The organism is Burkholderia lata, assembly GCF_902499025.1.
Classification (GTDB): domain Bacteria; phylum Pseudomonadota; class Gammaproteobacteria; order Burkholderiales; family Burkholderiaceae; genus Burkholderia; species Burkholderia lata_C.
The window spans coordinates 286,701-344,371 of record NZ_CABVPW010000001.1 but is presented as its reverse complement, the minus strand read 5'-3'; the positions used below and the strand labels follow the sequence as shown (position 1 = coordinate 344,371).

50 protein-coding genes and 1 pseudogene (2 of these 51 cut by a window edge) are annotated in these 57,671 nt (G+C 65.4%); 12 read left to right on the top strand and 39 right to left on the bottom strand.

Translation table 11 applies throughout. The annotated features are described in order from the left end of the window. Positions 1-447, bottom strand: the beginning of a protein-coding gene (locus BDI24065_RS01470; protein ID WP_175029677.1) for a non-ribosomal peptide synthetase. The gene continues 3,951 nt to the left of window position 1, outside the view; the window shows 447 of its 4,398 coding nt (coding positions 1-447); it begins with the start codon at positions 445-447; the stop codon falls past the left edge of the window. Between the two features lie 123 nt (positions 448-570). Then, positions 571-1,512 carry a helix-turn-helix transcriptional regulator gene (locus tag BDI24065_RS01465; RefSeq protein ID WP_175029676.1) on the bottom strand — a complete coding sequence of 314 codons (942 nt, stop codon included), beginning with the start codon at positions 1,510-1,512 and terminating at the stop codon, positions 571-573. 217 nt (positions 1,513-1,729) lie between these two features. Here BDI24065_RS01465 and BDI24065_RS01460 point away from each other — a divergent pair, with 217 nt between their 5' ends. The 4 genes from BDI24065_RS01460 to BDI24065_RS01445 are packed head-to-tail and all read left to right on the top strand — an operon-like array spanning position 1,730 to position 5,890. Next, on the top strand, positions 1,730-3,382 hold the full coding sequence (locus BDI24065_RS01460) for a (2,3-dihydroxybenzoyl)adenylate synthase (RefSeq protein ID WP_175029675.1): 1,653 nt from the start codon (positions 1,730-1,732) through the stop codon (positions 3,380-3,382). After that, positions 3,379-4,152, top strand: a complete 774-nt coding sequence (locus tag BDI24065_RS01455) for a thioesterase II family protein (protein WP_175029674.1) — start codon at positions 3,379-3,381, stop codon at positions 4,150-4,152. The genes BDI24065_RS01460 and BDI24065_RS01455 overlap by 4 nt, the downstream gene beginning before the upstream one ends. Next, positions 4,149-4,454, top strand: coding sequence for an isochorismate lyase (locus BDI24065_RS01450; protein WP_175029673.1), 306 nt, complete (start codon positions 4,149-4,151; stop codon positions 4,452-4,454). The genes BDI24065_RS01455 and BDI24065_RS01450 overlap by 4 nt, the downstream gene beginning before the upstream one ends. Beyond that, on the top strand, positions 4,451-5,890 hold the full coding sequence (locus BDI24065_RS01445) for an isochorismate synthase (protein ID WP_175029672.1): 1,440 nt from the start codon (positions 4,451-4,453) through the stop codon (positions 5,888-5,890). The genes BDI24065_RS01450 and BDI24065_RS01445 overlap by 4 nt, the downstream gene beginning before the upstream one ends. 25 nt (positions 5,891-5,915) lie before the next feature. On the opposite strand, the gene BDI24065_RS01440 is transcribed toward BDI24065_RS01445, so the two are convergent. Then, positions 5,916-6,800: a LysR family transcriptional regulator gene (locus tag BDI24065_RS01440; RefSeq protein ID WP_175029671.1), complete on the bottom strand. Its 885-nt coding sequence runs from the start codon at positions 6,798-6,800 to the stop codon at positions 5,916-5,918. Between the two features lie 98 nt (positions 6,801-6,898). Between BDI24065_RS01440 and BDI24065_RS01435 the strand changes: the two genes are divergently transcribed. After that, entirely contained in the window at positions 6,899-8,200 is a 1,302-nt protein-coding gene (locus BDI24065_RS01435; protein WP_175029670.1) for an aspartate aminotransferase family protein, read from the top strand. 35 nt (positions 8,201-8,235) lie between these two features. Here BDI24065_RS01435 and BDI24065_RS01430 read toward each other — a convergent pair whose 3' ends face one another. Continuing rightward, positions 8,236-9,318 (bottom strand): helix-turn-helix transcriptional regulator, encoded by a 1,083-nt coding sequence (locus tag BDI24065_RS01430; protein WP_175029669.1) that lies wholly within the window; start codon positions 9,316-9,318, stop codon positions 8,236-8,238. A 470-nt stretch (positions 9,319-9,788) separates the two neighbouring features. Here BDI24065_RS01430 and BDI24065_RS01425 point away from each other — a divergent pair, with 470 nt between their 5' ends. Further along, on the top strand, positions 9,789-10,061 hold the full coding sequence (locus tag BDI24065_RS01425; protein ID WP_175029668.1) for a DUF4148 domain-containing protein: 273 nt from the start codon (positions 9,789-9,791) through the stop codon (positions 10,059-10,061). Between the two features lie 286 nt (positions 10,062-10,347). Here BDI24065_RS01425 and BDI24065_RS01420 read toward each other — a convergent pair whose 3' ends face one another. Beyond that, a complete protein-coding gene (locus tag BDI24065_RS01420) occupies positions 10,348-11,097 on the bottom strand; it encodes an SDR family oxidoreductase (protein ID WP_175029667.1) in 750 nt (249 codons plus the stop codon). Between the two features lie 45 nt (positions 11,098-11,142). On the opposite strand from BDI24065_RS01420, the gene BDI24065_RS01415 reads away from it, so the two are divergent. From BDI24065_RS01415 to BDI24065_RS01405, 3 genes and pseudogenes are all read left to right on the top strand, one after another. Beyond that, positions 11,143-12,120 (top strand): AraC family transcriptional regulator, encoded by a 978-nt coding sequence (locus tag BDI24065_RS01415; protein WP_175029666.1) that lies wholly within the window; start codon positions 11,143-11,145, stop codon positions 12,118-12,120. Between the two features lie 73 nt (positions 12,121-12,193). Then, positions 12,194-13,050, top strand: a pseudogene (locus BDI24065_RS01410) (AraC family transcriptional regulator). Between the two features lie 44 nt (positions 13,051-13,094). After that, positions 13,095-13,502, top strand: coding sequence for a DUF2000 family protein (locus tag BDI24065_RS01405; RefSeq protein ID WP_175029665.1), 408 nt, complete (start codon positions 13,095-13,097; stop codon positions 13,500-13,502). Positions 13,503-13,692: 190 nt separating this feature from the next. Here BDI24065_RS01405 and BDI24065_RS01400 read toward each other — a convergent pair whose 3' ends face one another. The 4 genes from BDI24065_RS01400 to BDI24065_RS01385 all read right to left on the bottom strand — a co-directional run bounded on the left by BDI24065_RS01400 (position 13,693) and on the right by BDI24065_RS01385 (position 17,043). Further along, the gene (locus tag BDI24065_RS01400; RefSeq protein WP_175029664.1) at positions 13,693-14,043 is read right to left on the bottom strand and encodes a VOC family protein; all 351 of its coding nucleotides are present in this window, start codon (positions 14,041-14,043) and stop codon (positions 13,693-13,695) included. Positions 14,044-14,109: 66 nt separating this feature from the next. Next, positions 14,110-15,033: a DMT family transporter gene (locus BDI24065_RS01395; RefSeq protein ID WP_175029663.1), complete on the bottom strand. Its 924-nt coding sequence runs from the start codon at positions 15,031-15,033 to the stop codon at positions 14,110-14,112. 13 nt (positions 15,034-15,046) lie between these two features. Continuing rightward, on the bottom strand, positions 15,047-16,033 hold the full coding sequence (locus BDI24065_RS01390) for a 2OG-Fe(II) oxygenase (protein WP_175029662.1): 987 nt from the start codon (positions 16,031-16,033) through the stop codon (positions 15,047-15,049). Positions 16,034-16,062: 29 nt separating this feature from the next. Further along, positions 16,063-17,043 (bottom strand): hypothetical protein, encoded by a 981-nt coding sequence (locus tag BDI24065_RS01385; RefSeq protein ID WP_175029661.1) that lies wholly within the window; start codon positions 17,041-17,043, stop codon positions 16,063-16,065. Between the two features lie 132 nt (positions 17,044-17,175). Here BDI24065_RS01385 and BDI24065_RS01380 point away from each other — a divergent pair, with 132 nt between their 5' ends. Next, positions 17,176-18,027, top strand: coding sequence for a LysR substrate-binding domain-containing protein (locus BDI24065_RS01380; protein ID WP_175029660.1), 852 nt, complete (start codon positions 17,176-17,178; stop codon positions 18,025-18,027). Positions 18,028-18,109: 82 nt separating this feature from the next. On the opposite strand, the gene BDI24065_RS01375 is transcribed toward BDI24065_RS01380, so the two are convergent. The 5 genes from BDI24065_RS01375 to BDI24065_RS01355 form a co-directional block, all read right to left on the bottom strand. Continuing rightward, positions 18,110-18,811, bottom strand: coding sequence for an ABC transporter ATP-binding protein (locus tag BDI24065_RS01375; RefSeq protein WP_011354263.1), 702 nt, complete (start codon positions 18,809-18,811; stop codon positions 18,110-18,112). Next, positions 18,811-19,584 (bottom strand): high-affinity branched-chain amino acid ABC transporter ATP-binding protein LivG, encoded by a 774-nt coding sequence (livG, locus tag BDI24065_RS01370; protein ID WP_174936649.1) that lies wholly within the window; start codon positions 19,582-19,584, stop codon positions 18,811-18,813. The genes BDI24065_RS01375 and livG overlap by 1 nt, the downstream gene beginning before the upstream one ends. Then, a complete protein-coding gene (locus BDI24065_RS01365; protein WP_175029659.1) occupies positions 19,581-20,852 on the bottom strand; it encodes a high-affinity branched-chain amino acid ABC transporter permease LivM in 1,272 nt (423 codons plus the stop codon). The genes livG and BDI24065_RS01365 overlap by 4 nt, the downstream gene beginning before the upstream one ends. An 11-nt stretch (positions 20,853-20,863) precedes the next feature. Next, a complete protein-coding gene (gene livH / locus BDI24065_RS01360) occupies positions 20,864-21,790 on the bottom strand; it encodes a high-affinity branched-chain amino acid ABC transporter permease LivH (RefSeq protein ID WP_041493199.1) in 927 nt (308 codons plus the stop codon). A 183-nt stretch (positions 21,791-21,973) separates the two neighbouring features. Then, entirely contained in the window at positions 21,974-23,092 is a 1,119-nt protein-coding gene (locus tag BDI24065_RS01355) for a branched-chain amino acid ABC transporter substrate-binding protein (protein WP_006480712.1), read from the bottom strand. Positions 23,093-23,902: 810 nt separating this feature from the next. Between BDI24065_RS01355 and BDI24065_RS01350 the strand changes: the two genes are divergently transcribed. Next, positions 23,903-24,529, top strand: coding sequence for a hypothetical protein (locus BDI24065_RS01350; protein WP_175029658.1), 627 nt, complete (start codon positions 23,903-23,905; stop codon positions 24,527-24,529). Positions 24,530-25,570: 1,041 nt separating this feature from the next. On the opposite strand, the gene BDI24065_RS01345 is transcribed toward BDI24065_RS01350, so the two are convergent. The 8 genes from BDI24065_RS01345 to BDI24065_RS01310 form a co-directional block, all read right to left on the bottom strand. Next, positions 25,571-26,095 (bottom strand): hypothetical protein, encoded by a 525-nt coding sequence (locus BDI24065_RS01345; RefSeq protein ID WP_175029657.1) that lies wholly within the window; start codon positions 26,093-26,095, stop codon positions 25,571-25,573. Then, entirely contained in the window at positions 26,074-30,381 is a 4,308-nt protein-coding gene (locus BDI24065_RS01340; protein WP_254609642.1) for an RHS repeat-associated core domain-containing protein, read from the bottom strand. Before BDI24065_RS01340 ends, BDI24065_RS01345 begins: the two co-directional genes overlap by 22 nt. Continuing rightward, positions 30,378-30,836, bottom strand: coding sequence for a DcrB-related protein (locus BDI24065_RS01335; RefSeq protein ID WP_175029656.1), 459 nt, complete (start codon positions 30,834-30,836; stop codon positions 30,378-30,380). Before BDI24065_RS01335 ends, BDI24065_RS01340 begins: the two co-directional genes overlap by 4 nt. A gap of 17 nt (positions 30,837-30,853) precedes the next feature. Continuing rightward, the gene (locus BDI24065_RS01330) at positions 30,854-32,992 is read right to left on the bottom strand and encodes a type VI secretion system Vgr family protein (RefSeq protein ID WP_175029655.1); all 2,139 of its coding nucleotides are present in this window, start codon (positions 32,990-32,992) and stop codon (positions 30,854-30,856) included. A 406-nt stretch (positions 32,993-33,398) separates the two neighbouring features. Continuing rightward, on the bottom strand, positions 33,399-33,908 hold the full coding sequence (locus BDI24065_RS01325) for an OmpA family protein (RefSeq protein WP_175029715.1): 510 nt from the start codon (positions 33,906-33,908) through the stop codon (positions 33,399-33,401). Positions 33,909-33,993: 85 nt separating this feature from the next. Further along, a complete protein-coding gene (locus BDI24065_RS01320) occupies positions 33,994-35,262 on the bottom strand; it encodes a diguanylate cyclase domain-containing protein (protein ID WP_175029654.1) in 1,269 nt (422 codons plus the stop codon). Continuing rightward, positions 35,259-35,957, bottom strand: coding sequence for a YfiR family protein (locus BDI24065_RS01315; protein ID WP_175029653.1), 699 nt, complete (start codon positions 35,955-35,957; stop codon positions 35,259-35,261). The genes BDI24065_RS01320 and BDI24065_RS01315 overlap by 4 nt, the downstream gene beginning before the upstream one ends. Positions 35,958-36,345: 388 nt before the next feature. Continuing rightward, positions 36,346-36,612, bottom strand: a complete 267-nt coding sequence (locus BDI24065_RS01310; RefSeq protein WP_175029652.1) for a hypothetical protein — start codon at positions 36,610-36,612, stop codon at positions 36,346-36,348. Positions 36,613-36,785: 173 nt separating this feature from the next. Here BDI24065_RS01310 and BDI24065_RS01305 point away from each other — a divergent pair, with 173 nt between their 5' ends. After that, positions 36,786-38,027, top strand: coding sequence for an NAD(P)/FAD-dependent oxidoreductase (locus BDI24065_RS01305; protein WP_175029651.1), 1,242 nt, complete (start codon positions 36,786-36,788; stop codon positions 38,025-38,027). Between the two features lie 30 nt (positions 38,028-38,057). Here the strand turns inward: BDI24065_RS01305 and BDI24065_RS01300 are convergent, their stop codons facing one another. The 17 genes from BDI24065_RS01300 to BDI24065_RS01220 all read right to left on the bottom strand — a co-directional run. Then, positions 38,058-38,825: a FadR/GntR family transcriptional regulator gene (locus BDI24065_RS01300; RefSeq protein WP_175029650.1), complete on the bottom strand. Its 768-nt coding sequence runs from the start codon at positions 38,823-38,825 to the stop codon at positions 38,058-38,060. A gap of 68 nt (positions 38,826-38,893) precedes the next feature. Further along, positions 38,894-39,784 (bottom strand): amidohydrolase family protein, encoded by an 891-nt coding sequence (locus BDI24065_RS01295; protein ID WP_175029649.1) that lies wholly within the window; start codon positions 39,782-39,784, stop codon positions 38,894-38,896. Positions 39,785-39,844: 60 nt separating this feature from the next. Next, a complete protein-coding gene (locus tag BDI24065_RS01290) occupies positions 39,845-40,786 on the bottom strand; it encodes an ABC transporter substrate-binding protein (RefSeq protein ID WP_089441826.1) in 942 nt (313 codons plus the stop codon). A gap of 89 nt (positions 40,787-40,875) precedes the next feature. Next, positions 40,876-41,913, bottom strand: coding sequence for an ABC transporter permease (locus BDI24065_RS01285; RefSeq protein ID WP_175029648.1), 1,038 nt, complete (start codon positions 41,911-41,913; stop codon positions 40,876-40,878). 19 nt (positions 41,914-41,932) lie between these two features. After that, positions 41,933-43,471: a sugar ABC transporter ATP-binding protein gene (locus tag BDI24065_RS01280; protein WP_175029647.1), complete on the bottom strand. Its 1,539-nt coding sequence runs from the start codon at positions 43,469-43,471 to the stop codon at positions 41,933-41,935. Positions 43,472-43,483: 12 nt separating this feature from the next. Beyond that, complete coding sequence (locus tag BDI24065_RS01275; RefSeq protein ID WP_175029646.1) at positions 43,484-44,260, bottom strand: SDR family oxidoreductase; 777 nt, start codon at positions 44,258-44,260, stop codon at positions 43,484-43,486. A 43-nt stretch (positions 44,261-44,303) separates the two neighbouring features. After that, positions 44,304-45,581 (bottom strand): L-fuconate dehydratase, encoded by a 1,278-nt coding sequence (locus BDI24065_RS01270; protein WP_175029645.1) that lies wholly within the window; start codon positions 45,579-45,581, stop codon positions 44,304-44,306. 23 nt (positions 45,582-45,604) lie between these two features. Next, positions 45,605-46,447, bottom strand: a complete 843-nt coding sequence (locus BDI24065_RS01265; protein WP_175029644.1) for an ureidoglycolate lyase — start codon at positions 46,445-46,447, stop codon at positions 45,605-45,607. A gap of 41 nt (positions 46,448-46,488) precedes the next feature. Next, positions 46,489-47,253 (bottom strand): SDR family oxidoreductase, encoded by a 765-nt coding sequence (locus tag BDI24065_RS01260; protein WP_175029643.1) that lies wholly within the window; start codon positions 47,251-47,253, stop codon positions 46,489-46,491. A gap of 366 nt (positions 47,254-47,619) precedes the next feature. Continuing rightward, positions 47,620-50,121: a TonB-dependent receptor gene (locus BDI24065_RS01255; protein ID WP_254609641.1), complete on the bottom strand. Its 2,502-nt coding sequence runs from the start codon at positions 50,119-50,121 to the stop codon at positions 47,620-47,622. 349 nt (positions 50,122-50,470) lie between these two features. Next, positions 50,471-51,484 carry a FecR domain-containing protein gene (locus BDI24065_RS01250; RefSeq protein ID WP_175029642.1) on the bottom strand — a complete coding sequence of 338 codons (1,014 nt, stop codon included), beginning with the start codon at positions 51,482-51,484 and terminating at the stop codon, positions 50,471-50,473. A 3-nt stretch (positions 51,485-51,487) separates the two neighbouring features. Then, on the bottom strand, positions 51,488-52,015 hold the full coding sequence (locus tag BDI24065_RS01245) for a sigma-70 family RNA polymerase sigma factor (protein WP_175029641.1): 528 nt from the start codon (positions 52,013-52,015) through the stop codon (positions 51,488-51,490). A gap of 212 nt (positions 52,016-52,227) precedes the next feature. After that, complete coding sequence (locus tag BDI24065_RS01240; RefSeq protein ID WP_175029640.1) at positions 52,228-52,587, bottom strand: Fur family transcriptional regulator; 360 nt, start codon at positions 52,585-52,587, stop codon at positions 52,228-52,230. Between the two features lie 205 nt (positions 52,588-52,792). Further along, positions 52,793-53,272: a bacterioferritin gene (gene bfr / locus BDI24065_RS01235; protein WP_175029639.1), complete on the bottom strand. Its 480-nt coding sequence runs from the start codon at positions 53,270-53,272 to the stop codon at positions 52,793-52,795. 296 nt (positions 53,273-53,568) lie between these two features. After that, on the bottom strand, positions 53,569-56,094 hold the full coding sequence (locus BDI24065_RS01230; RefSeq protein ID WP_175029638.1) for a TonB-dependent siderophore receptor: 2,526 nt from the start codon (positions 56,092-56,094) through the stop codon (positions 53,569-53,571). A 108-nt stretch (positions 56,095-56,202) separates the two neighbouring features. After that, on the bottom strand, positions 56,203-57,045 hold the full coding sequence (locus BDI24065_RS01225) for a FecR family protein (RefSeq protein ID WP_175029637.1): 843 nt from the start codon (positions 57,043-57,045) through the stop codon (positions 56,203-56,205). After that, positions 57,029-57,671: the 3' portion of an RNA polymerase sigma factor gene (locus tag BDI24065_RS01220; RefSeq protein ID WP_175029713.1), read on the bottom strand. It continues 74 nt past the right edge of the window; 643 of the gene's 717 nt are visible here — the last part of the coding sequence; its start codon lies off the right edge, out of view; the stop codon is at positions 57,029-57,031. The genes BDI24065_RS01225 and BDI24065_RS01220 overlap by 17 nt, the downstream gene beginning before the upstream one ends.

Here is a 57,671-nt window from a genome sequence, read left to right as displayed (position 1 = left end):
CTCGAGGAACGCGTGACAGCTCACGTTGCCGAGCACTTCGCCGTCGCCGCGGCCGAGCCAGTACGCCTGCTGCACCGCGGACAAATCGAACGGCGCATGCACGTCGACCTCGACAACCTCGGCAGCCTCGACATCGGGCGCCGCGGGTGCGACGCGCGGCGCATTCGCGAGCAGCTCGGCCCACGCGCCGAGCGTCGGCGTGCGCGCGAGCGCATCGAACGTCAGCGCATAGCCGAGGCGGTTCACGCGCGTCTGCAGGTACATCAGCCGGATCGAATCGAGGCCGCAGCTCAGCAGGTCCTCGTCATCGTCGAGCGACGCGATTTCGTCGACGGGCTCGTCGAGCAGCGCGGCGATCATCGCGACGAGCTGCGAGCGAAAGGCTATGGGAGAAAAACGGGAAGGATCGGAATGATCGATGCTGGAATCGACAGCGGTCTGGCTCATGGGCACGCCTTGTATGGGTCGTTCGATGGCGGATCCGCGCGGCGGCGGCCACCCGTGAATGAGAATCTATCTCATTCACACCCATGAGCCCGGTCGATTGCTTTAGGCTGCCGGTCAGTTGTTTTAGATTGCCGCGCTCTCCATCTCGACGTCGTCGATCGCGTTCGACGACACACGAATATCGCTGGGCGAAATGCCGTAGCGCTTGCGGAACGCGATCGAAAAATGCGCGGGGCTGTAGCCGACGCGATACGCGACGGTCGACACGTTCGCGTCCTCCGCGCACAGCATCGCGTGCGCGGTCCGCAGCCGGTATTCCTGCAGATACGCATACACGCTCGTGCCGAACACCTTGCGGAAACCGGCCGTCAGCTTGCGTGAATTCGTCCCCACCCGGCCCGCGAGCGCGTCAAGCGTCGGCGGCCGCTGCAGCTCGCGCGTCAGGATGTCGCTCGCCGCGTACACGCGCTCGACGTCCGACGACGTGACGCGCACGTCGGCCGGCGCGAACTGCCGCTGCGTCGCCAGCAGCTGCGCGCTCAGCGCGGTCAGCTCGAAGGCCTTGGCCTTCAGGTAGTACTCGCGCACCGCGCCCTCGAACGGGCACGTCGCGATCTGCACCGCGAGCGCCTGCAGCGCCTTCGACGCCGGGCAACTGACGATGCGCGGATCGCCGCCCGTCGGCGCGAGCATCTTCTCCGGCAACAGGCTCAGGTTGCGGTCGAGCGCATCGAGGCCGAGCTGCACGATCGTGTAGCGCAGCGGCGTGTCGCGGTCGTAGATCTGGTGCGTCGTGAATTCGCCGTCGTTGGCGATCACGCACAGGCCCGGCCCCTTGATGCACTGCTCGGGCTGGCCCGGCACGCGGCAGCGCAGCTGCCCGCTCTGCACGAGGACGAGCTTCAGCCCTTTTTCGAGCGGCTCCTCGTACCAGTCGCGGCTGTCCGAGCACAGCGTGCCGCTCATGAGTTTCATGCCCGTGTCGATGTGCACCACGCCCGGATGATTGCCGGGCACGAGCACCGGCGGGTGACGTCGTGACGAAGCGAAAGAGGTCGAGCTCATCGGAGGTCCGTTGGTTAGGCGGCACGCGCGGCCCGGCGCGCGCCGGCGGCAACCGGCCGATTGTCCGGCCGGGCCGGGCGGGCGCCGCGCGGCAGGCGCCCGATCGAATGAAATTGCCGCGATATCGAAAGAAACGACGCTATCGCGGCACTTGTTACAAATGATAATACCTCTCATTTACAATTTCTGACAACTTGCCCGAACCCAAGGTCAGCGCATGCAACCCACCCTCCCCTCCGTGGCGCCGGCCAGCCCGGCCGACACGCCCGACTGGCCCGACGACTTCGCACGCCGCTATCGCGACGCCGGCTATTGGCAAGACACGACTTTCTTCGATGCGCTCGACGCGCAAGCGCAGCGCGATCCCGATGCGCTCGCCATCGTTGACGGCGCCTGCCGGTTCAGCTACCGCGACCTGCTGGCGCGCATTCGCCGCCTTGCGGGCGGCCTCGCGCATCTCGGACTGACGCGCGGCGACACGGTCGTCGTCCACCTGCCGAACGGCGCGCGCTTCATCGAGACCTGCTTCGCGCTGTTCCAGCTCGGCGTGCGGCCGGTGCTCGCCCTCCCCGCTCACCGGCACTACGAGATCGGCGCGTTCTGCCGCTTCGCCGGCGCGCGTGCATATCTGGGCGCGGCACACCTCGGCGAGTTCGACTGCCGGCCGCTCGCGGCCGCGTTGCAGGCCGACTGCCCGACGCTCGAGCACATCGTGATGGCCGGCGACGATCACGCGTTCACGCCGTTCGACGCGCTGTACGACGCGCCGCCGCTGCGCGAATGCGCGGCACGCGCCGACGACATCGCATGCTTCCAGCTGTCGGGCGGCACGACCGGCACGCCGAAGCTGATTCCGCGCCGCCATCGCGAGTACCTGTACAACGTGCGCGCGTGCAGCGCCGCGAGCGGTTTCGACGCCGGCACCGTGTATCTCGCCGCGCTGCCGATGGCGCACAACTTCACGCTGTGCTGCCCCGGCACGATCGGCGCGCTGCTCGCGGGCGGCCGCGTGGTCGCGACCGGGCGGCCCGAGCCCGAACAGAGCTTCGCGCTGATCGCGCAGGAGCGTGTCACCCATACCGCGCTCGTGCCGCCGCTCGCGCTGCTGTGGCTCGACGAACAGCCGCAACGGCAGGCCGACCTGTCGAGCCTGCGCGTGCTGCAGGTCGGCGGCGCGCGCCTGATGGACCACGCTGCCGCGCGTGTGACGCCCGTGCTCGGCTGCCAGCTGCAGCAGGTGTTCGGGATGGCCGAAGGGCTCATCTGCTGCACCCGGCTCGACGATTCGCCCGAACGGATCGCGCACACGCAGGGCCGCCCGGTGTCGGACGGCGACGAAGTGCGCATCGTCGACGAGGCCGGCGAACCGGTCGCGCCCGGCGAGATCGGCGAACTGCAGGTGCGCGGCCCGTACACGATACGCGGCTACTACCGGCTCGCCGGGCACAACGCGGACGCGTTCACCGCCGACGGCTTCTATCGCAGCGGCGACCGCGTGCGGCGCACCGCGGACGGCGACCTCGTCGTCGAAGGCCGCGACAAGGACCAGATCAATCGCGGTGGCGAGAAGGTCTCCGCGGAGGAAGTGGAGAACCTGTTGCTCGCGCACCCGCAGGTGCACGACGCGGCGGTGGTCGCGATGCCCGACCCGCTGCTCGGCGAGCGCACGTGCGCGTTCGTCGTCGCGCGCGCACCCGCACCGTCCAGGCTGGTGCTGAAACGCTACCTGCGCGACTGCGGACTCGCGGCGTTCAAGATTCCCGATCGCATCGAATTCATGCCGCGCTTCCCGGAAACCGGCATCGGCAAGACCAGCAAGAAATCGCTGCGCGACCTGCTGCGCCGTCAGCTGCAGGCGGCGGCCGCATGAGCGCGCGACCGACCGATTCGAACTGGATCCGCGAACTGCGCCTGTCGCCGTGCCCGCGCGCGCAGCTCGTCTGCTTCCCGCACGCCGGCGGCACCGCGAATTTCTTTCGCGGCTGGAGCCGTGCGCTGCCGTGGGACGTCGACCTGCTCGCGCTGCAGTATCCGGGCCGCGAGGAACGCTTCGGCGAGCCGTGCCTGGCATCGATCGACGCACTCGCCGGCCCCGCCGCCGACGCGCTGCAACGCTATTCACACGCGCCGCTCGTGCTGTTCGGGCACAGCCTCGGCGCAGCGCTCGCGTACGAGGTGGCGGCGCGGCTCGAAGCGCGTGGCGCGGCACCGCTTTACCTGGCCGTGTCCGCGCTGCCGCCGCCGCATCGCCAGCGCCTGTCGGACCTGCACCTGCAATCCGACGATGCGCTCGTGGGCGATGTCGCGCGGCTGTCCGGCGAGCACGCCGCGCTGCTCGCCGATCCGGAGATGCGCGCGATCTACCTGCCGATGATCCGCAGCGATTACCGCGCGATCGAAACGTATCGCCGCGACCGGCCGCCACGTCTCAATACGCCGCTCGGCGTGATGCTGCCGCTTGCCGATTCCGAGCTCGACAACGACGAAGCGCACGCGTGGCAGGACGTCGCGTCGCGCCCGATCCGCATCGAGACGTTCAGCGGCGACCACTTCTACCTGCGCCACCAATACCCGGCGGTGATCGCGCATCTGGTCGAACGGATCGACCAATCCCTTCGTTACGGAAAGGAGTACACATGAAGACACCGGACGCCTGCACGGGGCTGCCCGACATTCGCGCAGCCATCGATCGCCTGGACGCCGACATCATCGAAGCGCTCGGCCAGCGCATGCAATACGTGAAGGCTGCGTCGCGCTTCAAGCCCGACGAAGCGAGCATCGCCGCGCCGGAACGGGTGGCCGCGATGCTGCCCGACCGGCGCCGCTGGGCCGAACAGGCCGGCCTCGATGCCGACTACGTCGAAACGCTGTTCTCGGGCCTGATCGCGTGGTACATCGCGCAGCAGACCCAGCACTGGCGCCGCCAACGGGGGCTCGCATGAACGCCGGCCTCCCGCTGCTGCACGACACGTTCGCCCGTGCGGCCCGCCGCGCCGCCGACACCGGCACGCCGACGCTCGCGTCGGTGTCGGTACCGCTGCGCCCGCTCGACTTCTTCGACCTGATCGCCGCGTGGGACGACGGCGCCACGCCGTGGTTCTTCCACGAAGCCGGCGATGCGTCCGTCACGCTGTTCGGCTGGGACTGCGCGCTCGAACTGACCGCCACCGGCGACACGCGCTTCGCGCAGATCGATGCGCGCTGGCGCACGCTCGTTCGCGATGCGGTGACGGCCGGCCCGCAACCGCCGCGCGTCGTCGGCGGCTTCCGGTTCGATTCGCATGGCCCACGCAGCACACACTGGGCACCGTTTCCCGACGCGAGCATGACGGTGGCGAAGCTGCTGATCGTGCGCGAAGGCGATGCGCACTGGGTTGTCTGCCAGCACATCGTCGCCGCGCACGACGATCCGGCTGCGCTCGCGCATGCGTGCCTCGCGCGCATCGAGTCGCTCGGCACGCTCGCCGCCGCCCGCGACGACGATGCCCCGCACCTGCTGCACACGCAGGCGCTGCAGGCGAGCGAATGGCAGCACGAAGTCCGGCGCGCGGTGGACGCGATCCGCGGCGGCGCATTCGGCAAGGTCGTGCTCGCGCGCGACGTGCTCGAACAGTACGCGCGGCCCGTTGCCGTCGCGCCGCTGCTGCGCCGGCTGCGGAAACGCGACGCGCATGCGCACCTGTTCGCGGTCCGCCGCGAAGGGGCCTGCTTCGTCGGCGCCACGCCGGAACGGCTCGCGCGTGTCGCGGCGGGCGACGTGCGCACGCATGCGCTGGCCGGAACGATCCGGCGCGGCGCCACGCCCGACGACGATCGCGCACTCGGCGCGGCGCTGATGGATTCCGCGAAGGAACGGCTCGAACACGCGCTCGTCGTCGACGCGATCCGCGCGGCGCTCGCACCGCTGTCGCGCGCGCTCGACGTGCCCGAGCAACCGTCGCTGCACCGGCTGCCGAGGCTGCAGCACCTGAGCACACCGATCCGCGCGACGCTGAAGGCGGATGCGACGCTGCTGCAGGTCGTCGCGGCGCTGCACCCGACGCCGGCGGTGGCCGGGCATCCGCGCGCCGAAGCGCTCGACCACATCCGTGCGCATGAAGGCTTCGATCGCGGCTGGTATGCGGCGCCCGTCGGCTGGATCGACGCGCACGGCAACGGCGACTTCATCGTCGCGCTGCGCTCCGCGCTGGTCGACGGCGGCGCGTGCCGGTTGTTCGCGGGCTGCGGCATCGTTGCCGATTCCGAGCCGGTCAACGAATATCAGGAGACCGAACTCAAGTTGTCGGGCATGCAGGCGGCGATCCGCGTGCGCGATGCGACGGTGGATGCCGATGCACGTGGCGCGGCAAAGGTGTCGGCGTCGTCGACGGTCGAGTGAGGCTGCGTCGCTGCGGCCGCGCACATCACAACAGCGGCAGCGTGAGTCGGATATGCTCGGCGAACGCCGCCGTCAGATGCGACGGCCGCTTGCGATCGAACTTCAGCGCAATGCCCACCGCCGGCAACGGCGGCAGGCGCGGATCGCCGGTGACGATCGCGAGGTCGGCCGGCACCGCCGTCTGCGTCATCACCGCGAACGCCTGCCCCGAGCGCACCAGCGCGATCAGCCCCGCGAGACTGCTGCTCGCATAGGCGACGCGGTAATCGCGGCCCGCGCGATCCAGCGCCTCGCAGGCCGCGATGTGATCGAGCGTGTCGCGATCGGACAGCGCCAGCGGCAACGGCTCGAAATGCGCGGGTTCCAGCCCCGGATAGCCGATCCAGACCAGTTGCTCGCGGCGAATGATGTCGTCGCTCGCGCCATCGTCCGGCAATGAAATCATCGCCAGATCGACTGCGCGTTTCTCCAGCTGTTCGTTGAGGCGCGGCGTCGGCCCGCATACGACTTCGACGATCGCCTGCGGATGCTGGCTCGAAAACTGCCGCAGCAGCGCAGGCAGCCAGACCTCCGCGTAATCGTCCGGGCACCCGAAGCGGATCGTCCCCGACAAGCCCGTGCCGCACAGGTCGGCCATCGCCTCGTCGTGCAGCCGCAGGATGCGCTGCGCATGCACGAGCAGCCGCTCGCCCGGATGGGTCAGCACCACGCCGCGCCCGGTGCGCTGGAACAGCGGCTGGTCGACGGCCTCCTCGAGCCGCTTCATCTGCTGGCTGAGCGCGGACTGGGTCCGGCCGACGCGCGCCGCCGCTCGGCTGAGCGCGCGCACCTCGGCGATCACGACGAACGAGCGCAGCAGGTCGATTTCGAGCGAGAGTCCCAAGGTATTAGCTCCTTTTCTACCTTGCATAAGAACTATTCGTTTCCATCAAACCAGACACGCGCCTAGACTGCAAGCGCCCCCTGCCCCCTGCCCCTTGCCCTTTGCCCTTTGTCTGGAGACGCCCGATGTCCCTGAACGACGACCCGACCTTCTGGCGCAACGCCAGGCAGCACCTGGTCCGCTACGGCGGCACGTTCGAGCCGATAATCGTCGAGCGCGCGAAAGGCAGCTTCGTGTACGACGCGGACGGCCGCGCGATCCTCGATTTCACGTCGGGCCAGATGAGCGCGGTGCTCGGCCACAGCCATCCGGAGATCGTCTCCGTGATCGGCGAATACGCGGGCAAGCTCGACCACCTGTTCAGCGGGATGCTGTCGCGGCCGGTCGTCGACCTCGCGACACGCCTCGCCGATGTCACGCCCGCCGGGCTCGATCGCGCGCTGCTGCTCAGCACCGGCGCGGAATCGAACGAAGCGGCGATCCGGATGGCGAAGCTCGTCACCGGCAAGTACGAGATCGTCGGCTTCGCGCAGTCGTGGCACGGGATGACGGGCGCAGCCGCGTCGGCCACGTACAGCGCCGGCCGCAAGGGCGTCGGCCCGGCCGCCGTCGGCTCGTTCGCGATTCCGGCGCCGTTCACGTACCGGCCGCGCTTCGAGCGCAACGGCACCTACGACTATCTGGCCGAACTCGACTACGCGTTCGACCTGATCGATCGCCAGTCGAGCGGCAACCTCGCAGCCTTCATCGCGGAACCGATCCTCAGCTCGGGCGGGATTATCGAGCTGCCGGAAGGCTATATGGCGGCGCTCAAGCGCAAGTGCGAGGAACGCGGGATGCTGCTGATCCTCGACGAGGCGCAAACGGGCGTCGGCCGCACCGGCACGATGTTCGCGTGCCAGCACGACGGCGTGACGCCCGACATCCTGACGCTATCGAAGACGCTCGGCGCCGGGCTGCCGCTCGCGGCAATCGTGACGTCCGCGCAGATCGAGGAACGCGCGCACGAGCTCGGCTATCTGTTCTACACGACGCACGTGTCGGATCCGCTGCCGGCGGCCGTCGGCCTGCGTGTGCTGGACGTCGTGCAGCGCGACGGGCTCGTCGAGCGGGCGAACGTGATGGGCGACCGGCTTCGGCGCGGCCTGCTCGACCTGATGGAACGCTTCGACTGCATCGGCGACGTGCGCGGACGCGGGCTGCTGCTCGGCGTCGAGATCGTCAAGGATCGCCGCACGAAGGAACCGGCAGACGGGCTCGGCGCGAAGATCACGCGCGAGTGCATGCATCTCGGGCTCAGCATGAACATCGTGCAGTTGCCCGGCATGGGCGGCGTGTTCCGGATCGCACCGCCGCTGACCGTCAGCGAAGCGGAAATCGATCTCGGTTTGTCGTTGCTCGAGCAGGCGATCCGGCGCGCACTGTAGCGGAACGGCAGGCGCCTCGCCGCACGCGTCGAAACCTAGTCAAGCCGCCCGGTCCGAAACACGCTGCGCAATTCGTCATGGTTGTGTACGTTGAGCCGGCGATAGATCTTGCGAACGTGATCGACGACCGTGCTGTCGCGCAGCGCGAAGTCACGCGCAATCTCGCTGTGCGAGCGACCCAGCACGAGTTGCACACAGAGTTCGCGTTGCCGCTCGGTCAGGCCGAACGCGAAGCCGAGTCGTTCGACCGCCAGCCTGAGCGGCGGGAAGTGTTCGATATAGATCACGATCGCGGCATCGCGTTGCAACGCGACTGCATCGGTACATCGATAGGCCTTGAAGCGGAAACGCCCCGCATGGTTGCGATGCTCGAGCGTCGCCGGTGGCGCCGGGTAGCCGAGCCAGATCCGGTTGAGGTTCGACCGCAGTGGCGCGAGCCAGTCCGGCAAACGATCGTGACGATAGAACGCGAGCGGCTCGCCGGTCGCAAGCGCCATCATCCGGATGCTGTCCGCGTTGTGCAGCAGGAGCCGGCCATCGCTGTCGACCACCATGATCGCGGACTCGCTGCATTCCGATTCATGCAGCGTGGGCTGCACGGGCCGCGACAGCGCATGCGCAAGATGCCGTGCCACGGGTTCGATGTCGCGATGGTTCTGATCCGAGAACGGACGACTGCCCGATGCACGCGACAGCAGCAGGCTCCCCCAGCCGCGCGTGCCGTCCGTCGCGGTCAGCTCGAGACAGTGGCGCATCGACACCGGCCGCCACAGGTCCGCATACATGTCGCTCGACAGCAAGGCAGCGTCGTAGTGCGCACTGTTGTCGAAACCGCGCCCGCGGCGCATCGCATCGGAAAACGTGATGCCCAGCACCTCCTGCCGGGACGTGTTGTGGATGTTCGCGAAATACGTCGGCAACAACGTATAGACCACCTCGTTTTCGCTGCACACGTCCGACACCGCATAGTGCTCGTCGGCATAGAAGAACATGCCCCAATCGGCGCCGACGATGTGCCGGGTCGCTTCTATCACATGAGGAATGACGAGGTGCGGCTCGACGGCAAGCGAACAGAGCCGACGAATATGACTCGCAAGCGCGACGTGTTTGTCAGACATGAATGCGCTCCTCGAACATGCACCGGATTCGCTCGCGGGCCGGGGCGAGACGCTCGACTTCACACGTTCCGCGATGTCTGTCCAGTTTAGACATTCCACATGACAACGACGGCAATTGCCCCCTTTCAAGAGGGCGTTAAACCGGCATGCGGGTTCTATCATTCCGCCATTCCGGCTGCATTCGCGCGACGAACCCACTCCTGCGTTCGGCATCGGGCATTTGTCCGGCGCGATCCGATGACAGCGGAATAACCCGATTCACGATGCGCGAGTCAAACGCGCACAAGACGACTCGACACGCGCGACAGAACCCTGTCGCAAAGCCGTGCATGCCGATGCGTCAGTCGCCGGAACACCTTGATGAATTGCCGGGGGAGGATCGACGTGACGCATGCGGAACGTCGACATACGCGGACGATGCAGAATCCGCGTCGTGGTTGTTGCATTGCTTTTTCATGTGAGGTGCCACGATGAAGAGCATGTACAAGGCGGCCTTGGCCGTCGTTTGTGTGGTGGGTGCGTCAGGCCTCGCCCGGGCGCAGGACGATGGCGCAGCGGCAGCGTCGAGCAAGCCGTCCGACTCGGCGATCAGTGCGACGTCGATGGGCAGCATGCCCAGCGCCGGGTCGCAGGCGGGCGCGCCGGCCGGGCTCACGCGCGCGCAGGTCAAGGAGGAATACCTGCGTATGCAGAAGTCGGGGGAACTCCAGCGTCTCAACCAGCTGTATGGAGGCGGCCAGTAGCAATCGATGTCCGGCTCGGCGTGGTCGCTCGTGTATCGGGTGGGGGTCGTGATGGCGACCACACATGGCCGACGGATGGAAGGCGCACGGAAGCGCGCCCGGCGTTCTTGCATGCCGAGCGCGACAGGCTGAAACATACACGGACCGCATCCGTCCGTGATGCATGCACAACCGTGCATGCCATCGCGCCGCCGGCCTGTTGCCGGCGGCATCCCGCATCACGCGCGCAAACAAGCCGGCCTGATCCTGTCGTCGGCAAGCCGATTCGCGCTCATGTCGGCGAGCGTCAGCCCGCTTCGGCCGCCCACGCTACGGCATCGGCGCCGGCCGGAATGCGCATCGGGCACGACGGGTCGGTCGCCGCACGCCACACGGCCTCGGCGACGTCCTGCGCATGGGTGATCGGCGCGGATGCGTCGACCATGCGCGCAAACGCCGCCGCGACAAAATCCGCATAAGCCTCGTGCTCGAAGCCGTGCATGTGCGCGCGCGCGTTGTCGGCGAAACGCGTGTCGGGCGCACGGCCCGGCAGCACGAGACGCGCACGCACGCCGAACGGTTCGAGTTCGAGCGCCACCGATTCGGTATACGCATTGACCGCCGCCTTGCTGGCGCGATAGGCGGCGAGCAGCGGCAGCACCTTCAGCGTGACGCTCGACGTGACGTTCACGACGACTCCGGCCCCGCGCTGGCGCAACTGCGGCAGCACGGCTTCCGTCACCGCGATCGTGCCGATCGTGTTGGTTTCGAACAGCGCACGCACGGTGTCGATCGGCATCAGTTCGGCCGGTGCGGCGGCGCCGAAACCCGCATTGTTGACGAGCACGTCGATCGGGCCGGCGGCATCGATCGCGGCCCGGATGCTGTCGGGGTTCGTGACATCGAGCGCGAGCACGCGCAGGTGCTCCGACGGCGGCAGCACGTCCTCGCGGGGTGTACGCATCGTCGCGACGACCTGCCAGTCGCGGGCCAGGAAATAGCGGGCAATCTCGAGGCCGAAGCCGGAGGAACAGCCGGTGATCAATACGGTCTTCATGCGAACTCACTCCTGTGACGTGTTGAGCATGTGTTCGTACGATAGATGGCCGGATCCGTATTCGCTACAATCGAAAATCCGATTTTCATTTGCGAGAGTCCGGCGATGATCGATCCGTTGACCGAGGTCGTGACGCTGCTGCAACCGGGCGCGCGGCACGCCAAATACATCCGCGGCGCAAGCCCGTGGTCGATCAGCCGCACGGTCGCGGGCGAGCCGTTCTATTGCGCGATCCTCGACGGCGGGTGCCGGATCGCGATCGACGGGCACGCGCCGATCGAGCTGCTGCCCGGCGACTTCATGCTGATTCCGGCGGTGTACGGCGTCGCGATGTCCAGCCTCGAACCGCCGCCGCCGGGCGTCGAAACCGCACCACCGGTCGAGCTCGACCACGGCGAATTCCGGATCGGCGATCCTGCCAACCCGGTCGACACGCGGATGATGGCCGGCAACTGCACCTTCGGTTCGTCGGACGCCTCGCTGCTGGTGTCGCTCTTGCCCCGATTCGTGCACGTCCGCGGCGAACCGCGGCTGACCACGCTCGTGCAACTCGTGCGCGACGAATCGCGTGCGCAGCGCCCCGCGCGCGAGGTCGTGCTGGCGCGCCTGCTGGAAGTGCTGCTGATCGAGGCGCTGCGCTTCACGTCCGGCACGAACGCGTCGCCCGGCCTCGTGCGCGGGCTGGCCGACAGCCGGCTGGCCGCCGCGATCCGCCGGATGCACGAACGCCCCGCCCATCCGTGGACGATCGTCGAGCTGGCGAAGGAAGCCGCGTTGTCGCGCTCGACCTTCTTCGAACGCTTCAGCCGCGCGGTCGGCCTCGCGCCGATGGAATACCTGCTCACGTGGCGCATGGCGCTCGCGAAGGATCTGCTCCGCCGCAACGAGGGCCGCATCGCCGAGATCGCGGGCCGCGTTGGCTACAGTTCCGCGAGCACCTTCAGCGTCGCGTTCACGCGGCACGTCGGCCGGCCGCCCGCGCAATATGCGCGCGACGAACAGGCGACGGAAAACGAAGCATGATGCGCACCCTCAACCCCTGCCCCGCGGCCAGCAGACACTATCCGTCACGCAACAACGACGCGCGACGCATCCGATGACGACACCCGCGAAGCACATCGACACGACCGACCACTGGCTCGTCGCGCGGCGCGATGCGGAAACCGGCATCGAAAGCCTGCATGCGCATTTCAACGGCCATGCATACGACGCGCACGATCACGACGACATGCTGGTCGGCTTCACCGAACAGGGCGTACAGCAATTCCAGTGCCACCGGTCGGTGCATACGAGCGTGCCCGGCCGCGCGATCCTGATCGAGCCGGGCGCGCTGCACGACGGTCATGCGCCCGAAGCCGGCGGCTTCACCTACGGGATGCTGTACCTGCCCCAAGCGTGGGTCGAGCGCGCGGCGCGCCGACTGGACCTGCCGGGCCTCGGCGGCGTCGAGGCGTCGTTCGGCCATACGCTCGTCGACGATCGCGGCCTCGTCGATACAATCCGCCAAGCGTTTCTCGCGATCCACGGCAACGAAGGCAAGCTCGCGCGCGACCAGACGCTCGACCGCCTGCTGATGCGGCTCGGTGGTGAACTACGCGGCCCGCTCGCGCTGGAAAGCGCAATCGTGCCGCCCGCGATCGCGCGCGTGCGCGATCTGCTGCATGAAAACATGGACGGCAACATCGGGCTCGACGAACTCGCGAATGTCGCCGGGATCGACCGGTTCCGGCTGACGCGGCTGTTCCAGCGTGTGTTCGGCACGTCGCCGCACGCGTACCTGGTGCGCTTGCGGCTGCGTGCCGCGCGCCGGCTGCTGGCGGCCGGCCGCACGCCCGCGCAGGCGCCGCGGACGTCGGCTTCGCCGACCAGAGCCACCTGGGCCGCTGGTTCCGCCGCGCGTACCGGATCACGCCGGCCGCATACCGGCAGCTGTGCACAAACGTTCCAGACTGATCGCGCGCGGCATCCGGTCATGAGCGTCCCTACAAGGAGCACTCATGTTCGATACCAAGGTAGCGCTGATCGTGCGCGACGATCTCGCAGCGTGGCAGAAACTCAATGTCGTCGCGTTTCTCGCGACGGGCGTCGCGGCCGAAGCGCCCGAAGCGCTCGGCGAGCCGTACGAAGATGCGGCGGGACGCCGCTACGGCCGCATGCTGGGCCAGCCGATGCTGGTGTTCGCTGCCGACCTGAACGGCCTGCAGGCTGCGCACCGGCAGGCGCTGTCGCGCGAGCTCACGATCGTGCCCTACGTGCACGCAATGTTTTCGACCGGGCACGACGCGGCCAACCGCGACGTATTTCGCGCCGGCGATGCAGAAAATCTCGACTTCGTCGGGCTCGCGCTACGCGGGCCGAAGAAGGCGGTGGAAAAAGCCGTGAAGGGGCTGGCGTTGCATGCGTGATGCACCGGCGTTCTGGCTACAAGAGATGGCCCGCGTTGCCGATTTTGTCTCGATTCGGACGGATTGCCCGGATGTAGCACATTTGGCTACGATCAGAGCCGATTTGGCTACACCTTGACTGCGACCGGCACGCCACCCGCCATACCCGAGCGCTACCGGAACGACGCGGCCAATCACGATGTATTCCGGGTCAGCAATGCGCAAGCACGTTGACGAGCTTGCCGAACGGATCGCGCACATAGAATCGCCGCACGCCCCAAGGCTCGTCAGCCGGGCCGTATTCGACCGGAATCCCGGCCGCCTGCACACGTGCAAGCGCTTCATCGACGTCGTCGACCTCGATCGACAGATCGGGCGTCGGCGTGCCCGATCCGCCCTGCGATGCGAAGCTGATCTGCACGTCCATCTGATCGGCATTGCCGTAGGTCGCGATCCAGCCGTGGTCCATCAGCACGTCGAGGCCGAAGATCCGTTGGTAGAAGCGCTTTGCGTCGTCGACTGATCGGGTGTCGATATTGGCGACGATCCGTTTGACTTTCATCGGGTTCCTTCGCGGGTCGTGACAGTACCGCGACGCTACACCGGAACCGCGCGCGCAACCAGTGCATCAGCGGCCGGCCGCCTCCATGTCCGCCCGCCGTGCCCGCGCGGGCCGCTCGACGTGCTTGCCGGCCAGCCACACGCCGATCGCGACAACGACGATGCCGAGATAGGTCGTCACCTCGATCCGGTCGCCGAACATCCATGCGGCCCACATCAGCGTCACGGGCGGTTCGAGATAGACGAGGGTCGCCACGCGCGTCGCGGGCATGCGCTTGAGCAGCGCCCACAACGACAGATAGGCGATGAAGGTCGAGAACACCGTCAGCCACACGACGGAGACCCACACATTCGGCTGGGTCGGCACGTGCAGGTCGCCCGTGACGATCCCGCACACCGCGAACAGCACGAGGCTCACGCAGCCCTGCACGAACAGCGGCAGAAACAGCCCGTCCTCGTTGCTGCGCGCGGCCGTCAGCGCGCGGCGCCGCTGATAGATCGTCGCGATCGACAGCCCCAGCGCGGACACCAGCGGCAGCAGGTACATCACGAGCCCGACCGAGCCGGCCGGCAGCGCATACTGCCCGCCGATCACGATGCCCACGCCGACGAACCCGACGACGAGCCCGGCCCACTGTCGCGCCCCGCTACGCTCACTGCCTTCCACCGCCGTCATCGCGGCGGTGATGAGCGGCTGCATCGCGGCGACGATCGCGGCGATGCCGGGCGGCAGGCCATGCTGAATCGCCACGTACACGCAGGCCAGGTAGAGAAACTGCGACAGGAAGCCGATCACCGCGTGATAGCGCAGCTTCTCCCACGTCAGGCGCCCGAGCTGCCGGTTGAGGACGATCGCCAGACACAGCGTGACGAGCAGGAACCGCCAGAACAGCAGATTGAACGCGCCGGCCGTCTCCGCGCCGAGCTTGGCGCCGATGAAGCCGGAACTCCACGACAACACGAAAACGAGCTGGAGCAGGAATAGCTGCATGGGGCGACGGCTCTCAGAAAGTTGCCGGGGACAGGCGCTGGTCTTCCAGATCCTCGGGGCGAATCGGTTCGAGCCCGAGGCGGAGGTACTGCAGTTCGGCGTCGTCCCGAAGGGCGCGCTGCAGCGCCAGCCAGTTGACGACCGTGCGCGGGATGCCGTCGTCCGACGCCAGATGCCAGAACCCGTTGTCGTCCTCCCGCGTGTAGGGGCAATGAAACGACAGCACCAGCGACATGCGCCGCCCCGACTCGACCGGTTCGACGCCATGGAACAGCTTGCTGCCGTAGATGAGCAGCGCGTCGCCCGCGTGGTCCAGGTTCGCGGTCTTCACATGCCGGCGTTCGCGATCGTGGCGGTCGAAGGTCTCCGCCGTCGATTCGTAGAACAGAAAGTTGCCGCCCTCGTAGTCGGATCGATCCGACAGCACGATGTTCAGCACGAAGCTGGTGCCGTCGGTGTGCCACATGCCCAGCTGCTCTTTGCCGTCGCGCTGGTCCATCGGGTAGTAGTAGTTGAACTGCGACCGCGCATTGACCATCGGATACGGAATCAGCGGCACACCGGCCAGACGCGACACTCTCAACAGGAACGCGCGATCATGCATCATGTCGTCGATGAACCGCGAGCGCTCCGTCACCGCACGCACGCGCTTCGAGATGATCCAGTTGCTGCTCGACGCGCTGCGCTCCAGCGCGCGGCCGATCTCGCGCAGCGCATCGACCGCTTCGTCGGCAAACAGCCCGCGAAGATGGCACACCGCGTTGAGCGCATCCGAGCGCGTGCCGCGCATCGGCACACCGCGATAGCCGAGGGCGTCGAGATTGCGCCGGTATCGCACTTCATAGCCATCGCGCAGGCAGGCGCTGCTCCAGCGCATCGGTTCCGTCGCGGCATCCAGCGTGCCGTCGACATTCGCGCCGCCGGACAGCGACGTCTGCAACGCAAGCCTCACCCGATCGAACCCTCGCGCAAACACCGGCAATGCATTTCCCTTGTTCATCGCGTGCCTCGCTGTCGTGGTTGCGGCATTCAGCCCTTGAACTGGGCGATCTGGTACACGACGCTGCCGTCGCCGCTGTGCAGTTCGTCGATCACGCGGCAATTGGCGTGGCTATGGCGGACGTGGCGGAATTGCTCCGGCGTGTATTTCAGGCAGACGTTGGTGATCAGATGCCCGTCGGCCCCGGCTTTCGATACGGGTTGCAGCGTGACCGCCACATGGAACTGGTCGCCGAGCAGATTGAGCCGGACGATCGACACATGGTGCTCGCCGAGCGGCTCGAAGCCCTGCTGCCGGCTGACGACTTCGGAAAACCGCACCATGTTCTCGTTCTGGTAGAAGTTGTAGATGGGCTCTTCACGCCCCTCGACCAGCAGCTGCATCTCCGACACCACGTAGGTCGACTTGCCGCCGAGATTGCGGATGAGCCGGCCGATCGTCACGGGCAATTCGTTGCCTTCCTGGAAACCGAGCATCGTGATGAACGTCACGTCCTGGCCCACGTCGATGTGGTTCCATTGCACGTTCCGGTAATCGTCGGCGATGTAGTTGAAACAGCCGGGCGTTTTCAGGAACGGCATGATCGCGTGCCGCATCGCGTCTTCCGACGACTCGTTGATGTCGACGGCCGTATAGCGCAGATGGTCCGGCCCGCCGCCGCTGACGGCCTTCATGAGTTCGGTCGTCTTGACCGGCTCCGGCCCGAGCTCGATGTAATGCACGTCGCGGCCGCGCGACAACGTCGCGAGCCGCTCGCTCAACTGGCCGATCGCTTCGCGCAACGAACCGTTGCCGTCGCGGTCCGCGCACAGCGCGGGGCTCCGCACGCCCAGCTCGTTCAGGTTGCGCATCAGCGAAAACACCTCGCGCCCGGCTTCCTTCCTCCTCGCGTCATCGTCGCTGCGCTTCAGCGTCGAATACTTCTCGTGATTCTCGACCGTCCATACCGACTCGGCCTTCAACTTCCTGTCCCGCACCAATGCATCTACAACGAAATCGTTGATCGACATGAATCGTTCCCCGGATACGTGCAACGCGCGACCGGCTGCCTGCCGTTGTCTGCCTGTTGACCGAGAATATGGGATGCCCAATAATTCCGTCAATCGACATTACCTGAATCACTGATTCGGAAAAACCAAATCATGCCACGCACCCTGGACGTCGACCTGCTGCGTACCTTCCACGCCGTCGCGAAGCTCGGCCGCTTCAAGGATGCGGCCGCGCATGTGAATCGCAGCCCGTCGTCGGTCACGGCGCAGATTCAGAAGCTCGAGGAAATGGTCGCGCAGCGCTTGTTCACGCGAAACAACCAGGCCGTCGAACTCACGCAGTACGGCCACAAGCTGCTGAGCGACACCACCGAGTTTCTGCTGAGCCACGACCGGCTCGTCGAATCGCTGTCGCCGCAGATGCTGACCGGCAAGTTGCGGCTCGGCATCCCCGATTCGTACGCCGCGCACTTCATGGCGGAATTCCTGCCGCGCTTCGCCGCCGACCGGCCGCTGCTCGAACTGACGGTCGAAGCGCGCTCCAGCGAAGAGCTGCAGTCGCTGTTCTCGCGCGGCCAGCTGGACATCACGATCGCCGTGGTGCCGAAGGCGCCGCCGCACAGCGAGCTGCTCAGCAAGACCCATCCGGTGTGGGTCGCCGCACGGACCTTCAAGTTCAATCCCGACGCGCCGCTGCCGATCGCCGTGCAACTGCAGGGCTGCCCGTACCGCGACACCGCGCTGAATGCGCTGAAAAAGGCGAAGATCCCGCACCGGATGCTGCTCGAGAGCGCCAGTTCGCCGGCGGTCGAGGCGTGCATCGCGAACGGCCTCGCGGTCGGCCTCATCGAACACGATCGCGTGTCGGGCAACCTGACGAGCCACGTCGCCGGGATCGTGCTGCCCGATCTCCCGCCGCACCTGATCACCATCCTGACGGACGACAGCAATCGCGCCGCGCTGCATCTGCGCGACGTACTGAAAAGCACGTTCAGGATCGGATGAAGACAAGGCCGGGAACCGGCCTTGCATGGGAAAGCGAAAGAAGAAGCGCCGCCGGCCCGTTGCAGGCCGGCGGCATCCGGCGTCAACCGCCGAGGTACGCCTGCTTGATCCGGTCGTTCGCGAGCAGGTTCGCGCCCGTATCGGCGAGCACCACGCGCCCCGTTTCGAGCACGTAGCCGCGATCGGCCACACCCAGCGCCTTGTTCGCGTTCTGCTCGACGAGGAACACCGTGACGCCTTCGTCGCGGATCGTGCGGATGATGTCGAAGATCTGCGCGATCACGAGCGGCGCGAGGCCGAGCGTCGGCTCGTCGAGCAGCAGCAGGCGCGGCTTGCTCATCAGCGCGCGGCCGATCGCCAGCATCTGCTGCTCGCCGCCCGACATCGTGCCGGCCCGCTGCGCCGCCCGTTCCTTCAGGCGCGGAAACAGCTTGAACACGTGCTCGATGCCGTCGTCGATCTCGTGGCGGCTCGCGAAGAAGCCGCCCATCTTCAGGTTCTCGAGCACCGTCAGGCTCGGGAACACGCGCCGTCCTTCCGGCGAGATCGCCATCCCCTGCCGCATGATCTGGTGCGTCGACATCGCGGTGATGTCCTTGCCCTCGAACAGCACGCGACCCGACGATGCGCGCGGCGTGCCGCACACGGTCATCATCAGCGTCGTCTTGCCGGCGCCGTTGCTGCCGATCAGCGTGACGATCTCGCCCTTGTTCACCTCGATCGACACGCCCGCGAGCGCCTCGACCGCGCCGTAGTGCGTATGGACCTGTTCCAGCTTCAGCATCACTCTTCCCCCAGATACGCCTTGATCACGCGCGGGTCGTTGCGGACCGCTTCCGGCGTGCCGATCACGATCGGCCGGCCGTGCTCCATCACGAGGATGCGGTCCGATACGCCCATCACGAGGCTCATGTCGTGTTCGATCAGCAGCACCGATACGCCGAACTCGCGGCGCAGCTTGTCGATCAGGTGCTGCAGCTCGATCTTCTCCTGCGGGTTGAGGCCGGCCGCCGGCTCGTCGAGCATCAGGAGGCGCGGTTCGGTGATCATGCAGCGCGCGATCTCCAGACGCCGCTGGTGCCCGTACGACAGCGTGCCGGCCTGGCGGTTGGCCACCGCCGTCAGCCCCATCCGGTCGAGCCACACCGCCGCGCGCTCGAGCGCTTCCTTCTCCGCGTGACGATAGGCGGGCGTCGCGAACAGCCCGTGCAGCAGCCCCGCCTTCACCTTGCGGTGCTGCGCGACGAGCAGGTTCTCGACGACCGTCAGCGACTTGAACAGGCGGATGTTCTGGAACGTCCGCACCAGGCCCTTCAACGCGATCTTGTGGCTCGGCAGCCCCGCGATCGCATGGCCGTCGAGCACGACGTCGCCGCCGGTCGGCTTGTAGAAGCCGCCGACGCAGTTGAACACCGTGGTCTTGCCCGCGCCGTTCGGCCCGATGATCGCGAACACTTCATCGCGACGCACGTCGAAATCGATCCCGTCCACCGCGAGCAACCCGCCGAAGCGCATCTGCAGCCCGGCGACCTTCAACAGTTCTGCATTCGCGCTCATTGCGGCAGCTCCACGTGGGGACGGCTCGCGGGCAGCAGGCCCTGCGGACGCCACATCATCATCAACACCATCACGAGACCGAAGATCAGCATCCGGTACTCGGCGAAGCCGCGCGCGACTTCCGGCAGCACGGTCAGCAGGATCGCCGCGAGAATCACGCCGAGCTGCGAGCCCATCCCGCCGAGCACGACGATCGCGAGGATCAGCGCCGATTCGATGAAGGTGAACGATTCAGGATTCACGAGGCCCTGGCGCGCCGCGAAGAACGCGCCGCCGATGCCGGCGAACGCCGCGCCGAGCGTGAACGCCGACAGCTTGATGCGCGTCGGGTTCAGACCCAGCGAACGGCATGCGATCTCGTCGTCGCGCAGCGCTTCCCATGCGCGGCCCATCGGCATGCGGATCAGGCGGCTCGTCACGAACAGCGTGAAGCAGACCAGCACCAGCGCGATCAGGTACAGGAAGATCACCATGTGCTCGCCGCTGTATTCCAGCCCGATCAGTTCATGGAAGGTCTTCGCGCCTTCGACGCTCGCACTGCGCGCCATCTCGAAGCCGAACACGGTCGGTTTCGGAATGCTTGAGATGCCGTCCGGGCCGCCCGTGAGGCTCGTCAGGTTGTTCGCGAGCAGGCGGATGATTTCGCCGAAGCCGAGCGTCACGATCGCGAGATAGTCGCCGCGCAGGCGCAGCACCGGGAAGCCCAGCAGGAAGCCGAACGTCGCCGCCGCGATGGCCGCGATCGGCAGGCACTCCCAGAACGACAGCCCGAAATACTGGTTCAGCATCGCGTACGTATAGCCGCCGACCGCGTAGAACCCGACATAGCCGAGATCGAGCAGCCCCGCGAAACCGACCACGATGTTCAGCCCGAGGCCGAGGATCACGTAGATCAGCGCGAGCGTCGCGACGTCCACCGCACCGCGCGAGCCGAAGAACGGCCACACGAACCCGATCGCGAGCATCACCCAGATGATCACGCGCTGCTGCTGCGCGCCCATCGCGGGCACCGCCGGCAGCTTCACCGCCGCTTTCGCACGCACGAGCCACGGCTTGAACAACTGGAACAGGAACACGGCCGCGACCGCGATCCATACCGGGCGCCAGTGCGGCGTCAGCACGACCTGATAGCCGTCGAGCTTCAGTTGCAGACCGAGCACCGGAATCGTGAGGATCGCCGTCAGGAACGCGGCGGCCACGGCATTTTTCAGCGCCTGGCCGATCGAAGCGTCGGCGGCCGGGCGGCGAATGGAAATGACTTGACTCATCTGCGTCTCCCTCAGACCTTTTCGATGTCCGACTTGCCGAGCAGGCCGGTCGGGCGGAAGAGCAGGATCAGCACGAGCAGGCCGAACGCGACGACGTCCTTGTACTCGGCCGGCATGTAGCCCGCTGCGAAGGTTTCCGCGAGGCCGAGCAGCACGCCGCCGAGCATCGCGCCCGGGATGCTGCCGATCCCGCCGAGCACCGCGGCGGTGAACGCCTTGATGCCCGCGACGAAGCCGATATACGGATTCAGCTTGCCGATCGTCAGCCCGATCAGCACGCCGCCGACAGCGGCCAGCATCGCGCCGAGCACGAACGTGAACGAGATCACGCGGTTCGTGTCGATGCCGAGCAGGTTCGCCATCTTCATGTCCTCGGCGCATGCGCGGCACGCACGGCCCATCCGCGAATGCGAGATGAACAGCGTGAGCGCGATCATCAGCACGAGCGTCACGCAGACGATCATCAGGCGCGAATACGGGATGGTCACGTCGAAGTCGCCGCCGAGATGGATGTCGAACGCGCCGGAGATCAGCACCGGCACGGACACGTCGCGCGCGCCCTGGCCGATCTGCACGTAGTTCTGCAGGAAGATCGACATGCCGATCGCGGAGATCAGCGGCACGAGGCGCGGCCCGCCGCGCAGCGGACGATACGCGACGCGCTCGACCGCGAAACCGTACAGGCCGGTGACGATCACCGACACGATCAGCGCGGCGCCGAGCACGAGCGGCAGCGGATAGCCGGCGGAGATGCCGATTGCAGTGAGGGTCACGAGGCCCACGTAGGCGCCGATCATGTAGATCTCGCCGTGGGCGAAGTTGATCATGCCGATGATGCCGTAGACCATCGAATAGCCGATGGCGATCAGCGCATAGATCGCACCCAGCGTCAGGCCGTTGACCAGCTGCTGGGCGAATTGCGGAAAGAAGTCAGTCATGTGCGGGAAGCTCCCGTTGGCGTTGTGTCGCATGCCGTCGCCGGATCACGGCGTTCGGCCGCGCGCAACGCACGGTGTCGTCTCGGGCCGCCCCTTGGCTGCGCACTGGGCCGATGCGCAGCCAATACGCACCCGCCCCGTCCGGGTCTCGGACAGGGCGGGTGCGCGGGCGGGTACTCCGTATTACTTGGCGGCGGTCTTCGTCGCGTCCTTGTGCCACGTGTACACGACGAACTTGAACGCCTTCAGGTCGCCCTGGGCGTCATACGCGACCTTGCCGATCGGCGTGTCGAACGTCGTCTTGTGCATGTACGCGGCGACCTTGGTCGGGTCGGTCGTCTTCGCTCCGGCGATCGAGTCGGCGATGATCTTCACCGCTGCGTACGCCGGCATCTGGAACGGGCCGTTCGGGTCGCGCTTCTTGTCCGCGAACGCCTTCACGAGTGCCGCGTTGGCCGGATCGGCCGAGAAGTCGGCCGGCAGCGTGACGAGCATGCCTTCCGAGGCCGGGCCGGCGATCGCCGTCACGTCCTTGTTGCCCACGCCTTCAGGCCCCATGAACGTTGCCTTCACGCCCTGCTCGCGCGCCTGGCGCATCAGCAGGCCCATTTCCGGGTGGTAGCCGCCGAAGTAGACGAAGTCGACGCCTTGCGACTTCAGCTTCGTGATGATCGCCGAGTAGTCCGAATCGCCGGCGTTGATGCCTTCGAACAGAACGACAGGAATCTTCGCGGCTTCGAGGTCCTTCTTCACCGACGATGCGATGCCCTGGCCGTACGACTGCTTGTCGTGCAGGACCGCGACCTTCTTCGGCTTCACGTTGTTGATGATGTAGTGCGCGGCGGCCGGGCCTTGCTGGTCGTCACGGCCGATCGTGCGGAAGATGAAGTGGCGCTTCTTGCCTTCCGTCAGCTGCGGCGCGGTGGCCGACGGCGTGACCATCACGATGCCTTCGTTCTCGTAGATGTCGGAGGCCGGAATCGTCGAACCCGAGCACACGTGACCGATCACGTACTTGATCTTCTGGCTGACGATCTTGTTGGCGACGGCGACGGCCTGCTTCGGTTCGCATGCGTCGTCCATCATCACGACTTCGAACTTGTTGCCGCCCGCACCGCCCGCTGCGTTGATCTGCTCGATCGCGGTCAGCGCGCCGGCCTTCACCATGTCGCCGTATTGGGCGACCGAACCGCTCATCGGACCAGCGATGGCGATCTTCACGGTTTCCGCTTGCGCGGCGGCGGCGCCGGCGGCGAACAGCACGGCGGCGACGGAAATGGACGTAAGACGGGACAGCGTCATCAGGAGCTCCTCGATGTTGTTAGTCATACGGGCAAAGGCGGCATGACTTGCGCAATCGAACAGCACCCGGGGCGAGGACATGGGACACGCCCGAGACACATAGAAGACGGAACTCCGGCGGAATGTTGCGTAGCGGGGCCCGGCTCTTGCAGTCCCCGAAGGGGACGTCTGGTTCGGAAAGACATCGTGATGCGTCTTGCATTGCGCAAGCGTTTCGCCTGCCCCGCTTGCCAAATCGCTTGTTCGGAGGGATGGTCCGACAGCCGTTGGCAAGGCAGTCGAAATTATATGGGCGTTTTTAAATCGTCTGTCAAAAATGCCGGTCGACCGAGGGAAAACACGGAGGGTTTTGTGGGGTGGTGGTGGCGATTGGGGCGCAACCTTGCGAGGGGCGAGAACGTTTGCCTGGGGTGCAATTGGGTTGCTATGGGATGGGTCAGTATGGGCGGCTTCCTTGCTGCGCTTGGCGTTCGGGGATCGTCGATTCCGCGCGGCGCGTTTTCGGGCTGCTAAGGGTCTGACCGCGGGGAGTCAATCGACTGATGATTGCTTGGGTGAGCACCAACTCGGGGCGTTCGGCCGAGGCGGAAAATCCTTCTGTTTACAAACAAAACTAAACATTTGGAAGCTAGTTGTTATTTTCGTGAAATAATACGAATTCGCTTCTGCAATCCAGCCAGCCTTCCTGTGAGTCGCGTGCGCCGCGCCTCGCAGTCGCTTCAGAGCCGCTTCGACGCCCGTTCGTCGCCCAGCCGCCAGCCAGTGATCTGCCGTTTTTTCTCATCGCATATCACCTGCTTCGGAACGCTGATGAATCACCTCCCCCGCTTTTCTTCCGCCGCCGCCGCGATTGCGTGTGCGCTTTCTGTTTCTGCCGTCGATGCTTCCGGGCGCGATTCGCTGACCGATCGGTCGGCGGGTGCCAATGTGTTTCGATCGGAGCGTAGGGCTGCTGCTCGGGATGAGGGGCACGCGGCGCGTATGAGTCGCCGCCAGGTGAAGTACGCGGCGCCCATGGAGCGCACGCCGTTCGATACGCCGGATACGCGGCCGTTGCGGGTAACGGGCAATGCGCTTGTGGCACCGCCGCCTTCGGCTGAGCACGAGCCCGATTTTGTATTGCCCTCGAACCGCGTCGCGCTCGGCGCGGGTGGGAGCGATAGTTTTGGTCGCGCGGTGCCTGGATATGAGCAGCGTGAGCAGAACTGGAATGAATATCTGCGCGCTAATGGCTCACGGCCTGCTGGTAGTGGCGGTTCGTATGCGCCGCAGCGGCCGTACGATGCTCCGCGCGGTCCGCATGGCGCGCCGAATCCGTTCGATCCGTCGGTACCGCAACCGGAAACGCGAACGTTCTATGACAACGGCGCGGGGACGAAGTGCACGGCTACGGGCGGTGCGGGGACGTCGCGGTCGTCTTGCAATATCGGTTGGTGAGGGGTTGGGGTGGTCGGCTGTGGCTGCCCTACGTCAACGGAAGCTTCTCGGCACCTCGTCGAGCAGTTCCACACTTACACATCAAAAAACCACTCGATGAACTCGTTGAAGCCACGCCACCTGGGCTCGAGGTCACCTCGCAGAAATCTCCTCAAGGTATCCCCCAACTCAATATCGAAAACCTCTCCAGTTTCCTTGTTGTAGAAATATCCTCGCCCCCCAGAAAATGAATCTAACGGAATGTATGACTCCGGAATTCCAAGAACCTCACGAGCGACCACCAATCTTCCTTTATATTCCGAGTTACTATAAAACCAGCACACCTGATATATCTCGCCGTTTTTTGAAGTAAATGTCGGACCATCCTCGGCATGCAAGTAAAATTGCGAAAAATCCGACGATAAATCAATCTCCAATCTCGAGATGGCGTTTCGGTACACCGGCTCCACATTATCGAACCACCACTTTCTATCTCGGCAAAAGCAGACAATTTTACTTGATAGCATATGCGCACTCCCGCACACACCTTACACTATCCCGCGAGATACCTGAATTCGAATAGACGCCTCCAATCATTCCAGCCCCCGGACGGTCGCACTGCACTCGAAAATCTCGCTCATGAGCATCTTTTCTCAGCTCAACAACACACTGCAACGCGCCCACCAGACCGTTCACCATTTGCGTAGCGAACCGAATGATACGAGTTATTCCTCTTCTGACGTGGCACTCGAATCAGCAGACAGCATTACTCAAAGACGTAATTCAGGATCTCGTTTATCGCACCAACGCTGACGGCCGTCGCAAGGTAGGCGCGTGGCTCTGCGCCCATACCGTTGTTCATACCCTCGCTTTACCGACGATAGAAAGAATGCCTCTGCGTAATGGTCTACATACATCGAAACGAGAGTCCCTAGTCCTTCATCACACTGCCCACCAGACCAGGGAACCACCAGAGACAAAATACGTAAAACCTACTTTTATACAACCACATGTATGCGACATACTCCTGTCAGTCGGATGCTGGCTCCGTCGAAAAAACGATTATTCAACAACCTCAACACCTGGATTCAATTTCTGATAAATATCTATAGCCTCCGCACCGATATTTGAGATCGCACGAATTCCACACGGTTCGAATTTCTCACACACCTCGCCATTATTATCAACATAGCGCCTCCGAAGCCGATCATAGAAACAATGATTCGGGAAAATATCCATATCCGACTCACCCAGTCGCCCGATATTTTCGAATCCTCCCTTTGCTCGCCAGTCCATAGCAGTAACAAGGGCAGGCGGCACGATCAAATTGTTCTTATCCAATGCAAACTTGAAGTTTTTCTCAACCGAAATCTCATTGTAAAGATAAATTATACAAAGCTCTTCCGAACCATATTTGAAATCATCCTTCACCACGAGACCAGGAATAAATCCAACTCCCCTCATATGCATAACAAATAAATCCCCTCTTTCTGGGCTCACCTTCTTTCCGCCCTCCAGGAGATTAATCACTTCCTTCATTTTCACTTGATTCATTTTCACTTGATTCATTCGAGTAGATGCCCCCATCCATTATCCTGCAACCAGTTTCGACCCCATGCTACAGCATCCTTATACAAGGGGCGACTCGGATCAATACTATTATCAATGTTCGTAAATTCACCGCGCTTTGCATCAATTACCGCTTGCTCAACAGATCTTGCCTGATTTCTCGGAAGCTGCCCCGTCTCATCTGTAAGCAAGTCGAGTCTATAACCAAGGTTTTTGGGGTAGCGTGTGGACGGATCTTTTGCTATCCCGACATAGCTGGGCTCTTGCCCCTTTGCACTTCTCAGATACACATCGGCCTTGCCGCGGCTGCGCGCCACCCAATCCTCAAACGATTCCGGCGTGGACTTAGCTGAGCATGGGGACAGCCCGAACGGATCAATCCACGAGATCGGGTTTCGCGCATAGTGATAGAGGTTAGTTCCGCCCATCAACCCAATTGGATCAGGATTGATAAAGCGCCCGATGTCAGGATCGTAGAACCGGAACGTGTTGTAGTGCAACCCAGTTTCACGGTCCAGATACTGCCCCTGGAAACGCAGGTTTTGCGCCCGCGGCACATTAGCAGGCACTGGCGCCACCGCTTGCACATCACCCCATTTCGGCGTCAGCTGCTGGGGCGCCCGCGCGACCCACTCTTCCTGCACCGCATTGCCCCACACCTTGTACCGGGCCTGCCAGATCAACTCGCCATCGGCGTTAGTCAATTCCTCCGGCAACCCCGACACATCGTTGTGGAAATAGTAGACGGCATCCCGTGCATTGGCGTCGTTAGCCGCCGCCTTACCCTGATCGATCCGTGCCAGCGGCACGTAGCTATTCGACTCATACAAGTACGTGAGCGCTTCCTCGCCCTGACGGTCGTGGTACGTCTCCTGCACGAGCCGCATGCCGTCCCACAGGAAATCCGTACTCGCGTAACCCCCATTGAGCTTACGAATCCGCCGACCGAAAGCGTCGTATTCGAAATGCGTCGTCCCGACACCAAGCCGGTCCTTCGTCACGACGGTCTTCAGCTGGTTCCAGTCGTCGTACTCAAGCGCCAACTCTTTAGCCGGTCCGTGCCCACTCAACTTGCGAACCAGCCGCCCATAAACGTCGTACTCGAAGCGCTTGTCCTCGAACATCTTGAGCCGGTTGTGCTCGACGAAGCCTCCCGGGTGATCGCTCGACACCAGGTTCGCCGCTGCGTCCCAGCGAAACACTTCCGACGGCAATCCCGGCCCGGCCGCCTGTTCAATGCGCCCCGTCGGGTCATATCGGTAGCTCGTCGTGCCATAGCGCAGATCCCGCTTCTGGATCACGTCGCCTGCGGCATCGTATTGCCATTGCTTCGCAAGCAACTCGTCCGCCGCCCGACCTCGCTGTGCAACTTGCCGAGCACGACGGCCCACCGCGTCGTACCCGAAATGACTCGTCAGCTTGCCTTGCGTCCGCAGAACTTCCCGATGCAGATCATCGCGCTCGATGTCAGCAACTGCGGTACCGTCAACACGGATCTGGTGCACATGCCCCGAACCGTAATGCAGCCAATCAATCGTGCGCTCACCTGAAATCGTGGTGCTGACGCGGTTACCAAGCTCATCGTAGGTATGCGCAAGCCAGCCCGTCGGCGTGTATTCCTCGAGCACCTCACCGCGCGCACCGTACTTCAGACTGACCCGATTCTTCAGCGACGGCCCACGAGCGGCCAGCGTGTACAACTCGGCCGACGCGATTCGGCTTGCCTTGTCGTACAAGTACTCACAACGCTCATGCGTGGCTTGCTTCGCAATCAGTCGTCCGATCGCATCGCGCTCGTATCGCGTCTCGATCTTTCCATCCCGCACGATCGTGCCTTGGCCGCACGAGTCGTATTCGTAAATGCGCTTGTGGCCATCAAGCCCGATCTGCGCAGCCACCAAATCGCGATGGTCATACTGAAAGCGATACGACTCACGGTTCTCGTTGGTCAAGCTCGCAAGCCGGAACGCATCGTCGTAACCGAATCGCACGACGCGATTTGCCGCGTCGGTACGCGAAAGCAGCAGCCCACGCGGATTAAGCTCATACCGCGTGCTGCGCTGATTCGCATCGACAACCTCAACGAGACGCCCAGCCACGTCATACCGGAACGCCTGACGAGCACCATCAGCCGTCCCGATCCCCGTGACCCGCCCCATCGCATCGGTTTCGTACACCGTCGACTGCCCGGCCGCATCGGTCACACGCGCGAGCGCACCGCGTGCGTCATACGCAAACCGCGTAACCTTGCCGGAACAATCGGTATACGACGTCAACTGCGCACGGCCATTCCACTCGAGGAACTTGTACCCACCCCGCGCATCGCGAATCGTGTGCACGAGCCCGCGCTCGTCCCGGTGATATTCGGTCGCAAAACCCGCCGGATCGCGCGTCATCGTCAGGTTGCCGAGATCGTCGTAACGGTAAATCCAGCGCGAATTCGCCGGATCGGTTTCCGCTACAGGCAGGTCGTAGTACCCATTCCACTCAGTCCGCTCGACCTGACCAAGTGCGTCGATGCGCTGAGTCTGACGCCCGCGCTCGTCGTATTCGAAGCGCGTCGTGTTCCCTGCCGGGTCGGTCGTGCTGACCAACTGCCGCATCGCGTTCCACTCGAGCTGCCACACATGGCCTTCTGCATCCGTATGGCTCGTCGGCTGCTGATCCTCATTCCACGTCCAGCGCGTAACGCGACCGATCTGATCGGTAATCGTCACCGAACGCTGCGCGAGGTCCGCATCGAATGTGTACGCTTCGCCGTCGTTGGTCCAGTGGCGCACGACGCGCGCATCGCGACCAACACCCTGCCACGCATAGAAACACTGCAGGCCGCCACGCAGCGTGTGCTGGACCATCAGTCCATGCTCGTATGCAAAGCGTCGCCCGATATGGCCGCTACGATCGGTAACGGCCACCAGTTCGCCGGTATGGCTGTACGCGTACCGCACCAGCGTGTCGGGTTGTTCACCGTCAACGCCACGGGTCAATTCGATCGCGGCAATACGTTGCGGATGCAACTTGTCGTAGGACAGTGTCAGCAAGCGACCGGCGCTATCGTGCAACCGAACGGGCCGCACAACCTCGTCAGCCGTTTCTTGCTCCACCTCGATCCAGTTACCGTTGCGGTCCTCGATACGCCTCAGCTTGAGCGCTTCGCTACCCGCATCGGTACGAGCACGGCCGAAATCGCGATACACACCGTCGACCGTTTCGACCACATAGTGGCCACCCTCGGTGCAGATCAGGTAAATGCCTTCAGGCACGCTGAAATGGCTCTCACCCGGCGGCACGGCCGGAAACACGATATCGCGCCCCTGCTCGTCCCAGTACGTGATCGATGCAACTTCGCCATGTTCGCGCGCGAGCCGCAACTCGACGCTGATCGGCACGCTCCATCCCGTCCCGAACAGGCTGTCGGCACGATCATCGAGGCTGCTATAGAAGCGCTGCCAAACGATCGGCAGCGGCCCGGGCAGCACGAAGTCGGTATCGTCCATGCCATCGAGAACCTTGCTGCCGGTAATGACGTTAACCGGATGCCCCGCCGAAGGCCGCGCCAGACTACCCAGCCAGGTACCGAACGCACTCGCCGCGAAATTGACTGCAAGACACGGCACCTTGCTCTTCAGAAAGTCGCCCCAGCTCATCTTCCCGCGGCCGCACACCGCGAGCGCGATACCGAGCGCCGCCCCCAGCCACCCGAGCCGCGTGGCCGACTTCACGTCCCGCACCCGCTGCGTGCCACCGCCGATGAAGACGTTGTCCGAGCCTTCGGCAATCGTCCCGTCGCACGTCGTCTTGTCGCCAACCCGCGCGGCCGGTTGATCGTTGATATAAACGCTGCCCGACCCGTCGGCAATCATCTGCGGCCCGGGATGATCGGTACACGCAACGGTATCGAGATCGCCCGGCTTCGCCGCCCGTGAAGCCGGCTTGTTGTTGACGTAAACGTTCCCCGACCCGCTTGCGATCTTGCCTTTGATCACGGGCGGCACGATCGAATTGGCCAGCGCCTTCGCGCCGTCGTCGATGGCCTCGTTCATGCCGCTCGCTTCCATCAGCGCGCCGGAGCCGACCGCCACGCCCACGCCGATCGCAATCACGAGCGGTGTCGCCAGCCCCATCGTGCCGATCTCGAGCGCAGCGAGGCCGGCGAACACCAGCCCCTCCATCGCCTCCGCCACCAATGCACCGACGATGGCCCCGCCGACCACGGACCCAACCGTGCCGACAAGCTCCCCCATCAACGTCGTGTGCTGGATCGGATCTTCGAAGCGAGCGGCCGCGAAGTTCTCCGCGCTCACGACGCGTCACCCGGCCCGAGCAGGGACGGCCGCGCCGCGCGCGGCTGGAAACTGGCGAGCATGCGTTCGGCGATCGCCTGCTGTTCTTCGGTCAGCGGTGCCGCGCTGGTCAACGTCATCACCAGCACGCGGCCGGCGTCGTCCGACGGAAACATCGTCTGCACCTGATGCCAGAGCCTGCCATCCCGCTCGAGCGTGGAATCGATCTGAATGCCCGCACGGGAACCCACCGTCACCGGCCGACGTGCTTTCTCGGTCAGCATCCTGGCATCGCGCGACGCCACTTCCCATTCGCGTGCGACGAACGCGTCGAGATTCTCCCCGTCGCGCAACCGCCCGCGGGCGATCACGAGATTGAGGCCGCCAGGGCCGGCGTTCATCATCAGGATGTTGACGGTGCGGTCGAGCGCCGCGTCCGGCAGTTCAAAGGTGCCTTCGTGGATTGCGTAGTGCATGGCTGGTTTCGTTCGTATTATTTGTTGAGGTCGATGCGCGTACCGTTGACCATCACGCCGTCGTCGGTCATCAGGATCACGGAGCCCTTGTGCTCGAGGCGGATGCCTTCCGGCGCGAGCGAGATCGAGCTGTCCATCACCTTCAGCAGGATGCCGCGCTCGGCCATGTGGACCTGCGTGCCGCCGCCGCCATCCTTGGCCGGCGTCATCACCTCGACGGTGGTCGCGGTCGTACTGCGCTTCTCGGCGATCGTCTCGGTCAGGTTGCCCTGCGGAATCTGCTTCTCCTCGCTGCCCGTCGCCACCAGCACGGTACGCATCGGCCCCAGCACCTTGTGCGTCTCGTTGTTCTCGACGACGGTGTTCATGTCCTTTTGCGCATGCATGAAGAATTCCTGCATGCCGTTCGTGTCGGTCATGCGGATCTCGTTCGACCCCTGCCCCTTGTGCGTCTGGCTCTTGATCCCCATCGTCTGGCCGGCCGCACCGTGGTACGGGTTGCCTTGTTCGCCGTTGAACACACGACCGACGATCACCGGGTTATCCGGGTCGCCTTGATTGAACGCGACGAGTACTTCCTGCTTGATCCGCGGAATCGCGGCCGCACCCCAGCCGTCGCCCGCCCACGGTTGCGACACGCGCACCCACATCGAATCGGAGCCGTCCTTCTTGCCGCGCCGGTCCCACGGGAAATGCACCTTCACGGCGCTCCCGTTGGTGTAGATTTCCTCGCCCTTCGGCCCGACGACCATCGCCGACTGCGTGCCATGAATCACCGGCTTCGGCGTGCCGCGCGGCGCGCGATACGGCACCTTCTTCGGCAGCAGCGCGAAGCTGTTGCGGTACGGCAGCTTGGCGCTGTGCTGCGTGTAGTCGTTCACCGCCTCGTGACGCACCTGCAGGATCACGTATTCCTGGTTGTTCTCGAGCACCGGGTGATTCGCCACCGTGACGGCGCCCGCCGTGGTCATGCGCCACGCGTAGCCGCCGCCGGTATAGCGATGGGCCTGCGCCTCCTCGGCCTCCATCGCGAAACGGGCGTAGCGGTTGCCGTCGTCGCCGTGGTCGTACAGCGACTGGTGCTCGAACCGCTCGGTCGCGTCGAGCCGCGCGTGCTTGAGGTTCTGCGGCCCGGCCTCCACCAGCATCAGCGGCGACGACGGGTTCTGGTGGTTGAAGTCGCGGAACGTGACCTTGCCGACACCGAAGCGCCGGCCTTCGTGCAACTGGTCGATGCCGCTGTCCTCGCTCGCCTCGGTCGCCGCGAACGGCACGGTGGCGAGCCCGTCGATCGGGCGGAACAGCAGGTTCGAATCGCCGATCACCAGAATGTGCTTGTCCTTCTCGTAACGGTGCGTCCAGACCAGCCCCTCCTGCTCCATCAGCCGCGCGCAGAAGTTGAAGTAGCTCTCCTGGTACATCACGACGTACTCGAGCGGCTTCTGGTTCGTCCGGATATCGAACACGAAATCGGAGAAGCCGTGCTCCTGGAAAATCTCGGTGAGGATGTCTTGCGCGGTCTTGTTCTGGAAGATCCGGCAGTCGGTCGAGCGCGTCAGGAACCAGAACCACGGCACCGCCGTCAGGTGGTACTGCGTGACGTTGCCGGGGTTGCCGGCCCGGTCGAACGACGCGACATAGCCGTCGAAGTACCGGTCGTTATCGGCGGCGCCCGATGCGACGACGCGCTCGAGCGTCGACAGGCGCGCCTGCTGGTCGAACCGGATCTTCACCTGCTGGCCGATCAGATCCTCTGGGCGCAGGTCGTGGCGATGCGACAGCAGGTCGAGGTGGATTTCCGGCAACCGGTTCACGTGCTCGTCGACCACGGCAGCGCTGACCAGGAGAACATCCGGGCCGAGCGGCGTATCGAGCGTCACGTAGCGGTTGAGCTGGGTCAGGCGCGCGGGGTTGGCGGCGCCGTTGATCGCCTCGGCGATCGCGCCGGGCGTCTTGTCCATCAGCGAGAAGCCGGTCTGCGCGAGCTGCATCGCGCGCTGGACGGTGTCGACGTGCCCGGCCAGGCCCGCGAGCGGCCCGAGGCTGCCGGCCACGCTCGACGCAACCGGGCCGGCGAGGCCGCCGAGCGCGCTCAGCGAGCCAAACGCACTACCGCCCATTCCAGTGGGAAAACCCCCATTCGGAGCGAAACTCATTCTTGTTCCTTCTTGTGTTCTCAGGTTCCAGGAGCCGGCTGACCGGCCCGAAGCCCCGATAATGTAGGACAAAACCCGGACGCGTGAAAGACACCCGCAAACGTTTCCGATCAGGCCCTCGATAATACAAAAAAGCGGACCGGCGGCTGGCCGGCCAAGCGCGGCTGCCCATGCCGAAGCACCGCGCCAGCTCGCGCGGAACACGACACAATCTGCATGAGACGTGTGACAGATCCGTACGGGGCGACGCATCGCCCCTGTCACGATGAAATTGAGCGGACTCCCGGGAAGAAAACGGGCGCGCGAAGGCACTGCGGGGCGGCGACGCTCAATCGGTCAGCGCGTTCGATAGCGTGATTTCCGCCGCGCGCAACCGCCCGTCTCCCCGATCAGGACAACCACCCTGTCACCGCGGCGACACCACGATCGCGGCCCGCCGGTTCTGCGCCCTGCCGCCCGGCGTCTTGTTGTCCCCCACCGGATCGCTCTTCCCCTTCCCGACGATTGCGATGCGATTCGCGTCCAGCCCGACGTCGATCAGTTCGAGGGAAACGACCTCCGCCCGCCGCCGGGACAACTCGACGTCATACTCGTCCACGCCTTCCTGGTCCGAGTAGCCATAGACCCGTACCCCGTTAATCCCCGCCGACCGGAGCGTGCGACCGATCCTTTCGACGATCCGCCGCACATCGGGCTTGAGGTTGTAGCGATCGAAATCGAACAGGATCGGCCCGGTCGAGCCGAACTCGAAACCCTGCTGGGTTTCCTGGAAACCGGCCGACTTGAGCGCCGTGACCTGCGTCTGCGTCAATCCACGATGAAGCGGCGGCGTCTTGCAGCCTCCGAGCAGCATGCACAAAAGCAGCGCGCTGCCGACGCACAAGCGCCCAATGCCCACCGGAAACATGTTGTTCATCATTGACCCCTTCGATTGCACCCGCATCGCGAGCGCTCTTGCAACCCACTGCCGCGGCCTCGCCCGCAGCGTGAAACGATGAACCTCAAGCCGCCCCCGCGACCCCTTCCGCCAGTTGCCACGAGCCTGGCCGGGCGCGCTTGGCGCGGTACATCGCGGCATCCGCCGCCCGCAACAAGCCGCTCGCATCCGACGCGTGATCGGGATACAGCGCAACGCCGGCACTCATCATGGTGGCCACCACGCGGCCGTCGGACAGCTCGATCGACGGCGCCATGCCGGACAGGATCTCGTCAGCAATACGACATACGCTACCCGCTTCGCGCACGGCCGGCAGCATCACCGCGAATTCATCGCCGCCCAGGCGCGCGACCAGGTCGGCCTCGCGCACCTGCGTGCGCAGCCGCGACGCGATGCCGATCAGCACCGCGTCGCCGGCTTCGTGGCCGAGGCAGTCGTTGATTTCCTTGAAGCGGTCGCAGTCGAGATACAGGATCGCGACCCGCTGCCCCGTCACCCCGGCTTCGCCGAGGGCGAGCGCGAGCCGCGACTCGAACTGCACGCGGTTGGGCAGCCCCGTGAGCGCGTCGTGCGTCGCCTTGTGTTCGAGCGACGCGTTCTCGTCGCGCAGCGTGTTCTGCCAGTCTTCGAATTCGTCGAGCAACGCGTTGAAGTCGTCACCGAGCTGGTTGAGCTCGGCAATCGCCGCCGGCTCGACGCGCTGCGCGAACGCACGTTCGCGCCGCACCGCGTGGGCGACGCCGGCCAGCGCGCGCAACGGCGAAACGATGCTGCGCAGCAGGCGCTTCGAGCTGACATACGCGCCGATCACGCTGACGGCCAGGCAACCGAGAATGCCGCCCACGCCGCCCAGCAGGAATCCGAAGAACTGATGACCGCGGCCGCGCACGACGACGTGGCCGACGACGATGCCGTCGTGCACCACCGGCGCGGTCACGGGCCCGGGCAGCGCGAGATCGGCGACGACACGCTCGAGCCGCGCGATCCCGCTGCCGGCGGGCAGCTGCCACGTCGCGAACGGCTGGTTCTTGCTATCCGTGACCACCACCTGTGCGACGTCTTCATCGCCGGCGATCAGCCCGATCGCCTCGGCCGCCGCGACGCGATCGCCGAACACGAGCGCGGCCTCGACCGTATAACCGAGCGAGCGGGCCAGCAGGTTCAGGTTGTTGCCGGCATACGCCCGCAATGCGATCACGGCCACCACGATCAACGACACGGCGGCCATTGCGACGGCGACGAACGCGAGGCGCAGGTGCGCGCGACGCAGCACGCTCTGCAGCGTCGGGCGCGGCACGCGCCGCAGCGAAACGGGGGGAGCGGGCCGCGTCATGGTGCCCCCGGCCGCCGTGCGAGATTGAGCACGTTCGGGTGCACGCGCACCCCGCTGCGGGCGACGGCGTCGAGATTGATGTCGAACGATACGCGTTCGCTGTCGACGTTGAGACAGAACATGCCGCCCGCGGTGCAGGATGGATCGTGTTCCGAAATCGTCAGCACCGGATGGCCGGCCACCGCAGCTCTCACGCGCGCTCTCTCATCTGCGCTCAGGTTGCCGAGATAGACGACGTCGCAGGCGATGCCGAGCGCGGGATCGTCGAAGCGCACACGCTGCACGTCGAGCAGCGTCGAGCCGGCCTGCAGCGTGTCGGTCAGGCCACGCGCATAGTCGGGCCGGCCCGTGACGCACAGATGCAGTCGAACGGGTGTCGTCGGCCAGTGGGTGAAACTGATGATGCCCAGCACGACCTGACGCACGGCCGTGTCGTGTGACGCGTCAGCGGAATCGGCGGGGCTCGTGGCGGCAACGATACGCACCGTGTCGACCGGATCGTCGACGCCGGCGGAAGCACCGGCGAGCATGGCCTGTGCCGCCCCCAGAACGCAAACGATTGCGACCAGCGCGTGGCGCAGCGGAGCGGTTCGACCCGGGCAGCCGGGCGCCGTTCGCGCGGCGATTGCCGCCGCGTCCGCTGGCGTCGCCGCAGTCGCGAGACTGGCAGCGGACGCGCATACTTTCGCATCCATGATGGCAACATCCGCTGGCGTCGCTCCGGCGCTGCCTCCCGCCTCCCTCCATGCGCGTGCAGGCACCGAATTACGCACATGATGGCTTCATCTTAGGTAAAAATTCGCATCACCAACCAGTGGGAAACACCCGCGAGAAACGCGGGAAAGTATGCGGAATCGGCGCTGGACGCGCGAACGTGTTTGCCGATGCCGATCCGGTGTCGACGTCGGGAAATTGATCAGCGGATTGGATGCTCGGGGACGCCAAACTTCATACGTTCTGTCGCGGGATGCCGTGGCCGACACATCGTATCGAAGGCGTCGGCCAGGAATGATGCGCGTCGACACGCACGCACTCGCGCGGCGGGGGCCGTTGTTCGAGATGGCTTGAACACGCAGTGAACGACTACTGTTCGTCAGCTTCCTCGACGAAGATCTCGAACCATGCGTTCATCGCGGCCCAGAAGTCCACGTGCTCGAGCTCGGTCGGACGTTCGTGCCACGCGATCCAGAGCGTATCCGCCAGCCTGTCGTCCGGCGCGTCGAGCAGCGCGCGCCACGCAGGCGGCACATCGACATCGGCCGGAATCTCGTGTGCCGCGAGCCAGACGCTGCCGCTCGCCCGGAAGCGCTTCAACTCCGCCGCATAAACCGGTGCGGTCAACTCGATCATCGCGTGTCACCCTCGAATCCCGGATCCCGCGCATGCTACTGCCCGCGTCGTCGCGTCGATCGCGAATCGTCGCGCCCGGGCCATCTGCCATGCGCAGGCCGTGTGCGTCTTCTTGGTACCCCACGCCGCCGCGAGTATGCTTGCAGTTCGCTAACCGTCATTCAACACCATCGATGGATTTCGACGTCATCGTTCTCGGCGCAGGCATCGTCGGCGTATCCGCAGCGCTCCACCTGCAGGATCGCGGACGCAAGGTCGCGCTCATCGATCGCGGCGCACCCGGCGAAGGCACGAGCTTCGGCAACGCGGGGCTGATCGAGCGCTCGTCGGTCGAACCGTATCCGTTCCCGCGCAGCCCGTTCACGCTGATGCGCTATGCGCTGAACCGCTCGACCGATCTCTACTGGCACAGCGCGTCGCTGCCCGCATTCGCACCGTGGCTTGCACGTTTCTGGTGGGAATCGGCGCCGTTGCGTCACGCGGCAGCGGCACGCGACATGCTGCCGCTGATCGAGCGTTGCATCGTCGAGCACGACGCGCTGATCGCGCGAGCCGGCGCCGGCGAACTGATCCGCGCGAACGGCTGGCTGGAAGCGTTCCGCACGCCGGCCGCATTCGAACGCGGCGTGGCCGAAGCCGGGCTCACCGCGCGCCGCCACGGGCTCGGCATCACGCCGCTCGATGCGGCCGCGCTGCTCGCGCACGAACCGAGCCTCGCGCCCGGTTTCTGCGGCGCGCTGCACTGGCTCGATCCGAAAAGCGTCGTCGACCCGTCCGCACTCGTCAAAGCGTACGCACGCCTCTTCGTGCAGGGCGGCGGCACGCTGCTGACGGGCGACGCCGCGAGCCTCGACGCGCTGTCGCCGGGCTGGCAGGTCCGGACGCAAGACGGGATGGCCGCCGCGCCGGCCGTGGTCGTCGCGCTGGGGCCGTGGTCGGACACGGTGTTCGGCAAGTTCGGATACAAGATTCCGTTGCGCGAGAAGCGCGGCTATCACATGCACTACGCGCCGTCCGAACGCGGCGTGCCGTCGGCGCCGATCGTCGATCGCGAATACGGTTACGTGATCGCCCCGATGAAGCGCGGGCTGCGGCTGACGACCGGCGTCGAGATCGCGCGGCGCCGCGTGCCGCCGACCGGCGTGCAGCTCGAACGCGCGGAACGCGTCGCACGGCCCGTATTCGGTTTCGGTGAGCGGCTCGACCCGCACCCGTGGCTCGGCTTCCGGCCGTGCACGCCCGACATGCGCCCGGTGATCGGCCCCGCGCCCGCGCATCGCGGGCTGTGGTTCGCGTTCGGCCACAACCATCACGGGCTGACGCTCGGCCCCGTCACGGGCCGCCTGCTGGCCGAGATGATGACGGGCGAAGCGCCGTTCACCGATCCGGCGCCGTATCGCGCGGATCGCTTCTGACCCGGTAACAGGTAACGCTTCGAAGCGCGCTCAGTCGAGCGCGCGGCCGAAGATGCGGATCACTTCGTCGAGATGCTCGGCCATCGCGCGGCGCGCGGCGTCCGGATCACGCGCGCGGATCGCATCGAGGATCGCGCGGTGTTCCAGTTCCGACCGGTGCGGCATGTCGTTCGGCATGTACAGCGACTGCAGCCGCTGGAACATCAGGTCGTACTTGTGCGCGAGCAGCTGCTTGATCATCAGCGCATACGCGGCGTTGTCGCTCGCCTCCGCGATGCGGATATGAAACAGCCGGTCGCCCGGATGCGTGAGCGAGCCACTGAGGTTGTCTGCCTGGTTGCGCAGGAACGCCTCGTGGATCCCTTCGATCTGCTCGTCCGAGCCGTGCTTCGCAGCCAGCGACGCGGCTTCCGGCTCGATCAGCCGGCGCGCCTGCAACAGCGCGAACGGCGGGATTTCGGTATCGAGATCGAGTGCGATGCCGAGTTCGGGATCGATCTCGATAATCGTGAACGGCGCGGCCTTCTCCGCAAGCACAGGCGTGGGCTCGGGTGCGGCGGCCGTTTCGGGGTGGCGCACCTTCACGCCGTCGCCGACGCGCACGCTCACGAGCCCGCTCACTTCGAGCGCGATCAGCGCCTCGCGCACCGAGGTGCGCGACACGCCGAACTGTTCGGCCAGTTCGCGCTCGGGCGGCAGATAGCTGCCCGGCGGAAAATCGCCGGACTCGATCATCGCACTGAGCTTGTCGGCGATCTGCTGGTAAAGGCGGCGGTTCTGAATCGGCTGGATGGACATACGTTGATGCAGGTGATCGGTTTCGTTCCGGACGGTCTGACGAATCGAACAGACCGTTCGCGCCTATTTTATATGCCGCGCTTCACCACGCCCGGCACCGCATAGCAACGCGCGGCGGTGCCGCCCCACAGCGCGTTGCGCTCGGCCGCCGACAGCCGCGACTCGGCCCAGCGCTCGACGATCGACGCGACTTCGTCATACGACGCGGCCAGCAGGCACACGGGCCAGTCCGACCCGAACATCAGCCGCTGCGGGCCGAACGCGTCGAGCGCCGCGTCGAGACACTGCTCGATACGCCGGACGTCCTTCCCGCGCAGCCCGCGCTTCCAGTCGGCCTCGGTCACGAGCCCCGACAACTTGCATGCGACATGCGGCATCGCACCCAGCTCGCGCAACGCGATGCGCCAGCGCACGAGCGCGGTGTCGTCGCGCTCGAAGTCGGCCAGTGCGGGCTTGCCGACATGATCGAGCACGAGCCAGTGCGCGTCGTGCCGCGCACAAAATGCCCACACGGCCGGCAACTGGCGCTCGAACACGAGCACGTCGTACACGTACCCGTTCGCCTGCAGCCACGCGATGCCGCGATTGAAATCCGGATCCGCGACGAACGCGCCGGCATCGGCTTCGTCCTGCACCTGATGGCGGAACCCGCGCAGCTTCGGGCTGCGCCATTCGGCGATGCGATCGGCAAGCTGCGGCGCGGCGAGATCCTCCCAGCCGACCACCGCCGCGATGCGCGCATCGTCGCGCGCGAGATCGAGCAGGAACGCCGTCTCGTCGCGCCCGGCACGCGCCTGCACCGCGATCGACGCGCCGAGCGCCTGCGCATGCATCAGCGGCCACAGTGCGTCGGGCAGGTAGTCGCGCGCAAGCACCCCCATCCCGGCGCCGATCCACGGATAATCGGCGGCGCGATAGCGCCAGAAGTGCTGATGGGAATCGATACGCACTGCGCTCATGATGCCCTCGTGTCCGGTCGCCGCGGCGGCGGCGCGCGCCACCACCGCTCGACGCAACGTTCAGTCGTACAACACCGCCGCGATCTTCGGATCGTCGATATTGGTCTTGTCGTACCAGTAGAAACCGGTATCGATGACCTTCGGCAGCTTCTCACCCTTGATCGCCTTCACCGCCGCCTCGACCGTCTTGTAGCCGATCCCGATCGGGTTCTGCGTGATCGCGCCGGCCATCAGCCCGCTGCGGATCGCGTCCTTCTGCTGCTTGCCGGAATCGTAACCGACGATCACGACCTTGCGCTTCATCTCGCGCACGCCGTTGACCACGCCGATCGCCGAGCCCTCGTTGGTGCCGAACAGCCCCTTGAGCTTCGGATACGCCTGCAGGATCGACTTCGTCACCTCGGTCGACTTCAGCTGGTCGCCTTCGCCGTACTGCACGGTCACGACCTGCACCTTCGGGTGCGCCGACTTCATCCGTTCGAGAAAGCCGTCGCGACGGTCGATGCCGGTGCGGCTCGTCTGGTCGTGCGCGACCACGGCCACTTCGCCTTCGTCGCCGATCAGCGCGGCGAGCTTGTCGGCGGCGAGCGACGCGGCGGCCTTGTTGTTGGTTGCGGCCGTCGTCACCGGGATGTCGCTGTCCACGCCCGAGTCGAACGCGATCACCGGGATCTTCTCGGCCTGCGCCTTCTTCAGGAGCGGCAGCGCAGCCTTGCTGTCGAGCGCCGCGAAGCCGAGCGCGGCCGGCTTCTTCGCGATCGCGGCCGACAGCATGTCGATCTGCTTGTCGACCATCGCCTCGGTTTCCGGCCCTTCGAACGTCACCTTCACCTTGTAGTCCTTCGCGGCCTGCGTCGCGCCCGCTTTCACGGCCTGCCAGAACTGATGCTGGAAGCCCTTCGAGATCAACGGGATGTAGGTTTCCTGCGCCTGCGCGCCGGCCGTGACGCCGACGGCGAACGTCAGCCCGACGATCGCGTTCAACACCTTGCTCCTGATCACTTCGCGTCTCCTTTTTTTCGTATCGACTAAAACGACTGGAACGCCGGCCGAAACCGGCGATGAAGCACATGCCTGCGTCAGTGCGTGCGTCAGCGGCGCCGACGGCGCAGGATATCGACGTAGACGGCGAGGATGATGATCACGCCCGTCACGACCGTCTGCCACTCCTGCGCGACCGACATGATGCGCAGGCCGTTCGTCAGCACGCTCATGATGAACGCGCCGATGATCGTGCCGACGATGCTGCCCGCGCCGCCCGACAGCGACGTGCCGCCGATCACGACGGCCGCGATCGCATCGAGCTCGTAGCCCTGCCCGAGCGCGGGCTGCGCGGAGTTCAGCCGCGACGCGATCAGCAGCCCGGCGATCCCGCACACCGCACCGCTGAACGTGTAGACCGCGATCTTCCACGCGTCGACGTTCACGCCCGACAGCCGCAGCGCTTCCTCGTTGCTGCCGAGCGCGAACGTGTAGCGGCCGAAGATCGTGCGGTTCAGCACGATCGACGCGCCGATCGCGACGAGGAACAGGATCAGCACCGCGTTCGGAATCGGCAGCGCGGGAATCAGGTTGCCGATCAGCGAATCCTGCGCGATCGACGTGAAGCCCGGCGTGTCGTTGAAGTAGATCGGCCGCGTGCCCGAGATCACGAGCGACAGCCCCTTGAGCAGCATCATCATGCCGAGCGTCGCGATGAACGGCGGCACCTTCATCTTCGCGATCACGAAGCCCGATACGCTGCCCGACAGCGCGCCGAAGCACAGCGCGGCCAGGATCCCGAGCGGCAGCGGCATGCCCCACTTCGTCAGCACGACGCCGGCCATCACCGCGCAGAAGGTCATCAGCGTGCCGACCGACAGGTCGATGCCCGACGTGATGATCACGTAGGTACAGGCGACGGCCAGCACGCCGTTCACCGCGGTGGCCTGCAGGATCGTGACGAGGTTGTCGACTTCGAGGAAGTTCGGTGACGCGATGCTGAAGAACACGATCAGCAGCACGAGGCTCGCGAACGCGAGCAGCTTCTGCCGCGCGGCCGGGTTGAAGAAGCGGGCTTTCAGGCCTGCGGCCGCGGCGGGCGTGTCGCCGGGTGCCAAGGGCGGAACGGGATGCGTATCGTTGGACATGATCGGGTAAGCGTCTGAATCAGGACAATACGGTCGACTCGCGCTGCGTCGCGAGCTGCATGATCTTTTCCTGCGTGGCGTCGGCCGCGCGCAATTCGCCGGTCACGCGCCCTTCGCACATCACGAGAATCCGGTGGCTCATGCGGAGCACTTCGGGCAGTTCCGACGAGATCATCACGATCGCCTTGCCGTCCGCGGCGAGCGCGTCGAGCAGCTTGTAGATCTCGCTTTTCGCGCCGACGTCGATGCCGCGCGTCGGCTCGTCGAAGAACAGGATGTCGCAGTCGCGCAGCAGCCACTTCGCGATCACGATCTTCTGCTGGTTGCCGCCCGACAGCAGCCGCGCCGGCTGCGCGACCGACGGCGTGCGGATCGCGAGCTGCCGCACGTACGACTGCGCGGTGTCGCGCAGCGCACGCGCATCGAGGAACACGCCGCGACGCACGAAGCGGCGCAGGCTCGACAGCGCGATGTTGTTCTGCACGTCCATCCCCACCGCGAGCCCGAAGTGCTTGCGATCCTCGGACAGGTAGCCGATACCGTGCTTCACCGCGTCGGACGGCGTGCGGATCGTCACGGTCTTGCCGTGCACGCGAATCTCGCCCGCGTCGACCGGGTCCGCGCCGAACACCGCGCGCGCGACCTCGGTGCGGCCTGCGCCCATCAACCCGGCGAAACCGAGGATCTCACCGCGCCGCAGCGTGAAGCCGACATCGCGGATCGCCCGGCCGCGCGACAGCCCGCGCACTTCGAGCGCAACGTCGTTCGCGGACGTATCGGGCGGCGTGCGGCATTCGGTGGCGAGCTGGCGGCCGACCATCATCGCGATGATCGTGTCCATCGACGTGCCCGCCATCGGCACGGTCGCGACGTACTTGCCGTCGCGCATCACGGTCACGCGATCGGCGATCTGGCGCAACTCGTCCATCTTGTGCGAGATGTAGACGATGCCGACACCGTGTGCGCGCAAGTCGCCGATGATGCGAAACAGCTCGGCGATCTCCGCGTTGTTGAGCGCGGCGGTCGGTTCGTCCATGATCAGCACGCGCGAGTCGAACGACAGCGCCTTCGCGATCTCGACCATCTGCTGCTTCGCCACCGTGAGCCGGCCGACCGGCGTGCGCGGGTCGAGATCGAGCCGCATCCGCGCGAAGATCGCGGCCGCGTCGCGGTTGAGTGCCGCTTCGTCGACGAACACGCCGAAGCGGCCGCGCGGCTCGCGGCCGATGAAGATGTTCTGCGCGACGCTCAGGTGGTTCATCAGGTTCAGCTCCTGATGGATGATGCCGATCCCGAGCGCCTGCGCGGCGCGCGGATCGGCGATCTCCACCGCGCGGCCGTCCATCCGGATCTCGCCTTCGTCGCGCTGGTAGACGCCCGCCAGGATCTTCATCAGCGTCGACTTGCCGGCGCCGTTCTCGCCCATCAGCGCATGCACTTCGCCGGCACGCAGGTCGAAACGGCAGTCGTCGAGCGCCTGCACGCCGGGGAAGCGCTTGCCGATGCCGGTCAACGCGATCAGCGGCGGTGCGGAGTTCGGGTTCAGGTCGGGTTGCATGGATCGCCGCCCTCAGCTAATCGCACGGTCGAGATGCGTATAGCCGCCGTCGACGAACAGCCACTGGCCCGTCGTGTGCGATGCGCGTTCCGACAGCAGGAACACGGCCGTATCGGCGATTTCGTCGGCCGTCGTGAAGCGCTTGCCGAGCGGCACCTTGCCCGCGATGCCGGCCAGCTTCGCGTCGGGGTCGTCGAAGCCGGCGAGCCAGTTCCGGTACAGCGGCGTCATCACCTCGGCCGGAATCACCGCGTTCACGCGCACGCCGTCGTCACGCAACGCGACCGCCCATTCGCGTGTCAATGCGAGCTGCGCGCCCTTCGATGCGCAATAGCCGCTCGTGTTGCCCTGCCCGGTGACGGCCGTCTTCGACGAAATATTGACGATCGCGCCGCGCGACGCCTTCAGATGCGGCACGCAGTGGTGCGCCATCACGTAGTAGTGGATCAGGTTGCGTTCGAGCGACGCAACGAACGCGTCGCGCCCGGCATCGAGCCCGATGCTGTCGTTGACGCCCGCGTTGTTGACCAGGCCGTCGAGGCGACCGAAACGCGCGATGGTTTGCTCAACCGCGTCGCGGCACTGCGCATCGTCCTGCAATTCGACCGAGAGGCATGCGGCCTGCGGCTGCTTCTGCACGAGTGCGCGCCAGAACGCATCGTCGGGCGTGTGGCGCGCGAACACCACCGGAATCGCGCCTTCTTCGGCAAGCCGCATCGAGATCGCGGCGCCGATGCCCGACGCGCCGCCGGTCACGATCGCGACCTTGTGTTGCAGATTCAAATCCACTTCGCGTCTCCGTCGTTCATGTTGTCGGCACGCTCAACGCGTGTCAGCCGCGGAACCGGTACTGCTCCAGCGATTCGGGCTTCATCTCGATCGAGAAACCGGGTGCCGTCGGCGGCATGTATGCCGCACCGCGCACGACGCACGGTTCGACGAAATGCTCGTGCAGGTGATCGACGTACTCCGTCACGCGCCCTTCCTTCGTGCCGGCAATGCAGACGTAGTCGATCATCGACAGATGCTGCACGTACTCGCACAGCCCGACGCCGCCGGCATGCGGGCACACGGGCAACCCGTACTTCGCGGCCATCAGCATCACCGCGAGAATCTCGTTCACGCCGCCGAGCCGGCACGCATCGATCTGCACGACGTCGATCGCGCCGCGCGCGATGAACTGCTTGAACAGCACGCGGTTCTGGCACATCTCGCCGGTCGCGACCTGCACCGGCGCAATCGCCTTGCGGATCTTGCGATGCCCTTCGACGTCGTCGGGGCTCGTCGGCTCCTCGATGAACCACGGCCGCGCGAACGCCAGCTCGCGCACCCAGTCGATCGCCTCGTCCACTTCCCACACCTGGTTCGCGTCGATCATCAGCTTGCGGTCCGGGCCGATCACCTCGCGCGCGATCGTCACGCGGCGGATGTCGTCTTCCAGGTTCGCGCCGACCTTCAGCTTCACATACTCGAACCCGGCTTCGACCGCTTCGCGGCACAGCCGCCGCAGCTTGTCGTCGCTGTAGCCGAGCCAGCCGGCCGACGTCGTGTAGCACGGGTAGCCGTCGCGCTCGAGCAGCGCGATCCGTTCGGCCTTGGCCGGCGCCTGCCGGCGCAGCAGGTCGAGCGCTTCGTCCGGCGTCAGGCAGTCGGTCAGGTAGCGGAAGTCGATCGCGCGCACCAGTTCCTCGGGGCTCATGTCGGCCACGAGCCGCCACAGCGGCTTGCGTTCGGCTTTCGCCCACAGATCCCATACCGCGTTGACGACAGCCCCCGTCGCCAGGTGGATCGCCCCCTTGTCGGGGCCGATCCAGCGCAACTGGCTGTCCGACGTCACGTGCCGCCAGAAGCGGCCCATGTCTTCGCGGATCCAGTCGAGGTCGAGGCCGACGACGAGGTGACGCATCGCGTCGATCGCCGCGCAGCAGATTTCGTTGCCGCGCCCGATGGTGAACGTGAGCCCGTGACCTTCGAGCCCGTCGCGATCGGTTTCGAGCACGACGTAGGCCGCCGAATAATCGGGGTCCGGATTCATCGCATCGGAGCCGTCGAGCTGGCGCGAGGTCGGGAAGCGCACGTCGAGGACGCGCATCGATCGAATGATAGGCATGGCGAACCGTCCGTTAAAGGAAATCAGGCCTGCACGGTGCGCTGGCGTTGCTCGCCGAGCCCGTCGATGCCGAGCGTGATCACCTGTCCGGCGCGCAGATAGACGGGCGGCTTCTGCCCGAGGCCGACGCCCGGCGGCGTGCCGGTCGAAATCACGTCGCCCGGCTGCAGGCTCATGAAGCGGCTCAGGTAGCTGATCAGGTGCGGCACGCGGAACACCATCGTCGCGGTCGTGCCGTTCTGGTAGCGGTGGCCGTCGACGTCGAGCCACAGCCGCAGCGCGTGCGGATCGGGCACTTCGTCGGCCGTCACGAGCCACGGGCCGAGCGGCCCGAACGTGTCGTTGCCCTTGCCCTTGTCCCACGTGCCGCCGCGTTCGAGCTGGAATTCGCGCTCCGACACGTCGTTCACCACGCAGTAGCCGGCGACGTGCGACAGCGCGTCGGCTTCCGCGATATAGCGGCCGCCCTGGCCGATCACCACGCCGAGCTCGACTTCCCAGTCGGTCTTCTCCGAGCCGCGCGGAATCTCGACGTCGTCGTTCGGCCCCGAGATCGCGCTCGTCCACTTGCCGAACACGACCGGCTCCTTCGGCACTTCCATCCCCGATTCAGCCGCGTGGTCGGAATAGTTGAGCCCGATGCAGATGAACTTGCCGACGCGGCCCACGCACGCGCCGAGCCGCGGCGTGCCTTCGACCAGCGGCAGCGACGACGGCGGAATGCCTCGCAGCCGCGCGAGCGAGGTGGGTGACAGCGCATCGCCGGCGATGTCGTCGATCACGCCGGACAGGTCGCGGATATGGCCCTGCGCATCGAGCAGGCCCGGCTTTTCATGGTGTTTGTCGCCAAATCTCAGCAGTTTCATGTCGTCTTGAGCGGTAACGGAAAGTGAATGGGAGGACGCGGTCAGTTCGACCAGCCGCCGTCGATCAGGTGGATCGCGCCGGTCGTGAACGATGCTTCGTCGGATGCGAGGTACAGCGCGAGCGCGGCCACTTCTTCCGCGCTGCCGATGCGGCCGATCGGCTGGCGCGCGACGAACGCCTGGCGCACCTCGTCGGTCGACACGTGGCGCGTGCGCGCCTGGTCCGCGATCCGCTGCTCCAGCGACGGCGATTCGATCGTGCCCGGGCAGATCGCGTTGCAGCGGATGCCCCGCTCGACGAAATCGGCGGCGACCGCCTTGGTCAGCCCGATCACGGCCGCCTTGGTCGTGCCGTAGACGAAGCGGTTCGGCACGCCCTTCACGCTCGACGCGGCCGACGCCATGTTGATGATCGACCCGCCGCCGGCTTCGAGCATCGCGGGCAGCAGCGCGCGGATCAGCCGGTACATCGACGTGACGTTCAGGTTCAGCGAGAACGCCCATGCTTCGTCGTCGCAATCGAGGATCGAGCCGTGGTGCACGAAGCCCGCGCAATTGAACAGCACGTCGAACGCGCGCTCGTTCGCGGCGAGCGCCGCGACGTCCGGCGCATCGGTGACGTCGAGCCGCCGCGTGGTCAGCCGGCCGCCCAAGCGTTCGGCGTCGGCCTCCAACCGCGCGAGTGCGGCTTCGTTGATGTCGGTCGCCAGTACGTCGGCGCCCTCGGTCGCGAAGCGCAGCGCGGTCGCGCGGCCAATGCCCTGCCCGGCCGCCGTCACCAGCGCGCGTTTGCCCTGCAATCTCATGAGCACGTCTCCCGAAATAGCCGGCCACCCGTCGGCCGATTGGCACAAAGGACTAAAGGTCCAACCAATCATAGGAAGTGATTCCGCGTTTGTCACGAAATCGGGATTCGGTATTTACCCCATGGGGGGTGCGTCCGGCCTGGCACTTTTTCGGCTCAGGCCGACGCTTCGGGATCCGTGTGCGTCAACGAAGCGCCGGTTCTGTTATCGCAACCCACGCGAACAAGTCACGCGACGAGCGCGCCGACGTGGCGAGCGTCGAGTCGGAACCGTGCGTGACGTGTTTCATGCATTGACGGTGAGAATCGGGCCGGCAAACCATCGGCAAGCCAGGCCGCGCGCCTGCACCCGGCCCGCCGGTGTTCGTTACAGGTCGGTCGACACCGACAACCAGAACGTGCGTGGCGCGCCCGTGAACAGGTACCCGGTCGGGTTCGCCTGCCAGTAGTCGCGGTTGAACAGGTTCGTCACGTTCGCCCGCAGCGTCACGTCGCGGCCGGCGACTTTCGTCGTGTAGCGGCCGCCGAGATCGAAGCGTGTCCAGCTCGGCACGTGCTGCGTATTGTCCTGGCTCACGTAGGCCTTGCCCGTATAGATCATCCGGCTCGTCAGCGTGACGCCCGGCACGAACGGCGTATCCCATTCCGCGCCGAGCGTGGCCTGGAGCGACGGCGCGCCAATCGCGCGATTGCCGTCGTAGGTGCCGCCCTGCGTACGGCGCAGCCGCGCGTCGAGCCACGTCACACCACCCAGCAGCCGCACGCCGCGCGTGACTTCGCCGAAGCCCGACAGCTCGAGACCTCGATTGCGCTGCAGCCCGTTGAGGCTGTACAGCTTGCTGACCGGATCGACGATCCCGCTTGGCACGTCGATCTGGAACAGCCCGAGCGTCGCGCCGAACGTGCCGAGATCGAGCTTGGTGCCGACTTCGTACTGCTTGGACTTGAACGGCGCGAACACCTGGTTCGGGTTCGCCGCGTCGGCCGGCGGCGGCGAGCCGGGCGTCAGCGCCTCGATGTAGTTCGCGTAGAACGACAACTGGTCGAGCGGACGCACGACGAGCGCGACGGACGGCGTGGTCGCGCCCTGGTCGTAATGCGACGTTTCCGCACCGGACGGTTCGAAGTTGCGGCTGCTCACCTGCTGGCGACGCACGCCGACGGTGAGCTGCACGAGCCCGCCGGCAGCAGACAGCGTATCGGCCACGCCGATGCTGCGCAGGATCTGTGCGCTGTCCTTCGCCTCCGGCGACACGGAAACCGCCGCACCCGGCCCGGCGAGGCGGGTCGGCAGATAGATGTTCGTCGTGTAGCTGCCATACGCGGTCTGGCCGAACCACGTCGTCTGCTGCAGATAGTCGCCGCTCACGACGAGTTGGTGATCGATCGGGCCCGTCTTGAAGCGTGTCCGTGCGCCCGCCTCCGCCGACAGCGCATGCGATGCGCCGGACTGGTATCTCGACGTGGATTTCGCGTCGCCCTGCGCATTGATGATCGTCGCGCCCGGGTCTTCCAGCTTGTCGTAGCCGAAGCGGTTCATGCCCACCGCGCCGAACAGCGTCACGTTCGACGACAGGTCGTATTCGGCGCGCCCCAGTGCCGTCAGGCTATGGGAATTCGAATAGGAAAACGTCTGCGCGAGATTGGTTCGCGAATCGGGCGCCGCCGGCACCGCGATGCCCGCGATCGGCGTATAGCCGCGCACCGGCGCGCGCATGAAGTCTTCTTGGTAGATCACGTCGCCCGACACGCGCAGGCGGCTGCCGCGGTAGTCGAGCCCGACCGACAGCGACGTATTGCGCCGCGACTGCTCGTCGATTGGCGTGTCGCCTTCGCGATGGGCCGCGTTGACGCGCACGCCGAATTCGCCGTTCTGGCCGAAGCGCCGGCCGATGTCTGCATGGCCGCCGAACACCGAGCTCGACGCATATTCGGCGGTCAGCCGGTTGAGCGGCGTGTCGTCGGCGCGCTTCGTCACGACGTTCACGCTGCCCCCGACGCTGCCCTGCGGCATCATCCCGTTCAGCAACGCGCCGGGGCCCTTCAGGATCTCGACCCGTTCTACCGGATCAGCGCCCACGCGATAGGCCGGCACGAGTCCGTAAAGGCCATTGAGCGCGATCTCGCTGTTCTCGACGCGCAGCCCGCGGATCGTGATCGCGTCGTAGCGGTTGGTGCTGTCGATCGCCGCGCGGACCGACGGGTCCGTGGTGGTCAGCAGGTCCGCGACGCTGGTCGCCTGCTGGTCGCGGATCAGCTTTTCCGTGTAGCTCGAAATACTGAACGGCGTGTCCATGTAGTCGCGATTGCCGAGCATGCCGACCTTCGCGCCCTGCGCCACCTGGCCGCCCGCATAGGCTTCGGGAATGGCATCGCCGACCCGCTTGCCGAGCACGTTCACGGCCGGCAGCACGCCCGCTTCGGCGCCTGCAGCCGCCACCGCGGGGTGCAGCGAGAAACTGCCGTCGGATTGCCGCACCTGCTCCAGGCCCGTGCCGTTCAGCAGCGCCTGGAACGCCCCCTGCACCGAGTACGTGCCGTGAACACCCGCACTGGTTTTCCCGGCGGTCAGGTCGCCCGGCACGCTGAGCATCACGCTGGCCTGATCGGCAAGCTGGTTCAGCGATGCCGACAGCGGGCCTGCCGGGATGTCATACCGCCGGGTCGCAGCTTGCGCCGCCGCACCGGCGGCCGACTGGGCGGAGGCCGCCTGCCACGCGCCACTCCCAGCGAGTGCGAGGCCGAGCACGGCGCACCGGACGGCGTGCGCGGCAGGACGATGCGCGGTGCGCGGTGCACCAGGCATCGGTGCGCGGCTGCGCACGGGCAACGAAAAATCGGGATTCGACGAAAACGACGGGTGACGCATGGACGGCATTCCTTGAGAATGAAGTGAGCAAGGGAGGTCCATCGCGCGTCTAACAGAGCCGGATACCTTGGCTTGATAGCGGCCGCGCCCGGTCGTTCGGGCGGCGCCATGCTGGCTGCGACTGTCGCCATCGCGACGACACCGGGTTCCGGACGGAAACGGGTGTCGGCAAGCCGGGGCAGATGCCCCACCTCATGGCGCCGGGTCGGCATTCAGAGCACTGATTGATCTCCGAATGGTCCTCTTTCATCTGTTAATCGGATGACGCCCGGAAATGCGAACCGAAATCGGAATTTTTTCTGCGACGTGAGATATCCCCGCCCTCTGGCCGGAACCGGCATCGCGCCGGTCACCGTGCTTCGATCGTGACCCACCACGGCAACATGCGGCGCACCCGGATCGGCAAGTCGCGTTCGAGCATCGCGAGCATCTGGTCGGGGTTGTCGGCGGGGAACCGCCCGACAACCCGAATGCCCGCGACCGACGGATCGACACCGATGTGCCCGTGCTGGTACCGATCCAGCTCGGCAATCAGCGTGTCGAGCGTGACGTCGTCAGCCAGGATCACGCCGCGCGTCCATGCTTCGCGCGCGGGATCCGCGCGCTCCGGCGCCAGGATCGTGTCCGCGGTGAACTGCCGCTGCTGACCGGCCGGCACGATCTGGACATGCCCGGCCCGGTTGCGAATCCCGACACGGCCGTCGAACACGGCCAGCAGCGTGTGCGTGCCGGACTGACGGACGGTGAACCGCGTACCCAGTGCCTGCATCCGGCCGTTCGGCGTGTCGACGAAGAACGGCCGCCCCTGCGTGTCCTTCGCCGTATCGATGAGGATTTCGCCGATCGTCAGAGTCAGGAGGCGCCGGGTGTCGTCGTAGTGCACGTCGAACGCGCTGTCCGTGTTCAGCCAGACGCGCGTGCCGTCGGCAAGCCGCACGTCGCGCCGCTCGCCAACCCCGGTGCGGTAGTCCGATCGCCATGCAATCGCGCGATCCGCCAGTGGCGTGAAACGCCACGCGAACCAGCCGGCGAGGCCGGTGCCGGCCAGCGCCGCGAGACTGCCCAGCACATGGCGCCGGCTCGCCGCGCGCGTCGCGGAAACGTGCACGGCCGCCGCGGCGGCATTGCGCTCGCCGGCGCGCTCCCCGCGCAGCGGCTCGAAGCGCCGGCTGACCGCTTCGACATGCGCCCACGCGCGCCGGTGTTCGGGGCGCTCGGCCAGCCACTGAGCCCACGCGTGGCGATGCTCGCCACTTCCGCCATCGGCATGCAGAAGCGCATACCAGTTGGCAGCCTGTTCAAGACTTTCGAAATCCGCCTGGACGCCGGATTCGGCAGCGGATGGGGACGACGAGACGGCCATCGGTCAGTGCTTGAGGCCAGCGTCGAGCAACGCGAGCTGCAGCATCGCCTGGGCGAGATACTTCTGCACCATTCGGTCGGAGACACCCAGTTCGCCCGCGATCTCGCGGGTGGACAGGCCATGAATCTGCGCCATGACGAATGCGTCCCTGGCCTTGTCGGACAACCGGCTGATAAGCGTGCCGATTTCCATCAGTGTCTCGATGACGATCGCGCGATATTCCGGCGAAGGCTCGCTCGGTTCCGGCTGGGCAGCGAGTGCGTCGAGCCACGCCTGCTCGACCTGACGGCGACGGAACAGGTCGATACACATGCCCTGCGCCATCGTTCGCAAATAGGCCCGCGCCTCGGCGTCGCTGTCGAAACCCTGCGGCACGGGCTTGAGGATCAGGCGAAGAAACGCGTCCTGGGCAAGATCCGCCGCATCGAAAGCATTACCCAACCGCCTGCGCAGCCACCCCTGCAACCAGCCATGGTGGTTGCGATAGAGCGCCTGCACATCCTGGTGCACGGCCAATTGAGCGGCGGACATGGAACAACCCCTTCTGCTTTAAATGCGCGAGACGAGAAGACAAATAAGAATCATTCCGATTTATAAACCAATTCAAATGGTTTACGCAATATTTTGCAATTAGGGGTCGTATTGGCGTTGCATGCATCGACGCCCGCTCATTCATCAGACGATTTTGGCAAAACCGGCGCTTGATGGCCGAGCTTCGCCGCACGCCGTCGTGCGAGCGGCACTCACCCGCCCTTCGCCTGGCATGCCGGACATGCTCCGGAAATCACCAGGGACGCGGCGTGACAGGTGTAACGGTGCCGGGAAGCGACGTGTTCGAGTTGTGCAGTCAGTTCATCGTCGTGAAGATCGCACATGTCCCCGCATCGACGACACACGAGATGGTGGTGATGCCTGCCGTGATTCGGTTCATATACGACACGCGAATCGCCCAGCGACGCACTGGTGACGAGCCCGCGTTCGATAAAGGTGGAGAGGGTGCGGTACGTGCTGGCGAGACTGACCGGTTCCGGGCTGCCGGAGAGCATCCGGTAAATCTGCTCGACGGAAAAATGCGCGTCAGGATGCTCGCGGAACAATTTCAATACGCTGAATCGGCTGTCGGTCGTATCCCCGCCGGAGCCAGTTCCGTGTAAATGGCTTTCATTGCGTTGTTTTGAGAATGTCCGGCTACAGCATGCCTTGCAGACGCTCAAGTGTCCCTTAAGTCGCCTGTCAAAACAGGTGTCGGCACGCGAGGCAATCCTGCGACCTGGTGCGGGGCAAGGCGTGCTGCCCGCCAGCCATCGATCACGAATCGAGCGACGTCATGCCGGATTGCAGATAGTTCTGGATCCCGACCTTCTGCACCAGTTCAAGTTGCGTTTCCAGCCAGTCAATGTGCTCCTCGGTATCGTCGAGAATGTTCTCGAGGATTTCGCGCGACACGTAGTCCTGCACCGATTCACAATACGCAATCCCTTCCTTGCAGGTGGCTTGGGCGATGCGTTCGAGCTTCAGGTCGCATTCGAGGATTTCCTCGGTGTGCTCGCCGATAAGGAGCTTGTGGAGATCCTGAAGATTCGGCAGCCCGTCGAGCATGAAGATACGTTCGATGAGTGCATCCGCATGCTTCATCTCGCCGATCGATTCTTCATATTCGTGCTTGCCCAGCGTGTCCAGCTGCCAGTGACGATACATGCGGGCGTGCAGGAAATACTGGTTGATCGCCGTCAGCTCGTTCTTCAGTTGAGCGTTCAGGTATTCGATGACTTTCTTGTCGCCTTTCATCGCAGGTCTCCGGTTCGGCAGGTACGTCGGTATCCCCCCCAAGAACCAACAATAGTCGGCAGCCAGCGGAATCGCAAACGCCTTCCCGATGAACCGGACGGGCCCGATGAAACGCCGATCGACGTGCGCCAAGTCAGCGTGCAACCGGCGAAATCATCTTGCAGTGCGAATGATTTTAATTTCCATTTTTCCAGTACATCCTCGCTGCGCCGACGGTCAGCCTCCATTTTCCGAGCGGCGCCCCACACCCTGCTCATCCTGATCGGGGTGGAGCGCCGTAACGGAACGCGATGAATTTACCAGCGATGCGTATAGCTGGCCGTCAGCACCGCACCCGCCGCGGGCAAGCGGCTCGTGTTGTTGCTGTTGCGCATGAGCTGGCTGTAGAGCGGCAGGTAGTAGCGATTCAGCAGGTTCTCGACGCCGACGGTCACGCGATCCTTCTTCGTGATCTGGTAGCGCGAGATCAGGTCCACCGTCGTATAGCTGCCCACGTCCATGCGGCCGAAACCGATCTTGTCGTTGAGCCGGTAATCGCGCGCTGCGTAGAACGTCGCCTGCAGCCGATTGCTCCAGCGCGGGTTCGGCCGGTATTCGAGATAGCCGGTCAGCTTGAGCGGCGGAATGCGATAGCCGGTCATGTCCTGGAAGTTCGCGCTGGTCTGCGGCCGCTCGCGCCCCTGCATATAGGTGATCGTGCCGCCTGCGCCCCACTTGTCGTCATCGGATGCGTAGTCGACGGTCGCTTCGATCCCGGCGATGCGCTCGGCCGTGCGCGTGAGGATCAGGCCGTTGTTGAAACTCTGTACGTCACCGAGCTCGGACGTCGTGTAGAAGAGCGCGAGCGTGCCGTCGGCGTGATTGCCCAGGCTGCCGCGCCAGCCGATCTCGTAGTTGTTGGTCTTCACGGGTTCGAGGCTCGACGAATGGATGTCGAAGCCGGCGGTCGCGTTACGCAATTGCAGTCCGACGTCCGGCAGCTGGAACCCCTGGCTGAACGATGCGTAGATTTCCTGGCTCGGTACCGGCGCATAGGCAACACCCGCATTGAACAGCCATGCGCCGTAGCCGGTCGATCCGCCCGGCACCGTGTACTTCTTCGCAAGACGCAGCTGTGAAAGCGGCACGAAACTGTCGAAGCTCGCGCTCGCATGCTCGTAGCGCACACCGGCTTCCGCCGACCATGTGTCGCTGAACTTGTGCTGCAGTTGCGCGAAACCGCCGACACTGGTCGTAGTCAGCGTGGGCAGGTACGTCAGCGTGCCGGTCTTGCGGTAGACGAGGCCACCGCTGGCGTCGTACGCGGCCGGCGAGAAGATGTCGTCCGGCATGTCGCTGCGTTCCTGGTTGAAGTCGGCGCCCCACTGGATCTTCGTGCGGCCGGCGCGATCGAGCGGTGTCGTGATCGTCAGGCGGCTGCCGAACACCGTCGAATCCTGCATGACCTGATCGACGTTGTTGCCGCGCGTCGCCACCGCGCGTGCATCGAACGGCGCGAAGCGCGTGAAGTAGTTCCGGTAGTAAAGCTGGGCCGCCACCTCGCTGCCGAGCACATCCTTGTTGCTGTACTGCAGGTTGAGCTGGGTGTTGCGGATGCGGTTCTGGTCGTCGAGCTGCAGCCCGTCTTTCGCACGCGCGACAGTCGTGCCCGGCGGCAGTTTCGCGACCGAAGGATCGCTCCCGTAGCGCGTGTCCTGCTTCGCGTCGTAGTGGCTCGCCGAGAATACGATGCGCTGATTCGCATCGATCCGGAATCCGAGCTTGCCTTCGACGTTGTAGACATTCGAGTCGAACAGGTCGCCCTGGCTGGGCTCGGGCGCGATGCGATGGCCACGCGCGTCATACGAGCTGCCGATGTGCTGCGCATCGACGTTGAATTCGTATTCGACGGGGCCATGGCTGCCCGCGAAGAACTGCTGCACGGTGCCGCCGAGACCGCCGCTGCCCAGGTGCGACAGCGGCGAAGTCATCGAAAACGTCGTCTCGGCGCGCGGTTCCCCGCCAGGCTGACGCGTCGTGATCGACACGATGCCGCCCGTTGCGCCCGCCCCGTAAACGGCGCTGCTGCCGCGCAGCACTTCGACTTTCTCGATGTTGTTCGGGTCGACGTTCGCCAGGTTGCGCGCCGAATCGCGATTCGTATTCAGCGGCACGCCGTCGACCAGCACGAGTATGTTCCGGCCGCGCAGCGTCTGGCCGTAGTCGGTGATCGTATGGCTCGAATCGGCCATCCCCGGCACGGCCTTGCTCAGCACCGTCGCCAGATTGTTCGAGCCGGCTTCGAGGTCGCGCAACGTGTCGCGACCGATCACGGTGATCTGCCGGGTCGGTCGAACGAGATCGCTGTGGGTCCGGTCGCCCGATACCTCGATTGCCGCGAGTTCCACCGGTTCCACCGCACGATTCGCACTCGCGTTCGTACCGGCACTCACGGTCGCACTCGCACCGACGCCGGCGCCCACACCTGCATCCGTATCGGTTTTCGGCGATGCGACCGGCGCTCCGCTCTCCACCGTGAACGTGTTCCTTCCCGTCGCACGCGCATGCAACCCCGAACCCGACAACAGTTGCTCCAGTGCCGTTGCCGCGGTCAGCCTGCCCTTGACGGTCCGGCTTGCCCGCTGCTCGGCGCTGGACGTCGAGAACAGCAGCTGCGCGCCGGATTGACGCGCGAATGCATTCAACGCGCGGTCGAGACGCTGCGCGGGAATGTCGAATGACGACACGTCACCGCCTTGCGCCCACGCGGCGGCCGACAGACAGCCCGCAACCGCGACACACACGACACGCCCCACACCGGCTTGGTGCCCAGTAACCCCCATACCACCGCTCCTCGTTTGAATCGTTATGAATCGATGACGCTTACGAGGATTGCCGGACGAGCCGACAGGTTTGTTGACGTGCGGATGGAAATATTTTCGAGCGGCGATTCAGCGATGCGCGATGGTCACCGCGCCGTCCGCGTCCCGCTTCACGTTGAGCGGCAGCACACCGGGCAACATGTCCAGCAGTGTGTCGACGTTGTCGGTATTGAATTGCCCGGACAAGCGCAGGTTGGCGGCGCGCGGGTCGAGCTCGACCGGAGCGCGCCGGTAGCGGCGAATTTCCGCGATCGCCACGCTCAACGGTGTCCCGTCGAAGACGAGCCGCCCTTCGCGCCAGCTCAACGTGGCGGCCGGATCGAACGGCTGAAGCGCGCCGATTCGATCGCCTTTCACGACGACGGATTGTTCGGGATGGAGCATCACCGCCGGGCGCTGTGGCACGGCGACTTCCACGGCCCCCGACACGACGCCGACCCGGACGTCCTGCGCATCGCGGCGCACCGTGAAGCTCGTCCCGATATCGTGGATCGTCACGTCACCGGCGCGCGTGACGAATGGCCGGAGCGGCGAGTGCGCGATCTCGATCGATGCCTCGCCCTGTTCGACCAGCATGCGTCGCGAGCGCACGTGCCACTCGACGCGTGCCGACGATCCGGTATTCAGCACGAGCCTGCTACCGTCGGCGAGCGGCCACTCGCGGTGCTCGCCCACTGCCGTCGCAAGCGTGTCGACCCGGTACGCGGGATCGGCATGCCAGACCATCAGCGCAGCCGCGACACTCAGCATCGATCCGCCGACGACACGCCGGACGGTTCGCCGCCGCGCCACACCGCGCACCACCGCGTCGAGCGGATAACGCGCGCGCAACGCGTCCTTGAAAGCATCGAGCGAGTCGTCTTGGGGAGGCGTCGAATCGTGACTACGGGGGGACTCAGGCAGCATCGGCATTTGCCGTCTTGGTGTGCAGGGTGTTCTGCAGGATCGGGGTGAGGTCCGTCATCGCGCGGGCCATGTGTTTGGCGACCATGTTACGGGATATGTGCAACTGCGCCGCCACTTCTTCCTGCGACAGGTCGTGCAATTTGTGGAGGATGAACACCTCGCGACAGCGCGCGGGCAGCGCGTCGATGGCTCGCTCGAGTTCCTGCACCGTCTGCCGGTAGCTCAGTGCGTGCTCGCCGTCGATATCGTCCGACCGCAAGTCGGGAACGTCGCCCCCGGTCGGCTCCATGCGGCTCGCGTGCAATTCGTCCCCTCTCCATCGGTCGATGGCCCGATGAATCGACAGATGACGCAGAAAGGCCAGCGGCGTATGGACCGGTTCACCCGGTGGCCGCTGAAGGAGTTGCACGCCGACATCCTGGACGACGTCGCACGCGAATGCGCGATCGCCGAAGCGATGCCGGACGTGATTGACGAGTTCCTCGTAGTGCTTGATGAACGCAGCGATCAGCGGAGAGTGGGAAGAGTCGCGGGGCGAGCGGGTCACATTGCTACGGGATGAGCGAGCATCACGCCCAAAATGATAATAATTCTCATTATTATGATTGATTACAAAACTGTCAACGGACGCA

Coding starts and splice junctions, on each gene's coding strand:
- BDI24065_RS01320 (WP_175029654.1), bottom strand. CDS start 35,262: ATGACGCGGCCCGCTCCCCCCGTTTCGCTGCGGCGCGTGCCGCGCCCG.
- BDI24065_RS01285 (WP_175029648.1), bottom strand. CDS start 41,913: ATGTCCAACGATACGCATCCCGTTCCGCCCTTGGCACCCGGCGACACG.
- BDI24065_RS01405 (WP_175029665.1), top strand. CDS start 13,095: ATGTTCGATACCAAGGTAGCGCTGATCGTGCGCGACGATCTCGCAGCG.
- BDI24065_RS01435 (WP_175029670.1), top strand. CDS start 6,899: ATGTCCCTGAACGACGACCCGACCTTCTGGCGCAACGCCAGGCAGCAC.
- BDI24065_RS01375 (WP_011354263.1), bottom strand. CDS start 18,811: ATGCTGAAGCTGGAACAGGTCCATACGCACTACGGCGCGGTCGAGGCG.
- BDI24065_RS01465 (WP_175029676.1), bottom strand. CDS start 1,512: ATGAGCTCGACCTCTTTCGCTTCGTCACGACGTCACCCGCCGGTGCTC.
- BDI24065_RS01440 (WP_175029671.1), bottom strand. CDS start 6,800: ATGCAAGGTAGAAAAGGAGCTAATACCTTGGGACTCTCGCTCGAAATC.
- BDI24065_RS01425 (WP_175029668.1), top strand. CDS start 9,789: ATGAAGAGCATGTACAAGGCGGCCTTGGCCGTCGTTTGTGTGGTGGGT.
- livH (WP_041493199.1), bottom strand. CDS start 21,790: ATGACTGACTTCTTTCCGCAATTCGCCCAGCAGCTGGTCAACGGCCTG.
- BDI24065_RS01460 (WP_175029675.1), top strand. CDS start 1,730: ATGCAACCCACCCTCCCCTCCGTGGCGCCGGCCAGCCCGGCCGACACG.
- BDI24065_RS01250 (WP_175029642.1), bottom strand. CDS start 51,484: ATGGCCGTCTCGTCGTCCCCATCCGCTGCCGAATCCGGCGTCCAGGCG.
- BDI24065_RS01230 (WP_175029638.1), bottom strand. CDS start 56,094: ATGGGGGTTACTGGGCACCAAGCCGGTGTGGGGCGTGTCGTGTGTGTC.
- BDI24065_RS01395 (WP_175029663.1), bottom strand. CDS start 15,033: ATGCAGCTATTCCTGCTCCAGCTCGTTTTCGTGTTGTCGTGGAGTTCC.
- BDI24065_RS01380 (WP_175029660.1), top strand. CDS start 17,176: ATGCCACGCACCCTGGACGTCGACCTGCTGCGTACCTTCCACGCCGTC.
- BDI24065_RS01350 (WP_175029658.1), top strand. CDS start 23,903: ATGAATCACCTCCCCCGCTTTTCTTCCGCCGCCGCCGCGATTGCGTGT.
- BDI24065_RS01315 (WP_175029653.1), bottom strand. CDS start 35,957: ATGGATGCGAAAGTATGCGCGTCCGCTGCCAGTCTCGCGACTGCGGCG.
- BDI24065_RS01365 (WP_175029659.1), bottom strand. CDS start 20,852: ATGAGTCAAGTCATTTCCATTCGCCGCCCGGCCGCCGACGCTTCGATC.
- BDI24065_RS01270 (WP_175029645.1), bottom strand. CDS start 45,581: ATGCCTATCATTCGATCGATGCGCGTCCTCGACGTGCGCTTCCCGACC.
- BDI24065_RS01345 (WP_175029657.1), bottom strand. CDS start 26,095: ATGGGGGCATCTACTCGAATGAATCAAGTGAAAATGAATCAAGTGAAA.
- BDI24065_RS01455 (WP_175029674.1), top strand. CDS start 3,379: ATGAGCGCGCGACCGACCGATTCGAACTGGATCCGCGAACTGCGCCTG.
- BDI24065_RS01355 (WP_006480712.1), bottom strand. CDS start 23,092: ATGACGCTGTCCCGTCTTACGTCCATTTCCGTCGCCGCCGTGCTGTTC.
- BDI24065_RS01300 (WP_175029650.1), bottom strand. CDS start 38,825: ATGTCCATCCAGCCGATTCAGAACCGCCGCCTTTACCAGCAGATCGCC.
- BDI24065_RS01420 (WP_175029667.1), bottom strand. CDS start 11,097: ATGAAGACCGTATTGATCACCGGCTGTTCCTCCGGCTTCGGCCTCGAG.
- BDI24065_RS01335 (WP_175029656.1), bottom strand. CDS start 30,836: ATGCACTACGCAATCCACGAAGGCACCTTTGAACTGCCGGACGCGGCG.
- BDI24065_RS01265 (WP_175029644.1), bottom strand. CDS start 46,447: ATGAAACTGCTGAGATTTGGCGACAAACACCATGAAAAGCCGGGCCTG.
- BDI24065_RS01225 (WP_175029637.1), bottom strand. CDS start 57,045: ATGCCGATGCTGCCTGAGTCCCCCCGTAGTCACGATTCGACGCCTCCC.
- BDI24065_RS01260 (WP_175029643.1), bottom strand. CDS start 47,253: ATGAGATTGCAGGGCAAACGCGCGCTGGTGACGGCGGCCGGGCAGGGC.
- livG (WP_174936649.1), bottom strand. CDS start 19,584: ATGAGCGCGAATGCAGAACTGTTGAAGGTCGCCGGGCTGCAGATGCGC.
- BDI24065_RS01430 (WP_175029669.1), bottom strand. CDS start 9,318: ATGTCTGACAAACACGTCGCGCTTGCGAGTCATATTCGTCGGCTCTGT.
- BDI24065_RS01330 (WP_175029655.1), bottom strand. CDS start 32,992: ATGAGTTTCGCTCCGAATGGGGGTTTTCCCACTGGAATGGGCGGTAGT.
- BDI24065_RS01280 (WP_175029647.1), bottom strand. CDS start 43,471: ATGCAACCCGACCTGAACCCGAACTCCGCACCGCCGCTGATCGCGTTG.
- BDI24065_RS01445 (WP_175029672.1), top strand. CDS start 4,451: ATGAACGCCGGCCTCCCGCTGCTGCACGACACGTTCGCCCGTGCGGCC.
- BDI24065_RS01325 (WP_175029715.1), bottom strand. CDS start 33,908: ATGAACAACATGTTTCCGGTGGGCATTGGGCGCTTGTGCGTCGGCAGC.
- BDI24065_RS01255 (WP_254609641.1), bottom strand. CDS start 50,121: ATGCGTCACCCGTCGTTTTCGTCGAATCCCGATTTTTCGTTGCCCGTG.
- BDI24065_RS01310 (WP_175029652.1), bottom strand. CDS start 36,612: ATGATCGAGTTGACCGCACCGGTTTATGCGGCGGAGTTGAAGCGCTTC.
- BDI24065_RS01295 (WP_175029649.1), bottom strand. CDS start 39,784: ATGAGCGCAGTGCGTATCGATTCCCATCAGCACTTCTGGCGCTATCGC.
- BDI24065_RS01305 (WP_175029651.1), top strand. CDS start 36,786: ATGGATTTCGACGTCATCGTTCTCGGCGCAGGCATCGTCGGCGTATCC.
- BDI24065_RS01385 (WP_175029661.1), bottom strand. CDS start 17,043: ATGTCGATCAACGATTTCGTTGTAGATGCATTGGTGCGGGACAGGAAG.
- BDI24065_RS01400 (WP_175029664.1), bottom strand. CDS start 14,043: ATGAAAGTCAAACGGATCGTCGCCAATATCGACACCCGATCAGTCGAC.
- BDI24065_RS01450 (WP_175029673.1), top strand. CDS start 4,149: ATGAAGACACCGGACGCCTGCACGGGGCTGCCCGACATTCGCGCAGCC.
- BDI24065_RS01245 (WP_175029641.1), bottom strand. CDS start 52,015: ATGTCCGCCGCTCAATTGGCCGTGCACCAGGATGTGCAGGCGCTCTAT.
- BDI24065_RS01415 (WP_175029666.1), top strand. CDS start 11,143: ATGGCCGGATCCGTATTCGCTACAATCGAAAATCCGATTTTCATTTGC.
- BDI24065_RS01390 (WP_175029662.1), bottom strand. CDS start 16,033: ATGAACAAGGGAAATGCATTGCCGGTGTTTGCGCGAGGGTTCGATCGG.
- bfr (WP_175029639.1), bottom strand. CDS start 53,272: ATGAAAGGCGACAAGAAAGTCATCGAATACCTGAACGCTCAACTGAAG.